Annotated in this window: 57 protein-coding genes and 1 other RNA gene (2 of these 58 only partly in view); 38 read left to right on the top strand and 20 right to left on the bottom strand. The window is 58.3% G+C overall.

From position 1 onward, the window contains the following. Both B3Z17_RS10500 and B3Z17_RS10505 read left to right on the top strand, forming a co-directional pair. Window positions 1–472: the final stretch of a DUF2336 domain-containing protein gene (locus B3Z17_RS10500; RefSeq protein ID WP_286829758.1), read on the top strand. Its footprint begins 545 nt before the window's first position; the window shows 472 of its 1,017 coding nt (coding positions 546–1,017); the start codon falls outside the window, past its left edge; it ends in the stop codon at window positions 470–472. Between the two features lie 179 nt (window positions 473–651). Next, on the top strand, window positions 652–1,638 hold the full coding sequence (locus B3Z17_RS10505; RefSeq protein ID WP_286829759.1) for a DUF2336 domain-containing protein: 987 nt from the start codon (window positions 652–654) through the stop codon (window positions 1,636–1,638). A gap of 75 nt (window positions 1,639–1,713) precedes the next feature. Here the strand turns inward: B3Z17_RS10505 and B3Z17_RS10510 are convergent, their stop codons facing one another. The 3 genes from B3Z17_RS10510 to B3Z17_RS10520 are packed head-to-tail and all read right to left on the bottom strand — an operon-like array spanning window position 1,714 to window position 3,920. Beyond that, entirely contained in the window at window positions 1,714–2,157 is a 444-nt protein-coding gene (locus B3Z17_RS10510) for a hypothetical protein (protein WP_286829760.1), read from the bottom strand. A 19-nt stretch (window positions 2,158–2,176) separates the two neighbouring features. Continuing rightward, window positions 2,177–3,307: a hypothetical protein gene (locus B3Z17_RS10515; protein WP_286829761.1), complete on the bottom strand. Its 1,131-nt coding sequence runs from the start codon at window positions 3,305–3,307 to the stop codon at window positions 2,177–2,179. After that, window positions 3,297–3,920 (bottom strand): DedA family protein, encoded by a 624-nt coding sequence (locus tag B3Z17_RS10520; protein WP_286829762.1) that lies wholly within the window; start codon window positions 3,918–3,920, stop codon window positions 3,297–3,299. The genes B3Z17_RS10515 and B3Z17_RS10520 overlap by 11 nt, the downstream gene beginning before the upstream one ends. 195 nt (window positions 3,921–4,115) lie before the next feature. Here B3Z17_RS10520 and B3Z17_RS10525 point away from each other — a divergent pair, with 195 nt between their 5' ends. Genes B3Z17_RS10525 through B3Z17_RS10535 form a run of 3 tightly spaced genes read left to right on the top strand, consistent with a single transcriptional unit; the run spans window position 4,116 to window position 5,842 of the window. Continuing rightward, window positions 4,116–4,604 (top strand): arsenate reductase ArsC, encoded by a 489-nt coding sequence (locus B3Z17_RS10525; protein WP_286829763.1) that lies wholly within the window; start codon window positions 4,116–4,118, stop codon window positions 4,602–4,604. A gap of 19 nt (window positions 4,605–4,623) precedes the next feature. After that, on the top strand, window positions 4,624–5,289 hold the full coding sequence (locus tag B3Z17_RS10530) for an aquaporin (protein ID WP_286829764.1): 666 nt from the start codon (window positions 4,624–4,626) through the stop codon (window positions 5,287–5,289). A 22-nt stretch (window positions 5,290–5,311) separates the two neighbouring features. Then, the gene (locus B3Z17_RS10535) at window positions 5,312–5,842 is read left to right on the top strand and encodes an adenine phosphoribosyltransferase (RefSeq protein WP_286829765.1); all 531 of its coding nucleotides are present in this window, start codon (window positions 5,312–5,314) and stop codon (window positions 5,840–5,842) included. Here the strand turns inward: B3Z17_RS10535 and B3Z17_RS10540 are convergent. Further along, complete coding sequence (locus tag B3Z17_RS10540; protein ID WP_286829766.1) at window positions 5,839–6,762, bottom strand: hypothetical protein; 924 nt, start codon at window positions 6,760–6,762, stop codon at window positions 5,839–5,841. The two genes, B3Z17_RS10535 and B3Z17_RS10540, sit on opposite strands and share 4 nt — an antisense overlap. A 375-nt stretch (window positions 6,763–7,137) precedes the next feature. Here B3Z17_RS10540 and B3Z17_RS10545 point away from each other — a divergent pair, with 375 nt between their 5' ends. Continuing rightward, entirely contained in the window at window positions 7,138–8,730 is a 1,593-nt protein-coding gene (locus tag B3Z17_RS10545; protein WP_286829767.1) for an Ig-like domain-containing protein, read from the top strand. A gap of 62 nt (window positions 8,731–8,792) precedes the next feature. On the opposite strand, the gene B3Z17_RS10550 is transcribed toward B3Z17_RS10545, so the two are convergent. From B3Z17_RS10550 to B3Z17_RS10560, 3 genes are all read right to left on the bottom strand, one after another. Next, on the bottom strand, window positions 8,793–9,287 hold the full coding sequence (locus B3Z17_RS10550; RefSeq protein WP_286829768.1) for a cupin domain-containing protein: 495 nt from the start codon (window positions 9,285–9,287) through the stop codon (window positions 8,793–8,795). A 20-nt stretch (window positions 9,288–9,307) separates the two neighbouring features. Further along, window positions 9,308–10,558 carry a hypothetical protein gene (locus B3Z17_RS10555; protein WP_286829769.1) on the bottom strand — a complete coding sequence of 417 codons (1,251 nt, stop codon included), beginning with the start codon at window positions 10,556–10,558 and terminating at the stop codon, window positions 9,308–9,310. Between the two features lie 120 nt (window positions 10,559–10,678). After that, entirely contained in the window at window positions 10,679–11,803 is a 1,125-nt protein-coding gene (locus B3Z17_RS10560) for a M14 family metallopeptidase (protein WP_286829770.1), read from the bottom strand. 453 nt (window positions 11,804–12,256) lie between these two features. Here B3Z17_RS10560 and ykgO point away from each other — a divergent pair, with 453 nt between their 5' ends. Together ykgO and B3Z17_RS10570 are read left to right on the top strand one after the other, a co-directional pair. Further along, window positions 12,257–12,382, top strand: a complete 126-nt coding sequence (gene ykgO / locus B3Z17_RS10565; RefSeq protein WP_020401326.1) for a type B 50S ribosomal protein L36 — start codon at window positions 12,257–12,259, stop codon at window positions 12,380–12,382. A gap of 99 nt (window positions 12,383–12,481) precedes the next feature. Beyond that, entirely contained in the window at window positions 12,482–13,087 is a 606-nt protein-coding gene (locus tag B3Z17_RS10570; RefSeq protein WP_286829771.1) for an HAD family hydrolase, read from the top strand. A 157-nt stretch (window positions 13,088–13,244) separates the two neighbouring features. Here the strand turns inward: B3Z17_RS10570 and pyk are convergent, their stop codons facing one another. Further along, window positions 13,245–14,696 (bottom strand): pyruvate kinase, encoded by a 1,452-nt coding sequence (gene pyk / locus B3Z17_RS10575; protein ID WP_068304211.1) that lies wholly within the window; start codon window positions 14,694–14,696, stop codon window positions 13,245–13,247. A 184-nt stretch (window positions 14,697–14,880) separates the two neighbouring features. Between pyk and B3Z17_RS10580 the strand changes: the two genes are divergently transcribed. The 3 genes from B3Z17_RS10580 to B3Z17_RS10590 all read left to right on the top strand — a co-directional run bounded on the left by B3Z17_RS10580 (window position 14,881) and on the right by B3Z17_RS10590 (window position 16,388). Then, window positions 14,881–15,651 (top strand): N-formylglutamate amidohydrolase, encoded by a 771-nt coding sequence (locus B3Z17_RS10580; protein WP_286829772.1) that lies wholly within the window; start codon window positions 14,881–14,883, stop codon window positions 15,649–15,651. Between the two features lie 11 nt (window positions 15,652–15,662). Next, window positions 15,663–15,980, top strand: coding sequence for a DUF1244 domain-containing protein (locus B3Z17_RS10585; RefSeq protein ID WP_068304206.1), 318 nt, complete (start codon window positions 15,663–15,665; stop codon window positions 15,978–15,980). Window positions 15,981–16,094: 114 nt separating this feature from the next. After that, window positions 16,095–16,388: a DUF2312 domain-containing protein gene (locus tag B3Z17_RS10590; protein ID WP_068304204.1), complete on the top strand. Its 294-nt coding sequence runs from the start codon at window positions 16,095–16,097 to the stop codon at window positions 16,386–16,388. A gap of 78 nt (window positions 16,389–16,466) precedes the next feature. On the opposite strand, the gene B3Z17_RS10595 is transcribed toward B3Z17_RS10590, so the two are convergent. Further along, window positions 16,467–17,285 (bottom strand): arylamine N-acetyltransferase family protein, encoded by an 819-nt coding sequence (locus tag B3Z17_RS10595; protein ID WP_286829773.1) that lies wholly within the window; start codon window positions 17,283–17,285, stop codon window positions 16,467–16,469. 112 nt (window positions 17,286–17,397) lie between these two features. Between B3Z17_RS10595 and B3Z17_RS10600 the strand changes: the two genes are divergently transcribed. From B3Z17_RS10600 to B3Z17_RS10610, 3 genes are all read left to right on the top strand, one after another. Continuing rightward, window positions 17,398–17,934 carry a PAS domain-containing protein gene (locus B3Z17_RS10600; RefSeq protein ID WP_286829774.1) on the top strand — a complete coding sequence of 179 codons (537 nt, stop codon included), beginning with the start codon at window positions 17,398–17,400 and terminating at the stop codon, window positions 17,932–17,934. Between the two features lie 30 nt (window positions 17,935–17,964). Continuing rightward, entirely contained in the window at window positions 17,965–18,621 is a 657-nt protein-coding gene (locus tag B3Z17_RS10605; protein WP_286829775.1) for a phosphoribosyltransferase, read from the top strand. Between the two features lie 80 nt (window positions 18,622–18,701). Next, complete coding sequence (locus tag B3Z17_RS10610) at window positions 18,702–19,277, top strand: PAS domain-containing protein (RefSeq protein WP_160328600.1); 576 nt, start codon at window positions 18,702–18,704, stop codon at window positions 19,275–19,277. Here B3Z17_RS10610 and B3Z17_RS10615 read toward each other — a convergent pair. Both B3Z17_RS10615 and B3Z17_RS10620 read right to left on the bottom strand, forming a co-directional pair. After that, window positions 19,262–20,098, bottom strand: coding sequence for a glutamate racemase (locus tag B3Z17_RS10615; protein ID WP_286829776.1), 837 nt, complete (start codon window positions 20,096–20,098; stop codon window positions 19,262–19,264). The two genes, B3Z17_RS10610 and B3Z17_RS10615, sit on opposite strands and share 16 nt — an antisense overlap. A 19-nt stretch (window positions 20,099–20,117) precedes the next feature. Further along, entirely contained in the window at window positions 20,118–21,563 is a 1,446-nt protein-coding gene (locus B3Z17_RS10620; protein WP_286829777.1) for a sigma-54-dependent transcriptional regulator, read from the bottom strand. Window positions 21,564–22,066: 503 nt separating this feature from the next. On the opposite strand from B3Z17_RS10620, the gene B3Z17_RS10625 reads away from it, so the two are divergent. The 13 genes from B3Z17_RS10625 (at window position 22,067) to B3Z17_RS10685 (ending at window position 37,777) form a co-directional block, all read left to right on the top strand. Then, window positions 22,067–23,197 (top strand): Re/Si-specific NAD(P)(+) transhydrogenase subunit alpha, encoded by a 1,131-nt coding sequence (locus tag B3Z17_RS10625; RefSeq protein ID WP_286829778.1) that lies wholly within the window; start codon window positions 22,067–22,069, stop codon window positions 23,195–23,197. Between the two features lies 1 nt (window position 23,198). After that, window positions 23,199–23,495: an NAD(P) transhydrogenase subunit alpha gene (locus B3Z17_RS10630; protein WP_068304188.1), complete on the top strand. Its 297-nt coding sequence runs from the start codon at window positions 23,199–23,201 to the stop codon at window positions 23,493–23,495. Window positions 23,496–23,507: 12 nt separating this feature from the next. Next, the gene (locus B3Z17_RS10635) at window positions 23,508–24,926 is read left to right on the top strand and encodes an NAD(P)(+) transhydrogenase (Re/Si-specific) subunit beta (protein WP_286829779.1); all 1,419 of its coding nucleotides are present in this window, start codon (window positions 23,508–23,510) and stop codon (window positions 24,924–24,926) included. Between the two features lie 121 nt (window positions 24,927–25,047). Continuing rightward, on the top strand, window positions 25,048–25,704 hold the full coding sequence (locus tag B3Z17_RS10640; RefSeq protein WP_286829780.1) for a hypothetical protein: 657 nt from the start codon (window positions 25,048–25,050) through the stop codon (window positions 25,702–25,704). A gap of 481 nt (window positions 25,705–26,185) precedes the next feature. Further along, a complete protein-coding gene (locus tag B3Z17_RS10645) occupies window positions 26,186–27,733 on the top strand; it encodes an ATP-binding protein (protein WP_286829781.1) in 1,548 nt (515 codons plus the stop codon). Between the two features lie 105 nt (window positions 27,734–27,838). Continuing rightward, window positions 27,839–28,618, top strand: coding sequence for a substrate-binding periplasmic protein (locus tag B3Z17_RS10650; RefSeq protein ID WP_286829782.1), 780 nt, complete (start codon window positions 27,839–27,841; stop codon window positions 28,616–28,618). Window positions 28,619–28,748: 130 nt separating this feature from the next. Continuing rightward, the gene (locus B3Z17_RS10655; RefSeq protein WP_068304178.1) at window positions 28,749–29,267 is read left to right on the top strand and encodes a hypothetical protein; all 519 of its coding nucleotides are present in this window, start codon (window positions 28,749–28,751) and stop codon (window positions 29,265–29,267) included. 80 nt (window positions 29,268–29,347) lie between these two features. Continuing rightward, window positions 29,348–29,803, top strand: a complete 456-nt coding sequence (locus B3Z17_RS10660) for a hypothetical protein (protein ID WP_068304176.1) — start codon at window positions 29,348–29,350, stop codon at window positions 29,801–29,803. Window positions 29,804–29,984: 181 nt separating this feature from the next. Continuing rightward, the gene (locus B3Z17_RS10665) at window positions 29,985–33,089 is read left to right on the top strand and encodes an efflux RND transporter permease subunit (protein ID WP_286829783.1); all 3,105 of its coding nucleotides are present in this window, start codon (window positions 29,985–29,987) and stop codon (window positions 33,087–33,089) included. 24 nt (window positions 33,090–33,113) lie between these two features. Next, window positions 33,114–34,217, top strand: a complete 1,104-nt coding sequence (locus B3Z17_RS10670; protein WP_286829784.1) for an efflux RND transporter periplasmic adaptor subunit — start codon at window positions 33,114–33,116, stop codon at window positions 34,215–34,217. Window positions 34,218–34,246: 29 nt separating this feature from the next. Further along, complete coding sequence (locus B3Z17_RS10675) at window positions 34,247–35,488, top strand: sensor histidine kinase (protein WP_286829785.1); 1,242 nt, start codon at window positions 34,247–34,249, stop codon at window positions 35,486–35,488. A 65-nt stretch (window positions 35,489–35,553) separates the two neighbouring features. Further along, window positions 35,554–36,366, top strand: a complete 813-nt coding sequence (locus B3Z17_RS10680; protein WP_286829786.1) for a LytR/AlgR family response regulator transcription factor — start codon at window positions 35,554–35,556, stop codon at window positions 36,364–36,366. A 655-nt stretch (window positions 36,367–37,021) separates the two neighbouring features. Continuing rightward, the gene (locus B3Z17_RS10685; RefSeq protein ID WP_286829787.1) at window positions 37,022–37,777 is read left to right on the top strand and encodes an MOSC domain-containing protein; all 756 of its coding nucleotides are present in this window, start codon (window positions 37,022–37,024) and stop codon (window positions 37,775–37,777) included. A gap of 111 nt (window positions 37,778–37,888) precedes the next feature. On the opposite strand, the gene B3Z17_RS10690 is transcribed toward B3Z17_RS10685, so the two are convergent. The 7 genes from B3Z17_RS10690 to B3Z17_RS10715 all read right to left on the bottom strand — a co-directional run bounded on the left by B3Z17_RS10690 (window position 37,889) and on the right by B3Z17_RS10715 (window position 41,594). Further along, window positions 37,889–38,521, bottom strand: a complete 633-nt coding sequence (locus tag B3Z17_RS10690) for a GNAT family N-acetyltransferase (protein WP_286829788.1) — start codon at window positions 38,519–38,521, stop codon at window positions 37,889–37,891. Between the two features lie 81 nt (window positions 38,522–38,602). After that, a complete protein-coding gene (locus B3Z17_RS10695; protein WP_286829789.1) occupies window positions 38,603–39,028 on the bottom strand; it encodes a hypothetical protein in 426 nt (141 codons plus the stop codon). A gap of 73 nt (window positions 39,029–39,101) precedes the next feature. Continuing rightward, on the bottom strand, window positions 39,102–39,917 hold the full coding sequence (locus B3Z17_RS10700; RefSeq protein WP_068304158.1) for a TIGR00282 family metallophosphoesterase: 816 nt from the start codon (window positions 39,915–39,917) through the stop codon (window positions 39,102–39,104). A 43-nt stretch (window positions 39,918–39,960) separates the two neighbouring features. Next, a complete protein-coding gene (locus tag B3Z17_RS10705; protein WP_068304156.1) occupies window positions 39,961–40,542 on the bottom strand; it encodes a 5-formyltetrahydrofolate cyclo-ligase in 582 nt (193 codons plus the stop codon). 29 nt (window positions 40,543–40,571) lie between these two features. Further along, window positions 40,572–40,733: non-coding RNA, 6S RNA (gene ssrS / locus B3Z17_RS19680), on the bottom strand. A gap of 10 nt (window positions 40,734–40,743) precedes the next feature. Beyond that, complete coding sequence (locus B3Z17_RS10710; RefSeq protein WP_286829790.1) at window positions 40,744–41,061, bottom strand: cell division protein ZapA; 318 nt, start codon at window positions 41,059–41,061, stop codon at window positions 40,744–40,746. Beyond that, window positions 41,061–41,594 (bottom strand): hypothetical protein, encoded by a 534-nt coding sequence (locus B3Z17_RS10715; protein ID WP_286829791.1) that lies wholly within the window; start codon window positions 41,592–41,594, stop codon window positions 41,061–41,063. The genes B3Z17_RS10710 and B3Z17_RS10715 overlap by 1 nt, the downstream gene beginning before the upstream one ends. 272 nt (window positions 41,595–41,866) lie before the next feature. Between B3Z17_RS10715 and tkt the strand changes: the two genes are divergently transcribed. From tkt to thiE, 5 genes are all read left to right on the top strand, one after another. Further along, window positions 41,867–43,870: a transketolase gene (gene tkt, locus B3Z17_RS10720; RefSeq protein ID WP_286829792.1), complete on the top strand. Its 2,004-nt coding sequence runs from the start codon at window positions 41,867–41,869 to the stop codon at window positions 43,868–43,870. A gap of 55 nt (window positions 43,871–43,925) precedes the next feature. Next, on the top strand, window positions 43,926–44,933 hold the full coding sequence (gap, locus tag B3Z17_RS10725) for a type I glyceraldehyde-3-phosphate dehydrogenase (RefSeq protein ID WP_068304147.1): 1,008 nt from the start codon (window positions 43,926–43,928) through the stop codon (window positions 44,931–44,933). 85 nt (window positions 44,934–45,018) lie between these two features. Beyond that, window positions 45,019–46,182, top strand: a complete 1,164-nt coding sequence (locus B3Z17_RS10730; protein ID WP_068304143.1) for a phosphoglycerate kinase — start codon at window positions 45,019–45,021, stop codon at window positions 46,180–46,182. A gap of 282 nt (window positions 46,183–46,464) precedes the next feature. Next, entirely contained in the window at window positions 46,465–47,529 is a 1,065-nt protein-coding gene (gene fbaA, locus B3Z17_RS10735) for a class II fructose-bisphosphate aldolase (RefSeq protein ID WP_286829793.1), read from the top strand. Window positions 47,530–47,733: 204 nt separating this feature from the next. Further along, the gene (gene thiE, locus B3Z17_RS10740) at window positions 47,734–48,369 is read left to right on the top strand and encodes a thiamine phosphate synthase (protein WP_286829794.1); all 636 of its coding nucleotides are present in this window, start codon (window positions 47,734–47,736) and stop codon (window positions 48,367–48,369) included. Between the two features lie 42 nt (window positions 48,370–48,411). On the opposite strand, the gene B3Z17_RS10745 is transcribed toward thiE, so the two are convergent. Continuing rightward, entirely contained in the window at window positions 48,412–48,894 is a 483-nt protein-coding gene (locus B3Z17_RS10745; RefSeq protein ID WP_286829795.1) for a DoxX family protein, read from the bottom strand. Window positions 48,895–49,118: 224 nt separating this feature from the next. On the opposite strand from B3Z17_RS10745, the gene efp reads away from it, so the two are divergent. The 3 genes from efp (at window position 49,119) to B3Z17_RS10760 (ending at window position 51,436) form a co-directional block, all read left to right on the top strand. Beyond that, a complete protein-coding gene (efp, locus tag B3Z17_RS10750) occupies window positions 49,119–49,682 on the top strand; it encodes an elongation factor P (protein ID WP_286829796.1) in 564 nt (187 codons plus the stop codon). A gap of 56 nt (window positions 49,683–49,738) precedes the next feature. Then, a complete protein-coding gene (locus B3Z17_RS10755; protein ID WP_068304135.1) occupies window positions 49,739–50,557 on the top strand; it encodes an inositol monophosphatase family protein in 819 nt (272 codons plus the stop codon). Between the two features lie 177 nt (window positions 50,558–50,734). Continuing rightward, window positions 50,735–51,436 carry a glutathione S-transferase family protein gene (locus B3Z17_RS10760; protein ID WP_286829797.1) on the top strand — a complete coding sequence of 234 codons (702 nt, stop codon included), beginning with the start codon at window positions 50,735–50,737 and terminating at the stop codon, window positions 51,434–51,436. A gap of 5 nt (window positions 51,437–51,441) precedes the next feature. Here the strand turns inward: B3Z17_RS10760 and B3Z17_RS10765 are convergent, their stop codons facing one another. Continuing rightward, the gene (locus tag B3Z17_RS10765) at window positions 51,442–52,329 is read right to left on the bottom strand and encodes an AraC family transcriptional regulator (RefSeq protein ID WP_286829798.1); all 888 of its coding nucleotides are present in this window, start codon (window positions 52,327–52,329) and stop codon (window positions 51,442–51,444) included. 259 nt (window positions 52,330–52,588) lie between these two features. Between B3Z17_RS10765 and B3Z17_RS10770 the strand changes: the two genes are divergently transcribed. The 3 genes from B3Z17_RS10770 to B3Z17_RS10780 form a co-directional block, all read left to right on the top strand. Beyond that, complete coding sequence (locus B3Z17_RS10770) at window positions 52,589–53,812, top strand: hypothetical protein (RefSeq protein WP_068304128.1); 1,224 nt, start codon at window positions 52,589–52,591, stop codon at window positions 53,810–53,812. Continuing rightward, complete coding sequence (locus B3Z17_RS10775; protein ID WP_286829799.1) at window positions 53,812–54,906, top strand: peptidoglycan -binding protein; 1,095 nt, start codon at window positions 53,812–53,814, stop codon at window positions 54,904–54,906. Before B3Z17_RS10770 ends, B3Z17_RS10775 begins: the two co-directional genes overlap by 1 nt. A 92-nt stretch (window positions 54,907–54,998) precedes the next feature. Further along, window positions 54,999–55,394: the 5' portion of a hypothetical protein gene (locus B3Z17_RS10780; protein WP_286829800.1), read on the top strand. The gene runs 27 nt beyond the window's last position; 396 of the gene's 423 nt are visible here — the first part of the coding sequence; it begins with the start codon at window positions 54,999–55,001; its stop codon lies beyond the right edge, outside the window.

Genomic DNA, 55,394 nt, shown 5'->3' on the forward strand with positions numbered 1-55,394 from the left:
GCGTATTGTGAATAAGGTGTCGGCCCACTGCCGCGACACGCTGGTGTCCCAATATGCCATCGATTCCGATGTGGCAGGGCAGATTGCTGAAGACAATAAAATCGAGGCCCTGTGGGACCAGCTCAAGACCGCGAGCCCGGCCCAGATACATGCCTTTGTTACAGATCTGAGGAACGACCGCCGCCTGACACACCTGCTGGTGGTGGAAATCGCCGACCGTGGCTGCGCACCCTTCATGGAAAGCTCGCTGGCGCTTGAAGCCGGCCTGCCGGTGGGGCGCATTCGCGAAATTCTGACGCTTGAAGATCCGTCCGCCTTTGTGCGGCTGATGCAGATGGCCAATGTCAGCAAGACCATGGCACCCCGTTTCCTCAAACTGGCGAAACGGTTCAACAGCCAGGCAGCTGAAGATCTTGAAGACGATAGTAATGTCGTTGCCCTTGCAGAAAAGGCAGGCGGCGCGGCAGCATAACCCTGTTCCTGGCAGGGTGGGTAGGCCGTCTGGCTTGCCTGAAATCAGGCAGTGTTTTGAGTGCGTCGAGCCAACAATGGCCGGCGTTAATATAATGTTTACAGGCATCAGGCTAAACTATAGGCGGGTGCCAAACTGGAAGAGCTGAGAAGCAGCGATTCCCAGATGGAGCCAATGTGATGAGTTTGGACCCTGAAAATCTGGCAAAAGCCGATCCTGTCGCGAAGGTGGTTCTCGCCAAGCGCGCATCTCGATTCCTGAATTCCGATAACCGTCCGGACGAAGAGCTGGCAACGGTTGAAAATGTTGCTCGTGCCCTTGCGCAGGACATTTGCCTTGAAGTGCGCGAAACGCTGGCGTTTGAACTGCGCTATTGCAGCCGACTGCCGTATGATCTGGCAGCTCGGATCGCCACAGATGTGGAAAGCGTATCTGGCCCGTTCGTTGAGGTCACCACCGCTTTCACCGACGCGCAGTGGGCCAGCCTGATCCCGCACCTTGAAGAACACGCCCTGATGCGGATTGCGGGCCGTGACGATTTGGGGGATCACGCGACCTATGCACTGGTCAGCTCTGCGCCTATTCGGCCGGCGACTGTCGCCGTCAAGAACGCAGCCATTCGTTTTTCCGAGCGCAGCTGCAACCGAACTGTCGACCGTTTCGCAGACCATCAGTCGGTTATCGATGCACTTGGGCGCCGCAGCGACCTGCCGCTTGGCGTGGTTGAGCGGATCGTGGATATGGTTTCCGAAGAATGCCGCAAGGTGCTGATGAACAAATATGCGGTTTCAGGCGAACAGGCGACCGCGCTGACACAGCAAAGCCAGGAACAGGTGCTGTGGAAGAAGATTTCAAAGGCCGGCCCGGCCCAGGTGCATGGCTATGTCATCGACCTGCGGGCTGAAGGGCGCCTGGATGAAAACCTGGTCATGAAAATGGCCGAAATGGGTAGCTTCCAGTTCCTTGGTAGCGCCCTTGCAGTTGAAGCGGGCGTGACGCTCGGCGAAGTGCGCCGCATTTTCGAATCCGGCGAACTGCGCCGGATGCTGACGCTGGTGCACGCCGCAGGCTTCAGTCAGGAAGCTGCCCAGCGCATTTATCGTTATCTGAAGCGGAATGACCTGAAGTTTGTCCGGACAGGCGAAGAGCGGGCTGTCGTTCACTGATCAAACCCGGTTAAAGCCGTGGTGCGGCGAGGGAGGAAGAACATGGGTGTGTTCTGCCTCCCTTGTTTTTGTGCGCTAGCCGCTTTTCCGGCCCAGAAGCGCCAGAAGCTGATCTTTCCGTCGCCACATGATGATAAGCGAACAGATGAAAGCAACGCATGCCATATAGAAGAGGCTGCCATCTTCCTGCATCTCGCCATTTTCCATCCATTTAACAGTCACGCCCAGCGGGCTGAAAAGGTGGAAGATGATGGCGCCTGCCATTGTGCCGGCTGACAAAACGGCGCCAAATACGCGCACAGACGGCTTCAGCATCAGCACACATATAAGTGCTTCAACGCCCCCAATGATGTATTGCCCGGTGCTTTTGAAGAAATCCAGGCCAATCCATTCACCCACCACATTGAAAATATGCGCTGGTTCTGCGGCACCGCCGAATTTGAAGAGCAGGCTGGGGGCCAAAATGCCGATGATGGCAATTGCCAGAATCCATTCGATATGTTTCTTGATAAAGTCCATTGGTCCCTCCCTCGGATCCCTAATGCGTGATGGGGTAGTGTTTGGTCAGGCGTTTTTCGCGCCACCAGGCCTTGATGATGTCGCTGAGCTTTGTGGGCTTGTGCCCCAGCCGCCGGTTCTTCGCGCCAATGGCATACAGGTGCCCGAACTGGCGCATCAGTGTGCCGTAGGCCTCAAGGAGCGTGGTGCGAGAATCCCAGATGTGCGTGGCCTCTCCGCCCGCGCCGTTGATCTCGATAATGCGGAAGCCTTCGCCTGCCTGAAAGGCTTCGAAGTCATCAAAACGCACGTCAAACCGGCCCACAAAGAAGCCGTCCATTGTTTGGGCGATGGCGTCGAACCGGTCGGTCATGGCCTCGGTTATTTCATCATTGCCATTCCGGAAAATGGTACCGCGGCAGTGGTTGCCCGCAAACGCCAGCCGGATGCTTTCGCCTTCTGGGATCACTTCATGCAGGCGTTCTCTGTGGCGCTCCAGATACAGATGTGCCAGCTTGCCGGCGCGTGCGTCGGCCAGGATCAGCTGCCTGAGTGTTGACTGGCCGTCGCCGGTGACCCGGGGGAAATATTTGAGTGTCAGGCTGATAATGCGGCCCTTCTGTTCGTCCGGGTGACGCACATAAAAGACACCCGCTTCGCCTTCCATATCCACCAGCGCTTGAAGCAGCAGGTTGGCCCCCGCCGGGAACCGCTCGATGTAGGCCATCAGCTCAGCTTTCGTGTGCACCAGCTGCACGCCGGCGCCGCGCATGCCGATGTCCGGCTTGGCCACAAAGGGGTATGCAATGCCTGCCTTATGAAGGCCGGTTTCTGCGTCCTCAAGGGTCCGCTCAATGGCGTTCTCACCGCTCCAGCGCAGCACGCGCACGTAGGGTGAGATCCAGTCCTGGGCGGTGTCCCATGCGTGGTTCAATACTTCATATTTGCTTTCGCCCACCAGGCCTGAGTAGGGCAGGGCCGGGTTGCTGCCGGTGGGCAACGTGAGGCCAAAGTGCCTCAGCGACAGCCAGCCGCAATAAAGGGCGATGGGCGTGTAGAAGAGATGCGCAGGGGCAAATTCGAACCAGCTGACCTCACCAGCGCTGGCGTCCAGCGGCGGCATGCCTGCGTGGGGCTTGTCCTGCATCTTCTGTATCTGTTCAGCTTGCATTCTCAACTCCGGACTGTGTGGCTTGCAGCTGGCCAGCGTAGCGGCTTTTACGCACCAGGCGGTGGGACAGCATGATCAGACCGGCGGCAACAAGCACGCCCGCAGTGATGCCTGCCCAGCCGCCCAGGTGCGCGACGGCTTTCTGGACGTGGCTGACAAACAGGACCATCAGCGTGACCCACACCAGCGCGGCCACGGACATCACCAGCGTGAAATGCATCAGCGGCAGGCGCAGGAACCCGAAGGTCAGGTATGTGGGTAGGCGGGTGCCGGGCAAGAAGCGGGAGGCAAACAGCACGGGGGTGCTTTTCCCCTCAAGCCAGCGCCTGAAATCGCGGGTTTTGCGAAGCGGCAGTCGGCGCTTCAACCAGCGGCTTTTCTGGGCCGCTGCGCCAAGGCCATACAGCCCCACATCGCCTGCCGCGATACCAAAGGCGACAGCGGCGATCACAAACGGCGCTGACGCCAGCCCGGCGCCGACCATCAGGCTGCCGGCAATCAAGGTGCCGTCTTCCGTGACAAGGGTGGCAAGGGCCAGCACGCACGCCAGCATGAGGGGCTGGTTTGCCAGTCCCTCCGCCATGGCCAACAATGTGTCTGGCGTGATTGTCATCCTCTCCCCTTACCCCGAATTAGGCAGCTTTGCCGGGCGCGCTGTCAAGCTGGTTTGCGTGTGGGCGCATTTCGCCATTGTCATCAAAATGCCATCCGGCATAGTGTATCAGCCGAAAATAGGGGCAAGGCGCGCGGGCGAGAAGCCCTTACACGCGACTATGACGTAAACGTTAAACGGCTTGAGGGGTTGGTGATGGTGAATGTTCTGGTGTTGTGCACGGGGAATTCTGCGCGGTCAGTGTTAAGTGAAGCGATCATTAACGAGCGAGGCAAGGGCCGCTTCCAGGCCTTCAGTGCAGGCAGCAAGCCAACCGGCAAGGTGAACCCTTTTGGCATCAAGCTCCTTGATGCCAAGGGCTATGACACCAGTGGGTTCCGCTCGAAAAGCTGGGACGAGTTCGCGCGCCCGGATGCCCCAAAGATGGATATCGTCATCACCGTGTGCGACAGCGCGGCGGGGGAGACGTGCCCGATCTGGCCGGGGGCGCCGGTGCAAGTGCATTGGGGCTTTCCGGACCCTGCCTATGTGGAAGGCACAGACGACGAAAAGCTTCAGGTATTTTCCGACGTCTATGACATGATCGACCCCTTCATCGAGCAGCTTGTGGCCTTGGATGTTGAAAAGATGGATGCAGGCACGCTAAAAGCAGCGCTGCGCGCGATCGCGGATCGCACTGGCTAGGGCTTAAGGGAAACCGAACATGACCATGACACAGAAACTGGTGGCCGAATTTGTCGGCACGCTGATGCTGCTCGCAACCGTTGTTGGCTCCGGCATCATGGGGGAGACCCTGGCGGCCGGGAATGATGCGGTGGCCCTTTGGGGCAACACGGCGGCCACAGGCGCCATTCTTGTTGTGCTGATCATGATCTTCGGGCCGTTCTCCGGCGCGCATTTCAACCCGGCAGTGACGCTGGTGTTCTTCGCGAAAGGCCAACTGACGCGCACGGAAGCCGCTGCCTATATCGCAACACAGATTGTGGCGGGTGTTGCGGGCGTGATGCTGGCGCACGCCATGTTTGACCAGGCTATCGTGCAGACATCGCTGAATGTGCGGACTGGTACGGGCCAATGGATCAGTGAAGGCGTGGCCACCTTCGGCCTGCTTGCTGCCATCCTCGGCACAGTGCGCTACCGCCCGGAAATTGTTCCCTATGCCGTTGGGCTTTATATTACGGCGGGCTACTGGTTTACGGCTTCCACCAGCTTCGCCAATCCGGCTGTGACCATCGCGCGGTCTTTCACCAACACATTTTCAGGCATTGCACCCGCCGATGTGCTGGCTTTCATTGCCGCGCAGATTGTTGGCGCCTTTATCGCTCTTTTCTTGTTCAAGATACTGGAAACGAATAAAGTGGACGCCTAATCCACTTTGATACGAGGCTCTTATGAAGGACTTGAAGTCCTATATCCGGACCATTCCGGATTTCCCTTCCGAAGGGATCATGTTTCGGGATATCACCACTCTCCTTGGTAATCCGGCGGCGCTCAAGCACACCATTGATCTTCTGTTCGGTCATTTCAGGAATGACCGTGTGCAGATGGTCGCGGGCGTGGAAGCGCGCGGTTTTGTGCTCGCAGGCGCACTTGCATGCAGGCTGGGGGCCGGTTTCGTGCCGATCCGCAAGGCTGGCAATCTACCGCACCAGACCATCGAGGAAAAATACCAGCTCGAGTACGGCGAGGCCGCGCTTGAAATGCATCTGGATGCTTTCGGTGCCGGTGATCGTGTACTACTGATCGACGATCTGATCGCCACAGGCGGGACTGCAGACGCTGCCATGAACCTGATCGACCACCTGGGTGGCGACGTGGTAGGAGCCGGTTTTGTAGTTGACTTGCCCGGCTTGGGCGGTGCTGACAAGCTCCGCGCCCGATGCGACAAGGTGGTCAGCCTGGTATCATTTGACGGCGACTAACTTGCGCCTTCACCTTTCTTGTTTTGGTTGGCGATCTGGTTAAGGCGTTCAAAAAAACGCCGGTCGCCACCATTTTCCGTTGTGATGCCCAACATGAAGGAATATCCCTCATTGTCATAAACTAGGATTATGGTGTCATTGAGGGCATCGCCCTTTTCATCGATATGCACTGATTCAATATCAGACAGCGCTGTTGAGTTTATCTGCAGCTCTGAAGCGTCATCTTGCCAATAGGAAATTACACGTTGGTCTGTGATGACGTTTCCGTCTTCCAGAGCCGAGAACGCCCCCGCGCTGTAGAAGTATTCTACGGTCTCATTCTCCGTCAGTATCCCATTTTCTCGCATTGTCTGCACGATTCGATCGGGCACAGCGGCACCTTTCTGTACTTCGGTGTCGGGCGCAAAACCAAGCTCCATTGCCAGTCCGACAATCAACAGGAAGCTGAAAATAATCGCCACCACACTCCCAGCGCCCCAAAGCAATATGCGCAATCCAACATTTCGGCTTTTGTCAGGTGTCGACCGCCGAATAATACGAGCGCCTCTTGCGCCGTTGACAAAATAATAGAGGAACAAAAAGTTGATCAGGAGTCCGCCTGTCGCCACTTCAATCATTGCCAAGATCATGGAGAGAATCCAGTAGATCACCAGGATCACGGCAGTGAAGAACGATCCTTTCCTGACGAAATAGGCCATTACCCACAAACATGCCGCGTCAATCAGAAGCCACGGGTCCAGATAGTAGGCCAGCTTTCCTGTTGGTTCGTCCACAAAGAACCCGGCAACTGCCACAAGTGTCGTTATGGTGGCTGAAATCATGGCAGCAATTGAGGCTAGTTTTACCCGGTGCCAGGCTTTTTCAAGGCCTGTGTCGGTCTTGTCCTGCGGCTCTTCCGCGATCATCTCAGTGTCGGCCATGTCGCCCCCCCCTCCCACTGCTTTTTGTATTGGTGACTATAAGAAGGTGTCTCGTTTTGGCAAGTGCCTCGCGGACTCGGGTGCCAGCGCAAGTGGTATGGACCAGGAGATGTGATGCAAAAAGCGACAATATTCTGAAGCAATTTGCGGAATTTTTGTCGCAAAATTAGACATATCTTTCTAGGGCGCAGTTGCTAACTGGGCCCTTTCCGCTACGGAAACAGAGAAATAGATACAATTTTATCTATTGGCACGCTTGATGCGGATATTGGCTCAATAGCCATCGGAACTTTTCCCGCATCGTGACCAGGCACGTACAACGACTGCAGAAACAGGCACCTCTGGATGGCACGCAAGATCATTTGGAGATGCATTATGCGCACACTGACCTTCATTCTTGATACCCAAACCGGCGACGACGGAATGGCCCCGATCACCATCACGATTGTTGAGGGCGTGGACGGCACGCTCCTCTTCACCCTGTCGAACGACGAGGATGCAGACGGCCAGATCGCAGACATCCGTGGTCTGTTTTTCGATGTGGCGGATGACAGCCTGCTGGGCAATCTGACCTTCACCGGCAGCGAAATTACCCAGGTCGTGCAGGACGGCAGCGTGTCGAACCTTGGCGGCGGAGTTTCCACGAACGGTGTTCCGGACAGCCCCTATGAAGTGGGTGTGGAGTTCGGCACGCCAGGCATGAGCACCGATGATTATCAAAGCGTGAGCTTCGTGCTGTCAGCTGACCGCCCGCTGACGCTGGATGACATCGCGCTTGAGCATATGGCCGTGCGCCAGACATCTGTATCTTCCGCCGATGGTGGTCGCGAAGACTCGGACAAGCTGTATGGCGACGCGCCCTATCCGGTGAATGCCATCGACGATGCTGCAGATGTGCTTGAGGACGATGTGGCCACGGGCAACCTGTTCGCAAACGACATTGATCTGGATGCGGGCGACGCCGACGGCGACGGCATCCCTGACGGCCTGACAGTCACCGGTGTGAATGGCGACGCAGGCAGCGTGGGGACGCCAATCGAGCTTGCGCCCGGCGTGATCCTGACCGTTGGTGCGGACGGCAGCTACAGCGTTGACGCTTCGGACGCCGACTGGATGGCAGAAGGCGAAACCTTCACGGCTGACGTGACATACGGTGTCGATGACGGCAATGGCGGCTCCGACAGCGCGACGCTGACTGTAACGGTCACAGGCGTGAACGACACCCCTGATGCGCTCGACGACAGCGGCAGCACCGACGAAGCTACTGCTGTGGGCGGCAACGTGCTGGCGAACGACAGCGACCCGGACCTGAGCGACGTACTGACGGTGTCTGCTGTGAACGGCGACAGCGCAGCGGTGGGGCAGGAAGTCCTCCTGGACTCCGGCGCGCTTCTCACCTTGGGTGCCGATGGCACCTATAGCTATGACCCGAACGGTGCGTTCGACGCCCTGAATGACGGCGAAACCGCGGCCGACAGCTTCACCTACCAGGTGTCAGACGGCCATGGCGGGTTTGACACGGCAACGGTGACTCTGACCATCGACGGCATCGGCGGTGACACGGGCCCTGAAGAGGGCGATGATCACTTCGGTACCTTCTCCAACAAGAAGGGCACGGCAGATCATGATATCTCAAACGTGGTGCTGTATCTGGATGACGGCAGTGGCGACATCCTCAAGGTGAAGATCGACGGCTGGTCGGGCGAGACGGACCTCGACAATGTCGACCTGGACAGCTTCATGATTAATTACGGCTATGACGACTATGAGCTGCTGGCGGTAAGCATCAAGGCTGGCAACAACCACAACAAAGACCTGGGGCCGGGCGAAGGCCAGTTCTTCCTGCTGGACGGCGATGAAGACATTGATTATGTCGCCGGCGGCGATGTGCCGGACGGCTTCACGCTTGCGGTCCTTGGTGCAAAGGCAGATGAAACGTATCAATATTCCACCGATCTGTTCGAATAGGCAGGTGGCTTTCCCAGAAAGGGCCTTGCCATGTGGCAGGGCCCTTTTTTGCTGTCTGTGCCCTATTCGTCCTCTGGGCCTCGGCGCTTGATGTCGGTATACTCGGTGCCGTCCTTGCGGGTATAGGCGAAGCTTTCGCCCTTGCTGACAGCCACAAGGTCGGCCTCTGGATAGTGCGCAATATCGTCGTCCGTGCGCGTACCCACTTCCAGCACCAGTACGTCGCTCGTAGATTTGTTCACCAGATGGTGGCCGTCCGCGTCGCCAGCCTTGAAGCCGGCGGCATCGCCTGCGCACAAGACCTCTTCGCCCGCGTCGGTGATCAGCGTCACCTCGCCCTCAAGCACATAGATGAACTCGTCTTCGCGTGTGTGCCAGTGCCGGAGCGCAGACCAGACACCGGGTTCAAGCCTCAGCAGGTTCACACCGAACTGCGTAAGGCCCGCTGCGTCGCCCAGCTTCTTCTTCGCTCGTGCCTTTACCGGCCCGTAATAGGGGGCTGGATATAGGGTGCCCACAAGTTCAGGCAGTGTGCTGACGTCGATTTTCTTGCTCATTCTCTCATCCTATGTCGCTGTTATTTGGCCAGCATTTCTTTAAAGCGCGCACTGGCTTCCGGACCTGCAACCTCACTGACTGTTGTCAGAAGCTGCGGCGTTGTCTTGACCGGTTGGGCGAAAAAGCGCTGCACGATCCGCAGGAAACTGTCGCGCCCGATCTGTTTCTCGAATTCAGCGAGCACAAGCGGTGCTTTTCTATAATTGACCAGATAGGGGCTGCGTTCGGTGGCGCCTTCTGTCCAGATGGGTGGCAGGTCCTTGCCTTCGATCTGATTGGCGAAGCGTTCCAATTGGCCTTTGAAGGCTTCTTCGCCCAAGATGGTGCGCACACCCACAAAGCCCGTATATTCTGCGAAGGCTTCATTCAGCCAGTTTTCAACGGTTTTGAAGGCCGCGCCCCGCGCCCAATAGTGCCCAAATTCATGGCAGATGAACTGTGTGAGGCGGTCAGGCGGCGTATCACCAATATCTGTCAGCACAATATAGTTTTCGCGCGCATAGCCGCCCGCATTGCGGGACGTGACAACCAGTTTGGCAACCGGCAGCGGCTGGGTTTGGCCGAAGCGGGCATTCAGTTCGGTCATGCAGGCGGCTGCAGTGTTACCCAGGGCCTCGATGCCTGCGTCGGTCGCGCGCAGGTCAAAGATATCAAAGCCGCCCGCCTGTGTCAGGCGTGGGGCCTTTGCCAGGGTGAAGGCGATGTCAAGGCGGGGGTCGGTGTTGGTGATGCGTATCTTACCCTCTTCAGTCTGGACCTCCCCCGTGGAGAGACCATGCCATGTGCCAGGTACGTCAATCGTCACGTCAGCACTGAGCACTTTTGAAAAACGCTTGTCTATCGGGAACCAGAAGCTATCCACATTCAACTCGATAATCTCGCTTGAGATGGTGTTGATATTGTGGGGCAGGGGTTTACTGATCAGCTCGCCGTCATAGGAAATCTCGATCTGGCGCGCTGCGCCGCCTGACGGCTTGAGGTCGACATTGATGGCAGTGAAGTCCTCCATGCCTTCAACCTGGCCGAGGCTGGAAGAGGCCGCATCCTCGCCTCCCACCGTTACGTTACCAAGGGTGTCGCGGATGAAGAAGGTGATCTGGTCGTCTGCTGGGTCGCGGACGTCGATCACCCATGAGGCTTTCAGGAAGCCGCTTTCAGGCACGATGGCTACATGCCCGCTATAATGATAGTCGGCGTCGCTGGCGGTGGCAGGTGCTGCGGGCAGCAGGCAAGCGAACAGAATCAGGATGAACAAAATCGGATTGCGCATAGATATCTCCCCTCAAGCCAGATGATAGCCGTGCGGGGCGTGCCGTCCAGTTCAAACATACGCGGGCAAAAGAAAAGGGCGGGAACATGCCCCGCTCTTCCTCTGTGAAATCTTTGCTGCCTAAAGTTCGTCAATCATCCGGTGCAGCGTGTCCATGCAGGCACGCGCCAGATGACGGCAGCGCTCCGGCGACCAGCCATAGTCCGGGTCAGGCAGGTCGGCATTGTCCTTGAACGGCATCTCAAGGGTCATTGCCAGGCAGCCGTGGGCTTCCGCAACATAGTTGGTGCACATGGAAAGGTCGGCTTCGCCCGGCTTGTCTTCGTCGTAGCCGTGTTCCTGCTGGAAGTCGGGCGACAGCTTCTCAAGGATGTTCTGGAACATCTCGATCAGTTCCATCTGCCTGTCCTTGAGGCTCGGGATGCCTTCAAAGCCCGCAATGAAATTATAAGGCAGGCCCTCGTCGCCGTGCACGTCCATGTGGAAGTCACAGCCGGTCTCGGCCATTTTTTCGCGCACCAGGTATACCTCGGGGCTGCGGTCCATGGTCGCGATATTCCATTCGCGGTTCAGGTTGGCGCCTGCGGCGTTGGTGCGCAGGTGGCCGCGCTTCGACCCATCTGGATTCATGTTGGGCACGATATAGAAGTGGGCCTTTTCCAGAAGCTTGCGGGCAACTGGATTGTCCATATCCAGCAGGTAATCAAGCGCGCCTTCCATCCACCATTCGGCCATGGTCTCGCCCGGGTGCTGGCGGGCCTGAAGCCAGATTTTCTTACGGCCCTCGGGGCCATAGCCCAGCTCGATCAGGTCCATGTCCTGGCCGTCAAGCGTGTGGCCAAGCACGCTGGTGCGCACCAGGGGTGACTGGGCCGCGTCGGCAACCAGGTCTGCGTGGCGCTCCATCGAATAGGGCGCGAAATAGGCGAAATAGATAAAGTCCTGGTCTGGCGTGCATTCCCACGACAGGGTCTCGCCGTCGAAGGCGGTGTCGACCCGGAACCAGCTTTCGCGGTCATAGGACGCGCAGACTTTATAGTCCTTCCAGCCGTCAGTATATGCCGCACCACCCGCATTCTCGATCGTGAGCTTGCACGGCGTGTCTTCAACGCCCGATACGCGGAAATGGAACCACTGATAAAAATCAGACTGGTTGTCCTTGCGGATGTTGAGGCGGATATCAGACGCGTTGTCTGCTTTGACGACTTCGATATTGCCGCTATCGAACTGGCTGGAAATCAGCATGGGGGATGCTCCCTTATTCTTCTGTGGAATGCCCTTCTGTGGATTGCCTACAGGCTAGGCGGTGGGTGGTCAATGCTGATTCCGGAGTGGGCGCCAGGAAGGGCAGGGCTGCTGCCCTTGATTTTCCATGACAAGATGGTCCCGTTTTGGTATTATCCCCTTACTGACGCACAGGCGTGAGCGGACTATCCCTGATTACTATTAGGGAAAATTTGGAGGCGTCCCACCGGGCATGGGGGGCGCCTCTATTTTTTGTGCGCTGGCCTCACGGTCCCGATTGACAAAAAAGCCAGTCTAACCGGAGTCTAAGCTATTGACAGGGGGGGGTCTCATCATTATGTTCCGCCGCCAATGGATTAGCGGAGTGACGGATTCGTCGTTCCCGCCCTGTGTGCCAAGCGCCGGCTGGCCAGGCAGGGAACAAGTTTTTGCCGGTTTGTAGTGAGACGAACGATGAAAATTCGTAATAGCTTGAAATCTTTGAAGAGCCGTCACCGCGATTGCCGCGTGATTCGCCGCAAAGGCCGCATCTACGTGATCAACAAGACTCAGCGTCGCTTCAAAGCGCGTCAGGGCTAAGCCTCTCGCTCAGCCCAGTCTGGTTTGATCCAGTCTGAATTGATTTAGCCGTGCGCTCTGATAGAGTCGCGCGGCTTTCTCATTTGGGGGTAACTATCCGTGTCTTCTAAAGCTGTTCTTTTTGATATTGGTAATGTGTTTGTCCACTGGGACCCGCGCCTTCTGTACCAGAAGCTGATCCCCGAATCGGACGCACTTGATGCGTTTCTGCGCGATGTGGTGACGCTGGAGTGGCATACTGAGCATGATCGTGGCCGCCCGTTCGCCGAAGGCGTGCGAATTCTGAGCGAACAGCACCCCGAGCATGCAGACCTGATCCGCGCGTTCGATGAGCGCTGGGACGAGACGATCGGTGACCTGATCCATGGCACCATTGATATTCTCGAGCGCCTGACGGATGCGGGCATTCCCTGCTATGGCCTGACCAATTTCTCGCACGAGAAATGGCCGCCTTTCTGTGCGCAGAATGATTTCACGAAGCACTTTAAAGGCGTGGTGGTCTCAGGCGAAGAGAAGCTGGTGAAGCCTGATCCACGCATCTTTGAAGTGGCCATCAGCCGCTATGGCCTGACGCCCGAAGCCACAGTCTATATCGATGACCGGATCGACAACGTCCGAGCCGCAGAAGGCCAGGGCATGCTGGGCCATCATTTCACCGCGCCCGCGCATCTGGAAGCCGACCTCAAGGTCCGCGGGTACCTTTAAATAAAAAAGCCGGGAACTTGCCCCGGTTTTTTTCGTTCTTATGCTCTTTGATCGTCTTCGCTGTTTGCGAAGCTGGCGGTACGCCACCTGACCGGCGAATCCATTCCTAACGCGAAGGCTAGACTCGCCGATCCAGTCGGCGAGTGACGATTTTCAATTAGCCCAGCTCATTCCCGCTGATCCATGCGATATGCAGCACGTTGGTGGCGCCCGGTGTGCCGAAGGGCACGCCTGCGGTCACCACGATGCGGTCACCAGGGACTACGAGCCCAGCCCTGAGCGCCATGCGCTTGGCTTTGCCGACCATTTCCTCGAACGCGCCCACATCCTTGGTTTTCACCGTATGCAGGCCCCACACGATGGCAAGGCGGCGGGCAACCGCCAGCTTAGGTGTCAGTGTCAGGATCGGGGCGTCCGGGCGCTCCCGCGCGGCCCTGAGCGCCGTGGCGCCGGATGACGTGAAGGTCACGATGGCTTTGGCGTTCACTGTGCGCGCAACCTGCCGGGCAGCTGCCGTGATGGCGTCTTCCGTGGTGGCGTTCGGGTTGGTGCGTTCTTCTGACCCGCTGAGGAAATAGGTGGGTTCATGCTCCACGCGCGATGCCACGCGGTCCATCACCTGTACGGCCTCAATTGGGAAGTCACCCACGGCAGATTCGGCCGACAGCATCACAGCGTCAGCGCCATCGAGTACAGCCGTGGCCACGTCTGACACTTCTGCACGCGTCGGCACCGGGGATTTGATCATGCTCTCCAGCATCTGGGTCGCGACCACCACCGGCTTGCCGGCGTGGCGTGCTTTGCGCACGATCTGTTTCTGGATGCCCGGTACGTTCTCGACCGGCTCCTCAACGCCCAAGTCGCCGCGCGCAACCATAACACCGTCCGCCAGCTCGATAATCTCGTCCAGCGCCTCAACGGCGGCAGGTTTTTCGATCTTGGCCATCACGGCCGCCTTCTTGCCCACCAGCTTCTTGGCCTCGGCCACGTCCGCGGCGCGCTGCACGAAGGAAAGCGCGACCCAGTCCACACCGCACTGCAGCGCAAAGGTGAGGTCCTTGCGGTCCTTGGCCGTGAGCGCCGCCAGTGGCAGCACCGCGTTCGGCACATTCACGCCTTTGCGGTCAGACAGTACACCCCCCACGATCACGCGGGTGCGGGCGCGGCTTTCTTCCACGGCTTCCACTTCAAGGCGGATCTTGCCGTCATCCAGAAGGATATTGGTGCCAACATCAAGGGCGGCGAAAATTTCTTTGTGCGGCAGGTATACACGCTCGCTGGTGCCGGGCTGGTCCAGAAGGTCCAGCTTGAAGGGTTGGCCTTCCTTCAGCGTGATCTTGCCGTCCTCAAACAGGCCGATGCGAAGTTTCGGGCCCTGCAGGTCAGCGAGAATAGCGATGGGGTGATTGAGCTCACGCTCAACCGCGCGAATGGTGTGCACCAGCGCTTCTTTGTCTTTGTGTTCGCCGTGGCTCATGTTCAGGCGGAACACGTCAACGCCAGCCAGGAACAGCTGCTTGATGCGTTCATGACTGCTGCTGGCGGGCCCCAGGGTTGCGACAATACGGGTTTTGCGTTGTCGGCGGATGGAGATTTGTTCGGAACTCATTTTGCCTCCCGGGCAGGAGCATCGGGCGTGAAGCTTGGGGCGGCAGCTTGCCGTGCTCGGTGTTTATTGACTTGTATGTTCAGATCGTTACTTTTCGGCGCACATGCTGCTTGATCGCAAGGTCAAGGTCCAGCCTTTTGTCGGGCTGTCCCCGAAAATTCATATGCGAACGTTGGTGTATCTCATGACTGCTTTCCCTGTCCAGCCAGAAATCCTGAACCCCGAGGCCCGGACAGGCCTTATCATTCTGTGTGACCATGCCAGCAATCATGTACCCGAAGGTTTCGACAACCTGGGGCTGGAAAACGAGGTATTCAGCCAGCATGTGGCTTATGATTTGGGCGCTGCTGCAGTGACCCGAAAGATGTGCGAGCTGATGGGCGGGGCCGCTGTGCTGGCACCTGTTTCGCGCCTGCTGATTGACTGCAACCGCGAGCCCGACAGCGAGACGTTGGTGCCGCGTGTCAGCGACGGTATTATAGTGCCGGCGAACCAGGACGTGACGCCAAGTGCTGTTGAGGCCCGCAAGCGGGACTATTATACGCCGTTCCATGACGCCTGCGCACAGCTTGTTGAGGCGCACCTGGATGCCGGCATTGTGCCGTTGATCGCGGGCATGCACAGCTTCACGCCTGAGATGAACGGCGAGAAGCGGCCCTGGCATGCGGGCTTCCTGTGGAACAAGGACCCGCGCCTCGCACAGGCCATGATCGGCCTGATGGAGCGGGAGACTGATCTGGTGGTGGGCGATAACCAGCCTTATTCCGGACAGCATCTCTATTATACTATGCAGCGTCACGGTGCAGACCACGGCCTGCCGCAAACCACCATCGAGATCCGGCAGGATCTGTTGGAAAAACCAAGCATGGTGGACGAATGGGCGGCGCTGATGGCGGACCTTCTGGACGAATGCATGGGCCGGGAAGACCTGACAACACGACAATTCTATCCGTAAGGAGAACAACCATGACAGACGAGAAAACCACCGAGATTGAAGCCGCTGTATTTCGCCGCCTGATCCAGCATTTCCAGGAGCGCACAGATGTGCAGAACATCGACCTGATGGGCTACAGCGGCTTCTGCCGCAACTGCCTGTATAAATGGTACGCTGAAGAAGCGGGCGAGCTGGGTGTGGAGGTTTCCAAGGAAGAAGCGCAGGAACGCATCTACGGCATGCCCTACGCTGACTATAAAGAAAAATATCAGACACCGGCGACGGACGAGCAGCTGCGCCGCATGGAAATCAGCGTTGCCAAAAACAAGCTGGCGAAGGCGAAAGACTAAAACGCAGCCACGCGTAGAAACACGATTGAACGGCAGCACGGCTAAGGCTAAAGTGCGCGCCGAATCCAAGGCCCCGGAAAACGGGCCAGAACAACATTCAGGGAGTTGAGCCACATGGTACAGGCTGGCGGAGTAGCAGGCGAACAATTGCGGTCTTTCATTGAGCGTATCGAACGTCTGGAAGAAGAGAAAAAAGGCATCGCGGAAGACATCAAGGAAGTTTACGCAGGCGCCAAGGCTGTTGGGTTCGACACCAAGGTGATGCGCAAGGTGATCGCGATCCGCAAGATGGATCAGGCCGACCGGCAGGAGCAGGAAGCACTTCTGGACGTTTACCTGCACGCCATCGAAGGCGGGCAGATGCCTGAGGCCGCCCCAGCTGCACCGGGCGACGCCGACGACGAATAGGCCAAGATGGCCGTAGCCGACATTGACCAAAATATAGAAAAGGGCGCTGGTTTCAGCGCCTTTTGTTTTGGGGGTACGCTATTCGGCTGGCGTGGCGGCGACCAGTTCAGCATGCCTTGCCATCACCTTTTGCCAGATGGGGCCAAGGTCCCTGATCTCAAGGCCGAATGTGGTTTCAAGGATGGTGCGATACTCATCCAGGCTATCGATCATGCGTTTACTGCTGCCACCTGCGCGAATGGTCTTGAGGACACGCCCACGCAAGACTTCCAGTCTGTCAGGGAAGTGGCGCTGGCATACGGCGTTTTGTACAAAGACCGACTCTGGCGCACTTTGCAGATAGCGGCATTTTTCGGCCAGCAAGTGCGGGTCTGCCTCTTCTTCCGTGAAATCAAAAGAGGCAGCTGCGCCATCCGGGTGATTGTGCAGCCGCCACCAGCGTTGATCGATCTTCTCAAGCCTGAACCGCCAGTGACGCTGTTGGAACGTGCCTTCCTTTAGCACCGTTGGTTCCACCATGCCGTCCCCGAAGCCCACGTCGGCCAGATAGCGCTCACCTTCAAGGTCCACGAGAAGCGCCAGATGGTTGCCGACCATCTGGTCTCCCATTTCGGCACGCCGGACACCGGCTGCCACGCGTTTCACGGAAAAGCCGATTTCACCCAGCGCCCAGCCCATGAGGCCATTCATTTCATAGCACCAGCCGCCGCGGCGCCCGCCCACAATCTTGTCATAGGCATCTTTCACCTCAATCCCTGTGGGCGTGCCCGCCTGGACATCGAGATTTTCGTAGGCGAGGGTGTCGCTATGCAGGCGGTGGACGGCACGCAGCGTCTCAAGGGTAACGCCGGGTGTTCCGGTAAAGCCGATGCGCTTCAGATAGGCTTCCAGCTGCATTCCAATCGCCCTGTGTTGTTGGTCCTTAGGAAAAACTACATAGACAAGGCCTGAAATGAAAGGCAATCTGAAACTCTATTGGGGGCCAGTTTGAAAGGCGGGTTTCAGTTCCGTGTCTATTCCTCCGTTCCACCAAGATTTCCTGACCTATTATCGTGGCCTGATGGCAGAGGCTGGGGGACAGGTGCCGAAACGGTCAGATGTTCGCCCCAGTGACATGAAAACCATGCTGCCTTGGGTGGTGATGGGGGAACGCTCGGGACCTAGGCAGATGATACCGACAGTGATTGGCAGCGCGATAGACGAAGTGCTGCACGCCAGCTTCACCGGCATTAACCTGTTTGATTTCCTGCCGGAAGAGATCGCCGTAAGGCTGGATGCCTATTATTCCAATATCACGGATACGCCCTGCGGCGGCTATGTGGAACGCACGCTGGCAAGCGACAGCGGGCTGCTCAAGGGCTATCAGACGACCCTGTTTCCGCTTGTGGGGGCAGAAGGCAAGGTTGATCGCTTGATCGGCATTGTATCGGTGATGAAAACAGACCCCTTGATGGATCACTTCGGCAAACCGCGGGACGTCCAGACGGTTGCCATCACCAAGGAAGAATATATCGACATTGGTTTCGGGGTACCCGCAAGCGTTTGAACGCGGCGGCCTGTCGCGGTAAAATAGCCCATGTTCAATGACCGGACAGAAGCTGGTAGGCAGTTGGCTGAGCGCCTGCAAGCGTTTGCGGGCCAAGACGCCCTTGTGATTGCACTGCCGCGCGGCGGTGTGCCGGTTGCGGTGGAAGTTGCAAAAGCCCTTGAGGCACCGCTCGATATCCTGCAGGTGCGAAAGATTGGCGCGCCCGGCCAGCCCGAGCTGGCGGCCGCCGCCATCGCGGAAGGCAACCCGCCCCATATGGTAAGAAACCGCGAGATCATTACTTTTTTCGATGTTTCAGAAGCCTATCTGGAAACCACGGCTGCCGATATGCTGGCCGCTATGGCGGGTCGGCGCGCTGAGATGGGGGCGGGTGATGGCCCCGTGGACCTGCATGGCCGACCAGTGATCCTGGTGGATGACGGAATTGCCACAGGTGCCACGGCCAAAGCTGCAATCACAGCGATCCGGGCTGGCGGCGCGAAGCGGATCTGCCTGGCTGTTCCGGTGGCGCCGCCAGAGACCATAATTGACATGCGCCGTCTGGTGGACGATGTCATATGCTTGGAAACGCCAGAGTATTTCCGTGCGGTAGGGGCCCATTACTGTAACTTCGGTCAGGTCAGCACGGCAGAAGTCGCGGCGATACTGCAGAAAAATAGGGTATCGCCCTCGCCCGGGCGGTAAAGAAAAGGCTAGACACAGCGCGTGGCCCTTGCCATCTTTCGGTTGCTGGGGAAATTTCAACGTGTGGTCGGGTTATGAATTTGAGTGAGCTTTCTCCGGTCCATCAAACCTTGATGGCTTACTACCGCCTGCTGATGGCGGATGAAGGCGGCATCCCATACCGCAGGAAATTCAATCCCATTGAGATCAAGACAATTTTGCCCAAGATGGTGTTGATCGAGCATTCGGCTCCGCGCAAGGCTGTGCCCCGTATTGTTGGCAGCGCCGTAGACGAATTTCTGCAGGCCAGCTACACGGGCCATAACCTATATGATTTGTGGGATGACGCGCACGGTGACGTGATGGAGGCTTTCTATGGCACCATCATGAAACATCCTTGCGGTGGCTGGACCCAGCGGACGGTGAAGACCCATTATGGCATTGTCCATTCCTATGACATTCTGCTGTTACCGTTTCGGAACAGGGATGGAGACATAACCCTGACCATGGGTACTTTCGCCATGCAGGGGGCGGTTAAGACAGAACTTCGCTTTGGCCAGCCCGAGAATGTCGAGCTGCTCACGGTCAATGACCAGAAATATCTTGATATCGGGTTCGGTGTGCCCGAGCCGTCAGCCGAAAGGGCCGAAGGCGCGGCTGGTCAAGCGCGGGTGTGATCTTCAAAGTGCCTGAGCTTTTCAGGCAGGTAGGCATCGGCCATGGTGACATCTTCAGGGCGCCCGGTGGTCAACAGCCGGATATGGCCAGTACCACTTTCTTGAAATTCCGCATGCCGCGCCAGATAATCCTTGAGCGATTTTGCAACGATTTCCGGTTGGGACAGAAGTTCGGTTGTGGCCGGTAGCGCCCTGCGGAAATAGTCCCGCACCAGCGGGAAGTGGGTGCAGCCCAGAACCGCGGCGTCGGGCGCGGGCACATCCGCCAGCACTTCACCCACAAATCCGTCGATCAGGCCGCGCATGGGCGCGTCGCCCGCACCGCCTTCAATGGCGTCTACAAGGCCGGGGCAGGCTTTCTGCACCAGGGTTACGTGCGGCGCGCGTTTGTTCACTTCATCAAGGTATGAGCCGCTTTCCACCGTCTTCCTTGTGGCAAACAGCAGGATAGACCGGTCCTTGGGCTTGCCGCCGTTCGGGTGCTCCTGGCTCCAGGGTACGCCGGTGAGGGCCTCGACCATGGGTACAAGCACGCCAAGGACACGTTTGTTCGGGTAGGCTTTCGGCAGCCAGTCCTGCTGCAGGGTCCTGAGGGCGATGGCGGCGGCTGTGTTGCAGGCCAGAACCACCAGGTCGCATCCCGCGCCGAACAGGGTTTCAACGCACTGGCGCGTCATATCCACGATCTGTTCGTTTGACCGGTGGCCATAGGGCGCGTTGGCATGGTCACCCAGATACAGGAAATCCTGTTCCGGCATGGCTTCGTGCAATGCTTCCAGGATGGTAAGCCCGCCGGAGCCAGAATCAAAAACGCCAATCATCAGCGCGTGCGCCCTTTACTTAAGTGTCGAGACCATATTCCGCTACTTTTCGATACAGCGTTGACCGGCCAATGCCAAGCCTTCGTGCAACTTCCGCCATCTTGCCGTCGTATCGTTCCAGCGCCTTGCGGATGATGTCGGCTTCCAGTTCGTTAAACTGCCTGATGTGGCCGTCGCTGCCATCGAGCGCCAACAGCATGCTGTCGCCTGATGGCGTTTGTATGGCGGCAGGGGGGGCTGCGTGAACCGTTGGCTGAGCAGGCAGGGTGCCAGCCACAGGCTGCAGGTGCGGGAAGTCTGAGGGCGTCAGCATGTCGCCGTCCGACAGGATCACGGCCCGGAACAGGGCGTTTTGCAGCTGCCGGATGTTGCCAGGCCAGTCGTAGTTCTCGAGAAGCCTGAGGGCGTCCATCGATACCTGCTTGCGCGCCATGTCTTCCATGGCGGCGATCTGGTCAAGGAAGTGTTCTGTCAGGGCCGGGATGTCGGTTTTGCGTTCACGAAGGGGCGGCAAGTGAATGGGATAAACATTCAGCCGGTAAAACAGGTCTTCTCGGAAGGCACCCGCGGCGACACGTTCCGCCAGGTTTCGATTCGTTGCCGAAATAATCCTGATATCAACCTTGATGGACTGCCGTCCACCGACCGGATCGATCTCCTTTTCCTGAATGGCGCGCAACAGTTTCACCTGCACATCCAGTGGCAGCTCGCCCACTTCATCCAGAAACAGGGTGCCGCCATCGGCCTCCTGAAATTTACCGATGCGTTTCTCGGTCGCGCCGGTGAAGGCGCCCTTCTCGTGGCCGAACAGGATGCTTTCCACCAGATTTTCCGGGATGGCGCCACAGTTGACGGCCACGAAGGGCGTGCCAGAGCGGTCGCTGGCGTCATGGATGGCGTTGGCAAAGACTTCCTTGCCCACACCGCTTTCGCCCTCAATCAGGACGGGGATAATGGCTTTGGCGGCCTTCTTCGCCAGATCCGTCGCGCGCTGCATGCTTTCGGATGTCCCGACAAGGGACTGGAAGCCGACACCAGTGGCGTGGCCGGCCATCTGGTCACGCATGGGGCCAATCTCGCCCACCAGCGAGCTGGTCTTCAGTGCCGCCTCGATAGCGGTGCGGATGCGTTCGGCGCTGGCGGGCTTGACGATAAAATCGTTGGCGCCCGCGCGCATGGCATCTACCACGGTGGTGATGGAACTGTGGGCTGTCAGCATCACAACGGGCAGTGCCGGGAATTTGGGGCGGATGGCATTCAGGACCTCAATGCCGTCCATGCCGGGCATGACAAGGTCGAGGAGCACAACATCAATTTTGGGGGCGGCGCGGTTCATCAGCCGGTCGATGGCTTCCTGGCCGCTCATGCATTTTTCGGCCGTGAAATCTGCGCGCGTCACAATGCCTTCCAAGAGTGTGATCTGGGTGATTTCATCTTCAACAATGAGAACGCGTTCGCTTGCCACTTTATGCCCCTGCCGCCGAATCAAACTGTATCATTTCAGGACACTTGTTAACAAAGTGGTAAACATAAAATTTTAGCGACCTACTGGAAAAGAAGAAATAATGTTGCTCAGATGCGCAATTGCGCTACCCTTCCGTTTCAAGGCTCTGGCAGCTCATAGGGGCAAACCAGAATAATAAGTTGGGGCCGTAAACACATGAACAGCATCAAGCGGCGCCGGACGAGAGCCTGACGCCAGCTAGGAGAAGGTGATGAGAAATAGTGGGCTATTTGAAGAGGCTTCGACGCAGTCTGGCGTCAGGCTCTCGCTGGCCCATAGGGTTGGGCCGAAAAGGCAGGTTTCTGTGGCCAAATTGCTCGCCGATGCTTCTGCATCGACTGTGCTTTTGGCCTTCGAGCCCTGTGCTTTTCGTTCCCAACGACGCTGATGCTTTTCATGTGTTTACGGCCTGAGTGCTGAAGTGCCTGTTTTGTTGTCTTTAAAAAGTTCAGGGAGAACTGCTTATGAAACTGGCGGTCCTTCGGGAGCGGCGAGACGCGGAGAAGCGCGTTGCGGCCAGCCCCGAAACAGTCAAGAAACTGATGGGCCTCGGGTTCGAGGTTATCATTGAAACGGGCGCCGGGGATGGCGCCTCCATTCCAGACAAACAGTTTGAGGAAGCTGGCGCGACCATCGCCAAAGACCTGAAAGCTGCGGTGAAGGATGCCGATATCATCTTTTCCGTGCAGGGGCTTGAAGCGGCGGACGCCAAGCACGCCAAAAAGGGTGCGGCCCAGCTTGCGGTGCTGAACCCCTTCGTTGAGCGCGACCGGGTCGACGCCTACGCCAGCGCGGGCCTGATGGCCTTCGCCATGGAGTTCGTGCCGCGGATCACGCGGGCGCAGTCGATGGATGTCTTGTCTTCCCAGTCGAACCTGGCGGGCTATAAGGCAGTGCTGGACGGCGCTGCTGAATTTGGCCGGGCCTTTCCCATGATGATGACCGCAGCCGGTACTGTGCCGCCTGCGCGCGTCATGGTGATGGGTGCAGGTGTTGCAGGCCTTCAGGCCATCGCAACGGCCAAGCGCCTTGGTGCGATTGTCAGCGCCACAGACGTACGCCCTGCCGCCAAGGAACAGGTTGAAAGCCTGGGCGGCAAGTTCGTGATGGTGGAAGACGAAGAAACCGCAGCGGCTGAAACCTCAGGCGGCTACGCCAAGGAAATGTCTGACGAATATAAGGCCAAGCAGGCGGCACTGATTGCCGAAACGCTGGCCAAGCAGGACATGGCCATCACCACAGCTCTGATCCCGGGACGCCCAGCGCCGAAGCTGATCACCGAAGACATGGTGAAAAGCATGAAGCCCGGCAGCGTGATTGTGGATCTGGCTGTCGAGATGGGCGGCAACTGCGAGCTTTCCAAGCCCGGTGAGGTGGTGGAAGTGCATGGCGTCAAGATCGTGGGGCACAGGAATGTGCCGTCACGTCTGGCGGCGGATGCCTCCGCGCTTTATGCCCGTAACCTGGTTCATTTCATTACACCCATGGTGAAAGAAGGCGAACTTGCCTTCGACTTCGAGGATGAAGTTATCCGCGAGTCACTCGTCACCAAAGACGGCGCTGTTGTCAACGAGCGCCTCAAGGGGGAGAAATAAGATGCATGACATCATTGTAAATCCGTTTATCCAGCAATTCTCCGTTTTCCTGCTGGCGATCTTCATTGGCTATTATGTGGTGTGGTCGGTGACACCTGCGCTCCATACGCCGCTCATGAGCGTGACCAACGCCATCTCAAGCGTGATCATCGTGGGTGCGCTGATTGCCGCGGGGCCTGAGGGCATGTCCATGTCCAAGATTTTGGGCGCGATCGCCATCGGGCTGGCTGCTGTCAATATCTTCGGCGGTTTCGCGGTCACGGCGCGCATGCTGTCCATGTACAAGAAAAAGAAATAGGGGGCCGGGCATATGACGCAAATGCATGCGGACCTCACAGCCGTTGCCTACCTGGTGGCTGCTGTTCTTTTCATTCTTTCCCTTCGCGGGCTCTCGTCACCTGAGACCAGCCGCAAGGGTAATATTTTCGGTATCATCGGCATGATCATCGCGGTGGTCACCACGGTGATGAACCCGGAGATCGTCTCCTATGACTGGATCATTGGTGCGATTGTTGTGGGCGGGGCCATTGGCTTCGTGATTGCCCGCAAGATCGCCATGACCCAGATGCCGCAGCTTGTGGCGGCGTTCCACAGCCTTGTGGGCCTTGCGGCCGTCTTGGTTGCGGCCAGCGCCTTCCTGCACCCGACATCCTTCGGGATCGCGGACGCCATGGGCCATATCCACACGGCTTCGAAGATTGAGATGAGCCTCGGCATCGCCATTGGTGCCATCACCTTCTCGGGCTCCGTGATCGCGTTCGCCAAGCTGAACGGCAATATGTCCGGCGCGCCGATCATGCTGCCCGCGCGGCATGTCATCAATATCCTGCTGGCTGTTGGCATCGTGGGCGGTATCGCCCTCTTTGTGGTGGACCAGAACTTTGAGATCGCCGGTGTGCACATCTTCTGGATCGTGACAGCCCTCAGCTTCATCATCGGCTTCCTCTTGATCATCCCGATCGGTGGCGCGGATATGCCAGTGGTGGTTTCCATGCTGAACAGCTACTCGGGCTGGGCGGCAGCGGGCATCGGCTTCACGCTGGCGAACACGGCGCTGATCGTGACCGGCGCGCTGGTGGGCTCCTCGGGTGCGATCCTCAGTTACATCATGTGTAAAGGCATGAACCGGTCGTTCATCAGTGTGATCCTGGGCGGTTTCGGTGGCGACGGCGGCCCGGCTGCTGTGGGGGCTGCTGAAACGCGGCCTGTCAAACAGGGCAGCGCGGACGACGCCGCCTTCATCATGAAGAATGCCTCCAAGGTGATTATCGTGCCGGGGTACGGCATGGCGGTAGCCCAGGCCCAGCATGCGCTGAAGGAAATGGGCGACATGCTGAAGAAAGAGGGTGTTGAAGTGAAATACGCCATTCACCCGGTCGCGGGCCGGATGCCGGGGCATATGAACGTGCTGCTGGCGGAAGCAAACGTGCCGTATGACGAGGTGTTCGAGCTTGAAGACATCAACAGCGAATTCTCGCAGGCTGACGTGGCCTTCGTGATTGGCGCAAACGATGTCACCAACCCGGCCGCCAAGACAGACCCACAAAGCCCGATCTTCGGCATGCCGATCCTGGACGTTGAGAAGGCAGGCACGGTGCTGTTCATCAAACGCTCCATGGGTAGCGGTTATGCGGGCGTGGAAAACGAGCTGTTCTTCCGCGACAACACCATGATGCTGTTCTCAGACGCCAAGAAGATGGTGGAAGAAATCGTCAAGGGCTTCCATTAGGCGCCTATGGCAGGTTAAAACAGAAGCCGTCCCCTCAACAGGGGGGCGGCTTTTGTCGTTCAGGCGGGGTTCAGTGACGGCACCCTATGATGCACCTGAGGTTGAGAAGAAAGGGTTTAGCATGAGATATCTGATACTTGCGGCAGCATTGGGTGCGGCATTGATGGTGCCAGCGGCAGCAGCACAGGCCGACGTGAAGGTCAGTTTCACCGATCGGCTTCAGTCCAAGATGGACCGCATCAACGCCATTGACGGCAGGCGCGAAGAGGCCTTCCGTGAATTCCGTACCGAGGGCACCCGTGGTGGCCTGCCACCGAATGCGCGCCTGAACGCCAGCCTGTTCGCGGGCACAGAATGGGCCAACGAACGCCTGTTCCCCGACATCAAGGATTATAATGTCCCGGCGCTGTTTCAAGCGATGATGGAGCGCGGCATCAAGGCCGCCGACCCGGATTTTGACGGTACGGTGACGGTGAAGATCAAGAAGCTGCAGATTGAGGCCTTCTCGCTTGCCGGGCTTCGGGGCCGGAACACCCAGGCAGCAGGCGATGTGACTGTGCTGGACGCAGATGGCAACATGGTGGCCCAGCATTATATCTGGGCATCCATTGTACCGGCCTATACCGCCAGCCGCAGCTATACAGGGCCGGACTATGCCTATCGCAAGGCCGCAACCACCACGCGGATAGGGCCCATTGCGGCCGAATTTACCCAGAAGGCGCTGGGGAAGCTGTACCCGGATTATGACGCGCCGGGCCTGGTGATTGTGGACCGCTAGGCCGACAGAAAACCGACAAGACAAAAAAAGAAAGCCGCTCCGGTTCGGGGCGGCTTTCTTTGGCTCGGCCAAAAGGAAATTCAGGAAAGTTAGGGGCGGGCAGCCACAGGAGAAGTTAGGGCCAATCATGGGGCCGCCCGCCAAGGGAATGCGCCGCTGTCAGGGCCGACGCAAAAGGGACGGGGCATCCGGGTCCGCCCCTGTGGGAACCTTATCCCATACATGCAATTAATAATCAATATTAAAAACAACAATCCTTCGAATTATGGAGGTTGTTTTGGGTGCTGATGGCGCGAAAGGATTGTAAATCGTGGAATTCCAGGCTTCGCAAGGGACGAAAGAATCTTTGCAGCAGATCTGAAAATGCCACTTACTGCTCGGACGGGCACCCCAATGGGTTGTGTAATGCAAACCTAAACGTTGATATCCATGGCGCGGCTTGTGCGTTATCCTTGCATCCGGGGGCAGAAGGGAAACACCCATGGACGTCCGGCGTTTTGTACGGCCGATCTTTATCGCCATGTTCTTGTGCATGGTGGGGTATTTCGCGCTTGCCGGCTTCCTTGCGTACCAGCAGGACAAAACCTCCATCGCGGCGGAACGCCAGAAAATCCAGTCTATCATGCAGCAGTATCTGCGCCGGCTTGAATTGCTGGCGGAAGACAATGCCTGGTGGGACGCAGCGGTCCAGAATGTGGTGCAGGACTATGACGAGCGCTGGGTGAAGGAATCCATCGCAGACACTACCTATACCTATAGTTTCGTGGTGGGTGTCCTGGTTATGCGGCCCGACGGCACGGCGATTTATAGCCGGGTGACCGAAGGCCTTCCGGGCGCGCCTGCGCTGTTGGATGCCGGGCTTGCGGATGCCATCCGGTCGATGGAGCTGCCGGGCATTGACGAGCCAGAGAGCGTCAGCGGTTATATGGTGGTTGATGGGCGGCTGTTTGCTTATGGCGCCAGCATGGTGACCACGGCGCTTGGCTTGGAATCGGCAGTGACACCAGCCTTTTTTGATGAGCCCCGTCCATCCCTTGTTTTCGTGTCCGAGATCACCCCCGCGATCATCAGCGAGATGGAGAGAGAATATTCCCTGGCTGGTATTGTGTTTCAAACCATACCGCCGGAAGGGCAGGAATATATAAGCCTTGAAGCTGTGTCTGGTGGGGCGCCCGCCGGGTATCTGTCGTGGGACGTAACGCGTGCGGGCCGCGATATGCTGATGACCCTGGTGTGGCCGACCCTTCTGATGCTGGTGATCATTGCCTTCTTCATCCGCAGTTTCCTGAAGCGCGTGCGTGTGGTGGTGGAAAAGGTGGAAGCCGCGGACAAGGCCAAGTCAGATTTTCTGGCATCCACCAGCCACGAAATCCGTACGCCCCTGAATGCCATCCTTGGCTTTTCCGAAATGTTGCAGATGGAGATCTTCGGCAAGATCGAAGGTGAAAAGAACAAGCAATATATCCAGTTGATCCGCGACAGCGGTACGCACCTTTTGTCTGTTATCAACGACATATTGGATATGTCGAAGCTGGAGGCTGGTCATTTCGATATCCATCTTGAGAAGCTGGATATCCATGAGCTGGTTGAATCCAGCTGCGAACTTGTCCAGTCGCTGGCGCAGGAAAAGCATATCGCCGTCACCTGTGAAGTGCCGGAAACCCCGGTTTATACAGACAGGCGGGTGGCACGGCAGGTGATGCTGAATGTGCTGTCAAATGCGGTGAAATTCTCGCCGGAGGGCAGCGCGGTCGAGCTTTCCGGCAAACCGAATGGCCGCTGGTATGCCGTGACCGTGAAGGATAACGGCGTCGGCATGACCGAAGAGCATCTTGAAAAGGCGCTTGAGCTGTTTGGCCAGGTAAGGGGCGGCGTGCACACTAGGCACGCAGGGACGGGGCTTGGCCTGCCGCTTGTGGTGCGCTTCATGGCGCTGATTGGTGGCGGTTTCGATATCCAATCCGAAAAGGGTGTGGGTACAGAAATCACGCTAACCTTCCCGATGCAGGATCCTGCGGTTAACGCCTGAGCAAAAAGGCGGCCAAAAGTTTCCTAATTTATAAACCTTTTAGAAAGAGACTGCGCCTAGACTGCCTGCGGGGTGGTTCAGGGCGATCGTGCCTGGACCTATGACGTGACTGGGGAATCTGTGGGCATATTTGGGTCGTTTGCCAGAGCATTTGTGCTGCTTGTAACTGTGTTGCAGGCCCCTTCTGCCGTGGCAGAAGATGGCAAGCTGACGCTTCTCTATAGTGATCTGGCGCCCTATGTCACGGCATCGTCAAAAGGTGCGCAAGGCTTTCTTGCTGATCACCTGGAAGCCGCAGCGGGTGCCGCAGGTGTTCAATTGGACTGGAGCTATATGCCCTGGGAAAACCAGATGCCACTGCTGAGGCGCGCGCCTGGAAACGTTTGTGCGGCAGCCTTGTTCGATACGCCGGCGAGGCGCGAATTCCTGGTGTTTACCGAAGCCATCGGCAAAGACTATGGCATGGCCGTCGTGGTGCGGAAAACAGATGACAGGATTTCCGGCCACACCTCCCTTGCAAGCTTGCTGGATGACCCGCGCCTGAAGGGTGTGGTGCAGGTGGAAACCTCCTATGGGCCATTTGTGGATCCCCTTCTGGAAGGGCGTGATTTGCTGGTGTCTTCGGGGTCTACCCCGCGCGTGCTCCGTGACTTGGCTGAAGGCACAGGCGACTATCTCGTGGTTTCCGGCCCGACGGTTGAGTTCCTGATTCCACAATATGGGCTTGAGGGCCAGCTTGAGATTCTGACAGACCTTACAGACATGCAGGATGACATTTTCTTCTATATCGGCTGCACCATAACAACGGACGCCAAGGTCCTGACCCGCCTGAATCGTGAACTGCGCCGCATGGGCCCTGTCTGCCCAGACGGGCCTTGCCGCTAGCGATTGACTAGCCCTCAGGTGCGCCTGGGCCAAATAGGAAAATCCTTACTGAATCGATCAATCTTTGGAAGATTGTTGGCGCGGGCCGCTGCAACCTGTATAGGAAAACGGGTCAGGGTAAGGATCAGACGTGACAGAACAGGCAACCATTATCGATTTTCTGGGTGCCAGCCTTCGGGGGCTGGAAGCTTCAGGTCGCGCTATTTTGAGCCCCAATGAGCAAAAGCTGGCCGATGAGATCGCCGACGCGCTGGACCGCGAACTTGAAGACATGGTCAGCCAGCTTGAATCTGTCGCTTCCTGCCAGCAGGAAGAAGACCTTGAGGATGATACGCCCGAGGAGGAGCTGCCACCTTTCGCAGCCTTCTGCGCCGGCTTGCGCCGTATTGGCACCACGCTTTTGCCGCACCTTGTGCGCGAATTTGTGAGGTTGTGCGAGGATCGGGATGTCCCAACAGGGCCTTTCCGCTGGATTATCCAGGCGCGGGCGGATGCCTTCGTGGCTTACCTGCTGCAACTGGCACAGGTGCACGGCCTGGCGTTCGACGACAGCCTGACAAAGGTGGGCCGGACAGAACAGATTGCGCTTGCAAACCTGGGGGCGGACCTCCGTGTGGCCATGCAACGCGAACTTGAGGACCTTGACTAAAGTCGTATAAAGCGTTCAGCAATTGTTCAGACACGCCCTGATAGGGTAGCCGTGAAATGAGACGAAAGGTGAGACAGAAAATGAAACAAAAATCCCTGTTCTCAGCGGCAATGGTAGCAGTACTCGCGTTTTCTTTTGGCATGACATCCGCGGATGACGATAGCGGCGACGAAAAAGAAATGACGCGTGGTGAGAAGCGCCTTGAGCGCATTATGGAAAAATATGAGCCCACGGGCGAAACACGTCACTGTGTGCCGCTCCGCTATCTGCGGGATTCGCAGATCATCGATGACCAGACCATCTTTTTCAGCGGTTTGGGCAAGCGGGCCTATATGAACAGGATGCCGCACCGCTGTGGCAGTCTGGCGCGGGAAGAGCGCTTCATGTACAGCACATCGATCTCCCAGCTTTGCAAGTCGGAGATCATCACGGTGCTCGATAGCTTCGGCCGTCAATGGGGCAGCTGTGGCCTTGGCGAATTCGAGGAATGGCAGAAGAAGCCGAAAGACGACAAAGCCGAAAAAGGCGATAATTGATCGAGTCGTAAAACGCGTGCTTTAAGCGAAAGTTTAGGAATTCCGGGGGCTCCAGGCCCCCGTTTTTGCGTTTTGTCGCATGCTCATGGCGTCCCGTCGCATTCAAATTCCGCATTATAATATAACGGGTCATACCGTGTCGTAACGAAATAAATGGATACGACGCGAGGAAACCCGATCCATGAAACTCACAGAGAAAAGCCTGAAGAATCCGGCGGCGGTCATTGTAATTGCTGCCATGGCGCTTGTGCTTGGCGCCGTCATGCTGACCAAGCTGCCAGTGCAGTTGTTCCCAGCGATTGAACGCCCCCAATTGGCCGTGCAGGTCTTTTGGCGCGGCGCCAGCCCGTCTGAGATCGAATCGGAAATCATCGAGCCCGTTGAGGAAGTGATGCAGGGCATCCCTGGGCTTGAGGAAATGCGTACATTCTCGAACAACAGCTTCGGCTTTGTGTCGCTGGAGTTCGCGCTTGAATCAGACATGGACCGCACGCTGATTGATGTGATCAGCCGCATCAACCGCTTGCCGCCCCTGCCAGCCGACGCAGACCGGCCGCGCATTCTGATGAACGGTGGCAACCCCACAGGCGAGACACTGATTTACCTGTTCACCCAGTTCCGTGAGGGCAGCGCCCTGCCGCAGGACCAATATGTCAACTTCATCCAGGATGAAGTGGTGCCACAGCTTGAAAGCGTTGAAGGTGTGGCGGATATCTCTGTGGAAGCGGGTGCCGGTTTCGGCGAAGAGCTCCGCATTGAGTTTGACGCAATCCGCGCCGCAGAACTGGGCATTGACCTGAATGCGATCGCCCGCCTTGTGGGCCGCACGGTCGACAGCTCAGGCGGGTTCCTTGAAGTCGGTCGCCGCCGTTATATGCTGAATTTCCAGGGACGTTATGAGCCTGAAGAACTGCGGGCGCAGATCCTGGACTGGCGTGATGGCCGTCCGATCACCCTTGGTGATATCGCCACCGTGGAAGTGGGGCCACCAGACGCCCAGCAGGTTGTGTATCAGAACGGTAACCCGGCAGTGGGCATGCGCGTGATCCGTGAAAGCGGCGCGAACGTGCTGGCCACCATCGATCGCCTGACCGAAAAGCTGGACGAGATGAACAGCGGCATGCTGGCCCGCAACGGCATTGCGATTGAAAAATCCTTTGACCCGTCTGTCTTTATCAAGCGGGCGATCAACCTCCTTTCCACCAATCTTGTGATTGGCATCATACTGGCAGTGGGCGTGCTGTGGTGGTTCCTGCGCCAGATGCGCGCGACGCTGCTGATCGCGCTGACGATCCCTGTCTGTTTGCTGACCACCATCATCGTACTGGCCTTGTTTGGTCGAACCGTGAATGTGATCTCACTTGCGGGCCTCGCGTTCGCGACCGGTATGGTGCTTGATGCTGCCATTGTGGTGCTGGAAAATATCGTGCGCCTCCGGGAACGGGGCGAAAAGCCCCGCGTGGCGTCGCTTTTGGGTGCTGGGCAGGTGTGGGGCGCGCTTCTGGCTTCCACCACGACGACCGTGGCCATCTTTGTGCCGATCCTGTTCCTGAAGGATGTGGAAGGCCAGCTGTTTGCAGACCTGGCGCTGACGATCGCCATCGGTGTCGGCCTGTCGCTCATCGTGGCGATGACCGTGCTGCCGGTGGCGGCGGAAGCCTGGCTCAAGAAGCTGCCGGCCAACGAAGCGGCGGGTGAGCGCGCCAAGCGCTTTTCCGGCAAGCTGATGCGTCTCTCGGGCACGCCGATGCGCCGTGTGGGCCTGATCGTAGGGCTGATGGCCGGGGCCGTGGGCGTCAGCTACGCCATGTTGCCGAACCTCAACTATCTGCCGCCGGTGAAGCGGGACGCGGTTGACGCATTCGTGTCCTTCCCATCTGGCGCCAACACCGAAACCATCGACCGCGAGATCGTCAGCGTGATTGTCGAGCGCCTGAAGCCCTATATGTCGGGCGAAAAGGAACCGGCGCTGAAGAACTATTATTTCATCACCTTCCCGAACGGGCAGGGCGGCTCGCTGGGTATTCGCGCCAAGGACCAGGAAAAAGTGAAGGAGCTGGAGAAGCTCGTGAACGAAGAAATCCTGGTGGGCTTCCCGGATGTGTTCGCCTTCGGCCAGCAGGGCAACCTGTTTGGCGGCTTCGGCGGCAACGGGTCTGTGCAGCTGCACCTGCAGTCACGTGACCTCGACAGCCTGCGCGACGTAACCATGACAGCCATGCAGCTGGTGCAGGAAAACCTGCCGGGCGCCCGCGCGCAGCCAAACCCGGACCCAAACGTAGTGTCGCCGGAACTGAAGGTAGTACCAAACGACCGCCGCCTGGCGGAAGTGGGCTACACTCGCGGGGACGTGGCGCGCATCATTCGTGCGCTTGGTGACGGCCTGTGGCTGGGCGAACACTTCGACGGCGAGCGCCGTGTGGACATGATCCTCAAGTCCCAGGAATGGGCGGAACCAGAGGCACTTGAAAGCGTACCTGTGGCCACCCCGCGGGGCGGCACCGTGCTTCTGGGTGACCTGGTCACCATCGAACGCGGTGTGGGCCCAAGCTTTGTCCAGCGTGTGGACCGCAAGCGCACCGTGACGCTCAACATCAACCAGCCGGAAGGCATGGCGCTTGAAGACATGATTGCAGTCCTCAAGGAAAAGGTTGAGCCTGAACTGCGGCCAATGATGCCGGCGGACGGCACCATCAGCTATGGTGGCAGCGCGGACTCGCTCGAGCGCGCGGTCAGCTCGCTCACGCTCAACTTCGTGCTGGCGCTCGGCCTCCTGTTCATGATCCTGGCGGCACTGTTCCGCTCGGCCAAGGACGCCATCTTTGTGGTCATCACCATCCCGCTGGCGACTGTCGGCGGGGTGCTGGCGCTGAGGCTCCTGAACCTCTTCTCCTTCGCGCCGCTCGATCTCCTGACCATGATCGGCTTCATCATCCTTCTGGGTCTGGTGGTCAACAACGCCATCCTTTTGGTGGCGCAGACCCGGTCGGGTGAAGCCGAAGGCCTGACCCGCGATGAAGCGGTTGAGCGCTCGCTCGCGCTTCGCTTGCGGCCGATCTTCATGAGCACGCTAACCTCCATCATGGGCATGCTGCCGCTGGTGCTGTTCCCCGGTGCGGGCAGCGACATCTACCGCGGCATGGCCACCACCATTGTGGGCGGTATGGCCGTGTCCACCATCTTTACCCTGGTTCTGTTGCCGTGCCTGTTGCGGTTCAAGGAGCTGGGCATGATTGGGGCCCTGTTCGCCCGCCTGCGCGGTCGCACGCTGCACCCAGCTGAATAATATAAAAACGCGAGGAACTGAGAGATGACTTATACAATTGCAAAAACGAAAATCCCCCTCAGGGGAACCCTGGTGGCGGTGCTTGCAGCCGCCAGTCTGTTCACCGGTACCGCAGGCGCCCAGCAGCGCCAGATGCCGCCTGCCCTGGTTGAGGTGGCGGAAGCCAGTGCTGAGATGATGGCGCCGCAGACCTACCTGCCGGGCACCGTGGTCAGCCTGAACGACAGCCGCATTTCGGCCGAGATCGCGGGCCGGGTGGTCTGGATCGCCAGCGAAGGCACTCTGCTGGCGGAAGGCGATGTGATCGCCGAAATTGATGACCGTAACCAGACACTGGCGCTGGCGCGCAACAAAAGCCAGGCAGCCCGCCTGGAGGCCCGGATCAAATATCTGGAAAGCGACCTGGCACGCCTGCAGGAACTGGCCGCGAACAACAACATCCCCTCGAGCCGGCTTGAAGAGGCCGAAAGCACGCTCGCGATGACCCGCGAGGAGCTGAGCCAGGCGCGTGTGGCGGTAGAGCAGGCCAAGATCGACCTCGCGCGTACCAAGGTACGCGCGCCGTTCCCGGGCCGTGTGGTTGAGCGCCTCGCGCAGATTGGCGAATATTCGTCTCCTGGTCGTCAGATCGTGCGCCTTGTGGATACCGAACACCTGGAAGTGTCCGCCAAAGCACCGGTGACGCTGGCCCGCGTGCTGAACGATGGCCAGCAGGTGGTGATCCGTGAAAATGACGCGGTGGCAGACACCCGTATCCGCGCGCTGGTGCCTGTGGGCGATGCGCTGAGCCGCACCATGGAACTGCGCGTCAGCCTGCCAGTAGGCAGCCAGTATGTGGTGGGGGCAGCACTCCAGGTGGGTGTGCCCGCAAACACACCGGAACAGGTCGTGGCGGTACCGCGTGACGCGCTGGTGCTGCGGCGTGAAGGCACGTATGTGTTCCGCGTGAAGGATGACAACACAGCCGAACGCCTGATGGTAACTACGGGTGCAGCCACAGGCCGTGTTGTGGCGGTGACCGGCGGCATCGAAAGTGGTGACCGGGTGGTGATCCGCGGCGGCGAACGCCTGCGCGAAGGTCAGCCAGTTGAACTGCGCGGCGGTGTCAACCTCGCAAGCGGGCGCTAGAGAGCGCCCGCCTGTTCTGAGTAGCCTATATGGACAAAAAGCCAAAAAACAGTGTTGGCGAAGACCCGAACGGGTCCCATAATGCCCCAGCATCATCAAGCGAGTCCCCAAAGACGGGCCCGGTTGATGTGCCGGGGCTTCTTGATTTGGTCCTCGAAGAAGAAAAACGCCGAACGGCAAATCAGGGGGCTGACACCACTATGGACCGTTTCTTTGGGACCAGAGAACGCACATTCTGGACCTTTCAGGCCATGGGCTGGACCGGATATGGGCTGGTGCGGTCATTCACCGCCTTTGCCATCGGGTTCGACCTGCGTTTTTATTCCATCCTGATTTTGGTAGCCATTGTCCTGGGCCTGACCATGACAACAGCGCTGCGGTATCTGTATCGGTATGCGCGGGATTGGTCTTTACCTCTGTTGCTGCCCTTGGTGGTTACTGTTTGTGCGGCGCTTGGGCTGCTCTATTCATACATCGAGGTGTCACTGGGCCCGGTCCTGATCCCCAATTTTTCCCAGGCGTCTGGCCTGGGGCTGTTCTCTAACGCCATGTTCGAGGCCACAACACTGTTTGCCTGGTCGGCCATCTATTTCGGCTATCATTTCTATACCGGCATGCAGGAACAGAAGGAGCAGGCGCTGAAGGCCACAGCGATGGCGCACCAGGCGCAGCTGAAGATGCTCAGGTACCAGTTGAACCCGCATTTCCTGTTCAACACGCTGAACGCCATCTCCACCCTCGTGCTGGAAAAGTCCGAAGAAGACGCCAACAAGATGCTGACGAAGCTCTCCAGCTTCCTGCGCTTCACGCTGGTGAACCAGCCCACCCAGCGCATCCCGCTGGATCAGGAACTGCATGCGCTGGGGCTCTATCTGGAGATCGAGAAAGTCCGGTTTTCGGACCGGCTGAATGTGGAGTTCGATATCGACGAGCAGGCGCGCTCGGCCTTGATCCCAAGCCTTATCCTGCAGCCGCTCATTGAGAATGCCATCAAATATGCCATCGCGCCGGAAATTGACGGCGGCACTATCAGTGTGTCGGCCACCGTGAAGAACCACCGGCTGACCGTATCCCTGAAGGACAGCGGCCCAGGCATCGAGGACCTCAATAACATCGTCAGCCAGTCGGGCTCGGGCGTGGGCATTACCAACACCAAGGAACGCCTGCAGCAGATTTACGGCGATGATCACCGCATCACGCTTGAAAATCTTGAGCCGCAAGGCCTTGGCATCTTTATTGAAATTCCTTGCGAACGACAGAAACGACCTTAAAATTCCAAGCGAGCCGAACACCATTGAAGGCAGAGCTCGCAGCAAACTTTGACCGGGGTAAGAACATGGGGAAAATACGCACCATTCTTGTGGACGACGAGCCACTGGCGCTGCGTGGGTTGAAAATCAGGCTCGATAAATTCGACGATGTTGAAATCATCGGCACCTGCTCAAACGGGCGGGAGGCGGTGAAATCCATCAAGGAAATGAAGCCAGACCTGGTGTTCCTGGATATCCAGATGCCGGGCTTTGACGGCTTTTCCGTGCTGCGCTCGCTGGTGGGCGAAGCGGAAATTCCGCTTGTGGTGTTCGTGACAGCCTATGACCAGTATGCCCTGGACGCGTTCGAAGCCCACGCGCTGGATTACCTGTTGAAGCCGGTAGACGAGGAGCGTCTTGCCGAAGCGCTGGCCCGGGTGCGTGACGCCATCAGCCAGCGTGTCGCCATTGAACAGAACGCCAAGCTGGTGGAGTTGATCGAAGGCATGGACGAACCGTCCAAGGAAGCGCTGACGGCGATTCTTGAGAAGCCCGTTGAAACCCATGACCAGCGCTTTGATCCGCACCTCCGCATCAAGGACCGTGGCCACATCACCATCGTCAGCGTCGCTGACGTCGAATATATCGATGCGGCGGGCGACTATATGTGCATCCATGTGGGCGAGAAAACGCATATCCTCCGGGAAACCATGAAGACCATGGAAAAGCGGCTCGACCCCAAGATTTTCCAGCGCATCCACCGCTCCACCATCGTCAACCTGGATAAGGTGCGTGAAGTGAAGCCCCATTCGAACGGCGAATGTTTCCTGACGCTTGAAGGCGGCACGGAACTGAAAGTCAGCCGGTCCTACAAGGATGTGGTTGGCCGATTTTTGTGATTTGAGATTTGATCAGACTTTTCGTGCAGCAGAAATGATGGTTAAGTCACTGCATTAATTAGGAAAAACACATTATTGGCTGCTTTCCAGGGATATAAAAAGCACAAAATATGTGATTCGAGGTATGGGAAATTTGAATTATTAGGAGTAGTCTCTGATTCACGAGATGGTTGGACGCGAAAGCTGTTCTACTCTTTCAAGGCCGACAGTGGTTGGATGCTGCGCGGCATATGTGGGGTCGGATCCACTTATTAGAACAAAGCCGTAATATCAGGCCGATATTGCGGCTTTTTTCGCGTCCAAGAACCAGTCTATGTGTGAAAAGGCGGGGGGGACAAGCCCTATTTTTCACTTTAATACAGTTGACATTGGCCCATTTTATCAAGTGCGGGGGACGACTCATTGTAGGACCATGAGTCTTTGGAAATCGGGTTGTGATTTTCTAAGCGAAAAAAAAATCACCAATGATGCTAAAGAGTTGGTTGAATCGGCGCCACTCCCTGATCTGTTGATGCAATTTCGATGCTTCTAACTAGTTTTCGGCCGTTCTGAGTGTTGTCAGAATGGCATGCATGCGGGCATTATGCTTCCAATCTGTCGAGCCTTGCAAAGGCAGGTCGCGGCAAACGAATAGATTTTTCTAGGGGGAACACCTATGACCACCATCGCAGAAATCTGGCGCTTTCCGGTGAAGGGGCTGGCGGGGCAACCGCTGGAGACAGCCCAGCTTGTGCCGGGGCAGGCGATTGAGGGTGATCGGGCCTATGCCATCCGCCACGGCAACACCGAGTTTGACCGCGATAACCCCAAGCATCTCTCGAAAACCAAATTCCTGGCGCTGATGACCCACGCGGAACTGGCGGCACTGGAGGTCAGCTTCGATGACACCGGAACGGTGATGACCGTATCGAAAGACGGCGAGCTGCTGTTCCACGGCAACCTCCAGGACCCGGACGAAGCCCACCGGCTGGAGGTGATGATGGGTAGCTATATGGGCGACCGGGCCAAGGGTGCGCCGCGCCTTGAAATGGCGGAAGACCACATGTTTTCAGACGTGCCGGAAAAATGCCTGTCGGTGGTCAATCTGGCCAGTGTTCAGGCGCTTTCGGATCACGTGGGGGAGCCGCTCGACCCGCTGCGGTTCCGCGCCAACATCTATCTTGATGGCCTGCCCGCCTGGGCCGAGCGCGACTGGGAAAAGGGCAGGCTGTTCACCGCAGGGGATGTGACGCTACGCTTGATGAAACCCATCGTGCGCTGCAACGCCACCAACGTGAACCTGAAGACAGCGGAAGTAGACCAGAACCTGCCAAAGACGCTGCAGAAAGACTTCGGCGCCAACCTGATGGGCGTCTACTGCACGGTCGAAAGCCCCGGCACCATCAAGCGGGGCGACGTGTTTTCTGGCTGATTGCAGCTTACCCTTATCGTCACCCTGAACTCGTTTGGCGTACCGCCAGCTTCGCAAACAGGGTCCATTCACGAACTTCATATGGCGGTGTTCATGGATGCTGAACCAAGTTCAGCATGACGGGGGAGTATGCTGCTCGCGCCATTCCTCTTTGGTGATTTCCCACACAAGGGACGCGCGCGTCGTGCCGTCAGGCCGGGTGCTGGTGATCTCGCCTTTGCGCACAAACCCCAGGTGGTCCAGCAGCTTGGCGGTGCGGATGTTGTCAAGCGCGGCGGTTTCCACGATCAGCTCGAGGCTGAGTGCGTCGAACATCCAGGCGAAGCTCATGGCCGCGCCCTCTAGTCCGCGTCCCTGGCTTTGAAGGTCCGGGTGCACGGCGCCGCCCAGTTCCCCCGCCGCCCACTCTGGCCAGACACAGAAATCGCTATAGCCCACAACGTGGCCCGCCGCATCCAGGTTCAGGAACAACAGGCCCACGCCGTCTGCCTGCTCCTGTTCATGTTGTTTGATGAAGGCCAGCACGCTGTCGGTCGTCAGCGGGCGGGGCAGGGTATAGATGGGGGCATGAACCTTGGGGTCGCTCAGGAAGGCGTGGAAGGCCGCTGCGTCCTCGGGCGTGGCCAGTCGGGCATTACCGTCCGGCGTCGGCAGCCTGCTGGCTGTGCGAACGGCCTGCCGGATCGCCTGCTGCCGCTCGTCTGGCACGCTATGCCGTGTGATGGGGATGCCACTGTCGGCCATTTTTCCCTCCTGCCTTGCCCCTGTGAAGTGGGGCAAGCGGCGGGTATGTCAACGGAGTACCACCATGACCGAGGGGCTCAATCAGTTGTAGCGCGGTGTGAAATGGATCTCGGCTTTGCAGCGCCTGCCGTTCACCATGCTGTCGAACGTGCCGAAATAGGTGAAAAACTGGCCATGAGGTCCGGTGGAAACCGTGCTGGGATAGCCCTGCCCGGCGTTTGCCCACAAAGGACACGACTGAATAGGTGGAATTGGCCGGAAGCGCTGGCCGGCCGGAATGGCGGGCCTTGCACTGTATGACGGATTGCCAGACCCAATGTCTTGATAGTGCCGTATGCGGGCGCGTTTGCGCTCAAGGCATTCGGTGCTCAGGCCGACATACTCGCCGTCAGGGCTATAGACGCTGCACTGCTCATAATCGCCGCTCGACAGGCTTTGCGCCCCGGCAGGCATGCCCCACAGGGTGCCTGCAACTGCAAAGCCAAGGAGGTAGAACAAACGGGTCATCGTCTGGCTCCTTTCACGCCCCCAAGCGCTTGAGATCATACACTAGGGCACGGAAAGGGCCAAAATGTGGCGGTTAGAGCGTGGGCATATGTTCCATCAGGCGCGGGCCTATGCGAACGGGCTCGATGCGTTTGGCAAGGCCCGTGCGGTCATCGGTTTCCACGAACGTGCCGCACACGGTGGCCTCGCCGCCTGCGGGGCTGAAACGCTCGCGGTTCATGCGGGAAATGAAGCGGTTGATCGGCTCGGTCTTATCCATGCCGATGACGCTGTTATAGTCCCCGCACATGCCGGCGTCGGTCTGGTACGCCGTACCCTTGTCGAAAATCTGGCAGTCAGCCGTTGGGATATGGCTGTGGGTGCCGACAACAAAGCTCACGCGGCCATCCAGATACTGGCCCATGGCCATTTTCTCTGATGTGGCCTCGCCGTGGAAATCCACGATGATGGCATTCACGGTGGCGCCCAGGCGGTATTTCTGCAGCACCTTGTCGATGGCGCGGAACGGGCATTCCAGCGCATTCATGAACACGCGGCCCATGGCGTTGATCACCAGCACCTTCTTGCCCCGCGGTGCGTCATAGACGGCATAACCACGACCGGGCGTGCCTTCAGGGTAATTCACGGGCCTGAGGATACGGTTGTCGTTATCGATAACGGAAAGGATGTCTTTCTGGTCGAACGTGTGGTTGCCGCCCGACAGCACATCGGCGCCGGCCTGAATAACGGCGCCCGCGATCTTGCCGGTGGTGCCAAAGCCAGAGGCCGCGTTTTCCGCATTCACCACAACAAAATCAAGCTTCAGCTTTTCCCGAAGGTCGGGGAGGGCGTCGATGGCAGCCGTCCGTCCGCTACGGCCCATCAGATCACCAAGGAATAATAGTCGCATACCTATCCTGTTTTTCTTTTTTTGTTTACCGCCTTCAGCGGGATTATACGCTGAGTTTGCGAGGCAGGATCACGCCTTCTTCCGTGATCACACCCTGCAGCGGCCAATCGTGCGCCTCTCGGGGGACATGATCGACGATTTGGGCGCCAAAGGCAAAGCCAAATGCTTTAATCTCGCTGTGGGCCGCCAGTGTGCGGTCATAAAAGCCGCCACCCCAGCCCAGGCGGTAACAGTCTTCGTCGTAAGCAAGCAGTGGTACGATCAGCGCATTCGGCACCACTTCGGGCGCGTCAACGCATGGATGCATGGTGCCGAAGGTACCGGCCTCCAGCGGGTCGCCCACACCCCACAGGCGGAACGTCAGCGGCGTGTCCTTCGCGCCCACCACGGGCAGTGCCGTGCGGTAACCGGCGCGCGCCAGCGCACTCATCAGAAAGCGCGGGTCCAGCTCATCCCCCATCGGCCAGTAGGCGCCGATGATGGCATGCTTCTCGAAGCTCTGGAACAAGCCCATGCCGTGCTTGGCGGCTTTTTCAGCCGCTTCCACGGCGTACATCTCATGCGCGCCCATGCGGATGCGCTTGGCATCCTCACGCATTGCCTGTTTGTCGTGCTTGAGTGTCATTGGATGGCCTGTTTCAGGAGAGAGAAGGGTGCGGGACCGCCTCTGCCGCGTTGACGTATGTATCCTCCGTAGCCTGATAAATCAGGTGGGTGCCGTGATGGTAAGGACCACGGTCCGAACCAGGGACAGCTCCCTAGGAGAATTTATAGCCCCGGGGATTACTGCATATCGTGCGCACAGCGCAGAACCCGCGCCGCATATTTAGGCGTTCGCGAGCTTTTCTGCAATAGCTTCCACGTCTGTGGACACTTCATTGAGGATGGCCGCGAGGTCTTCTTCACTGAGCGCGCCCATGATTCCGGCGCCGCCCTGGCCCTCCAGCGCGTCATGCAGTTCGTCGGCAATCAGGATGGCCGCCATCAAAAGCAGTTTGTTTTCAGCCACATGCCCCAGCTTGCCTGAAAGGTCCTTGGCTTTGCTGTCCACATAACCCGCCAGTTTGCGCAGGCGTTCTTCGCCGCCTTCGCCGCAGGCAAGCGGGTAGGATTTTCCGGCAACATCAACATTAATTTGCGGCATCAGGCGTCTCCCACGATCGTTTCAAGCTGGCCGATGGCACCATCAAGCTCATCGCGAATCCCGTCGCGTTCGGCCTTCAGTGCCATCACCGCCCGTTTAAGCTCGGCGTTTTCTGCGGCCAGTGCGGCGTCAGTGCCGCTGCCCGCGTCACCGCCTTCAGCGGTTGCGGCGGCCTGGGCGGCGAGCCTGTCTTCAAGCGCCTCTATCTCATCCTGCAGCGTGGCATATTGGCGCTTCAGCAGGGCGTAATTCTGTTCAATCGCGCCCTTCTCCTGCTGCATGGTGGCGAGCGCAGCGTCAGCATCAGCGCCGTTGTCCTGCAGCGACAGGGTGGCGATCTGCTCATGGAGCTTCAGGTTTTCCTGCTCCAGTGACGTCACGCGGCTCTCGAGCGTGGCTTTCTCGGCCCGCAGCTTTTCGGCTGTGATTTTTGCCGCGCGGGCTGTGGCGACTTCCTGTGCCAGATGCGACATGGCGCTTTCGAGTCGCGAGCGTGCGGCCTCAAGGACGTCGTTTTTCTTGCTTTCACTCATTATCGGTAGTCCCCCTGCGACAGTGCCTGGTTGGCAACATGCAAAACACCGGATTCGGCTGGTTTCTGCCAAAGATAGGGGGGATGCCCCCCTGTCGTCAATCGCGCAGAAGGGGGCATTGTGCAATCATTCGGCCATAAGGCCGCATCAAATCGCGCTAGACGGTTGACTAAAGCGGGCTTCCCCGCCATTTTGGCCCCCGATTTTTGGCCCCAACGCAGCACGGGACACGCCGCCAGTCCCGGGCTCAAAATACAAGATGCATTAAAACCATGCCCGATACAGACATTCAGCAAGACGACATTCTCAACCAAAAAATGGCCAACGCGATCCGCGCGCTGTCGATGGACGCAGTCCAGAAAGCCAACTCTGGCCACCCGGGTATGCCAATGGGCATGGCCGATGTGGCGACTGTGCTGTTCTCGAAATTCATGCGCTTCGACCCAAAGTGGCCAACCTGGCCAAACCGTGACCGCTTCGTGCTGTCCGCCGGTCATGGCTCGATGCTGATTTATTCGCTTCTGCACCTGACGGGCTATGAGCGCCCAACCATGGAAGACATCAAGAACTTCCGCCAGCTGCACAGCCCAACCGCCGGCCACCCGGAATTCGGTGAATGCCCCGGTGTTGAAACCACCACTGGTCCGCTCGGGCAGGGCCTTGCGACTTCTGTTGGTATGGCGATCGCTGAGCGCCTGTCGAACAAGGAATATGGCGACGACATCACCGACCACTTCACCTATGTGCTGGCCGGTGACGGCTGCCTGATGGAAGGCGTATCCCAGGAAGCCATTTCGCTTGCGGGCCACCTGAAGCTCTCCAAAATGATTGTGCTGTGGGACGACAACTCCATCTCCATCGACGGTTCGACTGATCTTTCGACCAGCGAAGACCAGGCCATGCGCTTTGAAGCTGCTGGCTGGCACGTCCAGGCGGTTGACGGCCACGATATGGAATCGATTGAAGCCGCGATTGCCGAAGCACAGCGTGCTGACCAGCCTTCCCTGATCGCCTGCCGCACCACCATCGGTTACGGCGCACCAAACAAGCAGGGCACGGCTGCAACACACGGCGCCCCACTGGGTGACGACGAGATCAAAGCAGCCCGCGAGTTCCTGGGTTGGGACCACGCTCCGTTTGAAATTCCTGAAGATGTTCTGAGCGCATGGCGCGCTGTCGGTGAAGCCGGTGCAAGCCTGTCCGCAGACTGGAAAGCCAAGTTCGAGACACTCGACGGTTTCGTGAAAGAAGACTTTGAGCGCCGCCTGAACAAGGACCTGCCAAAGGGCTTCACGGCTGCGATCAACGACTATAAAGCCAAGCTGGCGGCTGAGCCTGTGAAAGTTGCCACCCGTAAGGCAAGCCAGATGGCGCTTGAAGTGGTGAACGGCGTTGTGCCTGAAACCATCGGCGGCTCCGCTGACCTGACCGGGTCTAACCTGACCAAAACCAGCCAGACCGACGGCATCACGGCGGACGATTTCTCAGGCCGCTATATGTATTACGGTATCCGCGAGTTTGAAATGTGCGCCGCCATGAACGGTATCGCGCTTTATAACCAGCACATCCCGTACGGCGGCACCTTCATGGTGTTCACTGACTATGCCCGTCCGGCGATCCGCCTCGCGGCCCTGATGAAGCAGCGTTCCATCTATGTGATGACGCACGACAGCATCGGCCTGGGCGAAGACGGCCCGACCCACCAGCCGGTTGAGCACCTGCCAGCCCTGCGCGCCATGCCGAACCTGAATGTGTTCCGTCCATGCGACGCCGTTGAAACAGCTGAGTGCTGGGCTCTGGCCCTTGAAGCCAAGGAAACGCCATCTGTTCTGTCGCTGACGCGCCAAAGCACGATCCAGCAGCGCCTTGAGCACACGGACGAAAACCTCTGTGCCAAGGGCGGCTACATCCTGCATGAGGCATCCACTGGTGCGCCGAAGGTTGTGTTGATCGCGTCCGGTTCGGAAGTTGAGCTGGCGGCAGCAGCGCGCGAAACGCTTGAAGCGGACGGCGTGCCGACCCGCGTTGTGTCCATGCCGTCGACCGAGCTGTTTGACGCGCAGGACGCAGCCTACAAGGCGTCTGTTCTGCCGGAAGGAACTGTGCGCGGTTCCATCGAGGCAGCGTCGACTTACGGCTGGGCCAAATACACTGGCCTGGACGGCGTTAACATCGGTATCGACAGCTTTGGTGCATCAGCACCAGCTGAAGACCTGTACAAACATTTTGGCATCACGTCGGACGCGCTGGTTGCAGCGGTACGCGAGAAGCTTTAAACAAAGGCATATTTTAGCCCACCCGATCTTTTGACCCTACTGGAGGACCCCGCGGATGACTGTTCGTGTTTCCATTAATGGCTTTGGCCGCATCGGCCGTAACGTACTGCGCGCTATCTATGAAAGCGGCCGCACCGACATTAAAGTAGTTGCCATCAACGACCTCGGCGACGTTGATATGAACGCCTACCTTCTGAAGCGCGACAGCGTGCACGGCCCATTCCCGGGCGATGTTGCCGTTGACGGCGACAGCATTGTGGTAAACGGCGACCGCATCCGCGTAACTGCCATCCGCAACCCTGAGGAACTGCCATGGGGTGAGCTGGACGTAGACGTGGCCATGGAATGCACTGGCATCTTCACGGCTCGTGAAAAAGCCTCCATGCACCTGACGGCTGGCGCGAAGAAAGTGCTGATTTCCGCCCCAGGCGCGAACGCAGACAAAACCATCGTATATGGTGTGAACGACAAAACGCTGACAGCTGATGACAAGATCGTATCGAACGCATCCTGCACCACCAACTGTCTGTCGCCTGTTGCGAAGGTCCTCAATGACCTCGTGGGCATCGAGCGTGGTTACATGACCACTGTTCACGCCTACACTGGTGACCAGCCTGTTCTGGACACGCTGCACTCTGACCCACGCCGCGCGCGTGCCGCAGCCCTTTCCATGATCCCGACATCCACGGGCGCTGCGAAAGCTGTTGGTCTGGTGCTGCCAGAGCTTGCAGGCAAGCTTGACGGATCCGCTGTTCGCGTACCAACGCCGAACGTATCCATGGTTGACCTGAAGTTTGATGCCGGCCGCGCGACCACTGCCGAAGAAATCAACGCTGCGATCAAAGCGGCGGCTGAAGGCGAGCTCAAGGGCGTTCTCGGCTACGAGGACATGCCTGCGGTATCCATCGACTTCAACCACAACCCGAACAGCTCCACGTTCGATTCGAGCCAGACCAAGGTTATCGACGGCAAGTTCGTCCGTATCCTGACTTGGTATGACAACGAGTGGGGCTTCTCCAACCGCATGTCTGACACTGCGGTTGCGATGGCCAAGCTGGGCTAAGGCCCGCACGGTTGATCAATATAAAGGGCGGCCCTTTCGGTCGCCCTTTTTTGTCTTAAGTGATTTGCATTCGGAGCATTTGAAAATGGCTTTCAAACGTATTTCTGACCTGGGCGACCTGACCGGCAAAACCGCCGTTGTGCGCGTGGACCTCAATGTCCCGATGGCTGACGGCAAGGTGACAGACGACACCCGCCTGCAGGCTGTCAAACCAACTGTGGACGCGATCGCTGCCCAGGGTGGCCGGTCTGTCCTTCTGGCGCACTTTGGCCGCCCCAAGGGGCAAGTGGTGCCTGAGATGTCCCTCAAGCCCGTTGTGCCTGCGCTCGCATCCGTTCTGGGGCGCAGCGTTGGTTTCGCAGAACTGGGCGATGATCTCCCCGCTGACGAAGTGGTGGTGATGGAAAATACCCGCTTCTTCCCGGGCGAAGAAAAGAATGATCCTGAGCTTGCGGCCAAGTTCGCGGCGCTGGGGGACGTTTATGTAAACGACGCTTTCTCGGCGGCGCACCGCGCGCACGCCTCCACGGAAGCTGTGGCGAAGCTGCTGCCGTCGGCGGCAGGCGAGACCATGGGTGCGGAACTCGAGGCGCTTGAAGCGGCCCTTGGTAAGCCTGAGCGTCCTGTTGTGGCCGTTGTGGGCGGTGCCAAGGTGTCATCCAAGCTGGCGGTGCTCGAAAACCTTGTGGCCAAAGTGGATCACCTGATCATCGGCGGCGGCATGGCCAACACCTTTCTGTTCGCGCAAGGCCATGACATTGGCTCCAGCCTGTGTGAGAAAGACCTCAAGGACACCGCGCTGAAGATCCTCGCGAACGCTGACAAGGCGGGCTGTAAGGTGCATCTGCCGACGGACGTTGTTGTGGCGCGTGAGTTCAAGGCCCATGCCGACAACGAAGTGAAACCGGCTGATGCGGTTGTTGAGGGCGAGATGATCCTAGACGCAGGCCCGGCCACGGTTGAGATGCTGGCAGGCGTGCTTGCGGAATCGAAAACGTTGGTGTGGAACGGCCCGATGGGCGCCTTTGAGATGGCACCGTTCGACATGGCGACTGTGGCACTGGCGAAGGCAGCAGGCAAGCTGACGGACGAGGGCAAGCTCCTGACCGTAGCAGGCGGTGGTGACACCGTCGCCGCCCTCGCGCACGCAGGCGTAAAGGAAAGCTTCACGCATATCTCAACGGCGGGCGGTGCCTTCCTGGAGTGGATGGAAGGTAAAGACCTGCCCGGCGTGGTTGCGCTCGGATAAACCCAAGCCACTCTCATGATGAACGAATCACCAATGCCCCTGACCACCGGTCGGGGGCTTTTTCGTGTCCGCTATGCACCCCGAGTCGTAGGGCCGGAAAATTGGCAGCGCTGTCAATTTTGACCCCAGGCCAATCAGGCCCTAAACCCGCACAAAAAGTGGCTTTTTCGGCTCCGATGCGCGTTGCGTGGATAGGCCCATTTGTGTATCAAGGGGCCACTGAATTTGCGCCGACAGACGCGCGAAACTGAGGCCCCAATAAGCTGCGAAACAGGATTAACCATGAAACCAGGTGTTGTATTCGGCGACGACTATGCCGCTCTCGTCCAGAATTGTAAGGATAAGGGTTTTGCCCTCCCTGCTGTGAATGTCACCAGCACGAACACGATCAACGCGGTGATGGAAGCTGCGGCGAAAAACCGCTCTGACGTGATCATCCAATTCTCCAACAGCGGCGCACAATTCTATGCCGGCAAAGGCATGCCTGACGAATTTGGCGCGAAAGTGCTGGGCGCTGTATCGGCTGCCCGCCACGTGCATCTGTTGGCCGAACATTACGGCATCTGTGCCATCCTGCACACAGACCATGCCAACCGGAAACTGGTGCCTTGGGTTGAGGCGCTGGTGGAGGAAAGCCGCAAGAACCTCAAACGTGAAGGCAAGCCGCTTTACACCAGCCATATGCTGGACCTCTCGGAAGAAGCCATCGACGACAACCTGGAGACCTGCGCACGCGTCCTCAAGGACATGGCGCCGCTGGGCATGAGCCTGGAGATCGAACTGGGTGTGACCGGCGGTGAAGAAGACGGTGTTGGCTCTGACGTTGATGACGATTTCGAGAACCCTGCGCTTTATACCCAGCCGGAAGACGTGCTGAAGGCCTATGACCTCCTGACGCCGCTGGGGCATTTCTCCGTTGCGGCATCCTTTGGTAACGTGCACGGCGTCTACAAGCCGGGCAACGTGAAGCTGCGCCCGGAAATCCTGAAGCACAGCCAGGATCTGGTGATGGCGGAACGCGGCCTCACAGGCAACCCGCTGAACTTCGTGTTCCATGGTGGGTCGGGGTCCGAGAAAGCCAAGATCGAAGAAGCGGTGGGTTACGGCGTGTTCAAGATGAACATCGACACCGATACCCAGTTCGCCTTCTCCAAAGCCGTAGGCGAATATGTGAACACCAACCAGGACGCCTTCAAATGGCAGGTGCACCCTGAAACGGGCCAGCCTTACAAGAAGCAGTATGACCCGCGCGCATGGTTGCGGGCTTGCGAGCAGTCGATGGTTGAGCGCCTTGACGAGGCCTTCGCTGACCTGGGTGCCCAGGGCAAGACGATGGCTGACAGCTAAGACAGATCAACTAACCTGTCCTGCCGGGCCCCTGAGCCCGGCATCTCTGTCAGAATATCCCGCTGGAAAAGATACAGGGGTCTGGGCCCCGGTATGACAGCTACGGCTTTAAACAGAAAATTTTGAACCCTTTCCCTTTTCGTCTGCGCTAAAATAGGGCATACGCGGGGAAAGGGTTTTTCAATTTTACGAAGGGTGATTGCGGTGTCTGAAACAACGGAAGGCTGCCTCCTTTATCTGATCACGCCGGACCGGATCGACGATCTGGACGATTTCGCCATCAAGTTGGACGAGGCCTTGTCTGCGGGCGAAGTGGCGTGCGTGCAGCTGCGCCTGAAGGGTGTGGATGACGACACGATCATCAAGGCGGCGGAAAAGCTGATGCCGATCGCCCATAGCCATGATGCCGTTTTCCTGATCAATGACCGCGCTGACCTGGCGGCCCAAGTGGACGCAGACGGTGTGCACTTGGGGCAGGAAGACGGCGACGTGCCTTCCGCCCGCACGCTTCTGGGCCACGGCAAGGACATTGGCGTGACGTGCCACGACAGCATGCATCTGGCCTACAAGGCGGGTGACGAGGGTGCGAACTATGTGGCGTTTGGCGCCTTCTTCCCAAGCGACACCAAAGACACGGAATACCGGCCCGAAACCGATATCCTGAGCGTGTGGGACGAGGTAACCGAGCTGCCGTGCGTGGCCATTGGCGGCATCACGCCTGAAAACTGCCGCGAGCTTGCTGACGCGGGGGCTCACTTTGTGGCGGCCTGTTCCAGCGTCTGGAACCACCCCGAAGGGCCTGCCGCTGCCGTGCGGGCCTTCAATGAGGCGCTGGCGTAACTCAGAAAAAGGGCCGCTTTCGCGGCCCTTCGTTTATCCGCTTCAATATTTGATGCCCAGCTTGGCATCCAGGCTATAGCGCCCGCCGCCCTTCACCACAAAGGATGCCGCGAGGATGGCCCACAGGATGGGGTATTCAAAGCCGCCGTCCGTCCAGAAGAAGCCTGCGCCAAAGTGGAACGTGCTGGCCACCAGCAGCATCACGGTGATGGCGATGCCGGCAGACCGGGTGAACAGCCCAAGCGCAAGGGCAAGGCCCGCGAAAAATTCAACAGACCCCGCGCCGAGGGCCGCCAGATAGCCGTTCGAGAAGCCAAGCTGTGTCTGGAAGAACTGCCCGGTGGCTTCAAGGCCGTAGCCGCCGAAAGCGCCGAACAGCTTCTGCGCGCCGTGGGGCATGAGGAAGGCGCCTGCCGCCACGCGGACGGCCAGGTCGCCCACGTCTTTGAATTGGCCCACAAGGCCTTCAAGGGTTGGCAGGCCAAACGGGCCCGTATTGTCGGTTGTGTTGATTGCAGTTGTCATTGTTGGTCTCCTGATCATCGTGCTATGGCCGCGCCGTGCGGCCCCGTGTTATGCGTTGATCAGAAGATAACGTTCGCTGGAGTGTTTGAAAATTTCGTAATTTGGTATCCTGCGTTCGCAATTGTGCAACAATCACGCACAGCATTGCATCGCGCATGCGAACCTGATATACCGCGCGCCAACTTGTTCTTTGACACATTGATAGTTCTTGAAAGAGGTATGCCATGAAGATCGATGGTAACGCGATCCGTCCCGGTAACGTAATTGAACACAAAGGCGGCCTATGGCGCGCTGTTAAAATTGCCCACACCCAGCCTGGTAAAGGCGGCGCATATCTGCAGGTTGAACTGAAAAACCTGCGCGACGGCACCAAGCTGAACGAGCGTTTCCGCTCCAGCGAGAAAGTGGACCGTGTCAGCCTTGAACAAAAAGACTATCAATTCCTGTTCGCCGACGGCGACATGTACAATTTCATGAACCAGGAATCCTACGAGCAGATCGCTATCTCCGCTGAAGACATCGGCGATGACGCCGTCTTCCTGCAGGACGGCATGGTTGTTGTGATCGAATTCCATGAAGAGACTCCGCTGGGCGTCAGCCTGCCGGACAAGGTGACCCTGGAAGTGACCGAGACCGAGCCTGTTGTTAAGGGCCAGACGGCATCGTCTTCCTACAAGCCCGCGATCCTTGAAAACGGCCTGAAAGTTGGCGTTCCTCCGTTCGTAAACGCTGGTGACAAGATCATCGTGAACACGGCTGAGCGCGAGTATGCTGGCCGCGCTGACTAAGCCACGTCCGAGTTTCTAAAGAGTATTGAGTAAATCCCGAAAGATTGGAGAGCCCCATGGCCCGTCGTTCGCCCCTGATTAACGTGATGGTTGCCGCTGTCATGAAAGCAGCCCGTAACCTTCGCCGCGATTTTGGTGAAGTGGAACAGCTTCAGGTTTCCAAAAAAGGCCCAGCTGATTTCGTATCCGCCGCTGACCGCCGCGCTGAGCGCACCATCTATGAAGAGCTGAAACACGCTCGCCCCGATTTCGGCTTCCTTCTTGAGGAAAGTGGCGAAATTCCGGGTACCCGCGGTGACATCCGCTTCATTGTTGACCCGCTTGACGGCACCACCAACTTCCTGCACGGCCTGCCGCACTTCGCGCTGACCGTTGCTGTGGAAGAACGCGGTGAAATCACGGCCGCTGTAACCTACGCACCGCTGACTGATGAGCTGTTCTGGGCTGAAAAGGGCCAGGGCGCTTACCTCAACGACAGCCGCCTGCGCGTTTCGGGCCGTGACAAGATGGAAACCGCGCTTCTGGCAACCGGCATTCCGTTCAAGGGCAAGGAAGGCCACATGGACTTCATGGCCGAGATGGCAGAATTCATGCCGTCTGTTGCCGGCATCCGCCGCTTTGGCGCCGCAACGCTGGATCTGGCCTATGTCGCCGCAGGCCGTTTCGACGGTTTCTGGGAAGCCAACCTGCAGCCTTGGGACATCGCAGCGGGCATCCTCCTGGTGAAGGAAGCCGGCGGCTATGTGACAGACATGAACGGCAAGGCCGACATGCTCAAGACCGGTAGCATCATCGCGGCGAACGACCGCCTACATGCACCGATCGAACGGGTGATCAAGCGGGCGCACCGCAAGCTGGCCCAAAACGCCGGTTAAAAAGCGTTCCAGAACATAGAATTGGCAAGGCCGTGGGGTTTGGTTCCGCGGCCTTTCTTTTTGTGCCGATGAAAGCCTTTCACAAATGTATGGAAGGCATGCAAACTTATTGGACGCAATTCCACAACCGGCCCTTACATATAGGGTCTTCCCACAAGCAGTGAGAAGGGCAAGGCTATGACAGATAAGTTGACCATTATTGGTGCTCCAATCTCCCCTTATGTCAGGAAGGTTCTGGCTATCCTGATTATGAAAGACTTGCCCTTCCGCTGCATTCCTCAGGTTCCATTTCTGGGCGATGACAATTTTACCCGCATCAGCCCGCTTCGGCGTATCCCGGTGCTCAAGCACGGTGATTTCACCCTGCCTGACAGCACAGCCATCATCCAGTATCTGGAAGAGGCCTTCCCCGATACGCCTGCAGCCTATCCGGGGGATGCCAAGGCCCGTGCGCGGGCGCGCTGGTTCGAAGAATATGCCGACGACCATTTTGGCCGGAACGTGGTCTTCAACCTGTTTTTCCAGCGCGTGGTACGCCCGCGTGTGCTAAAGGAAAAACCGGATCAGGCGCTGATTGACCAGACGCTGGAGAGCACCCTGCCGAACGCTCTCGATTATCTCGAAGGCGAAGTGCCGGCGGACGGTTTCCTGGCGGGCGACATCAGCGTGGGCGACATTACCATCGCGGCCATGATGAAAAACGCCTTTTGGGCCGGGTGGGAGATGGACGAAGATCGCTGGCCCGGCTTTGCCGCCTGGCTCAAGCGCACGTCCGACCATCCGGCACTCATGAAGGTCAACACGCTGGCGGATGAAATGATGGCCGTGCCCCCGACGGAGCACGAAGCCATCATGGAGCGCTTCCACGCCGCCGCCTGAAGCCTTCAGGCAGGCTCAAGCGGGATGTGGATGTACATCTCGGCGCCCTCGGCCCGTGGGTCGCGGTCATTGCTATAAAGCGTATATTGCGGCCCGTCCGTACGCTTCCGGCCTGATTTCGGCAGCCACGATCCATAGATATAATTCTTGGTGTGCGCCAGCGTCTTAACCGGCCCGATATGGGTGAAGACGGCATAGTCGCCCGCGGGCACTTGGCGCAGGCTGGCGCCTTCGGGTAAGGGTGCGCCGGCACCCGCCACCGTGATCCCCGCCAGATACTCAATCTTGCCGTCCGCCTTGGCCTCGTCAGGGCCATGGATTACCGATATCCGCCGTGTGCCCGGCCCGGTGGGGAACGCACTGATGTGGCGCCCCAGCGCCTGCCATAGGCCGGGGATCACCTTCATATTGTCAGTATCCGGGTTCAGAAGCGGCACAACAAGGCCGGCGAAGCCTGCGGCGGTCAGGGCGGGCATATGTTTGATGGTGGGTTCCATGGTCATTCCTTCATATAGATGCGCGAGATACGCTGTCGTGATCCTGGGTTTGCGAGGAATGAGCCTGTCGGCCCTGCGGGTCGTGCGGAACGCCTGCGGATTGGTGCCAAAGGCGCGCCGGAAGGCCCGCGTGAACACTTCGGGCGATGCGAAATCGCAGGCAAGCGCGATATCGATCACCTTCCGGTCGGTGGTCAGTAACTGGCTGGCGGCGTGGGACAGGCGCCGGTGCTGGATATATTCCTTCACCGTGTCGCCCACCATGGCCCGGAACAGGCGCTGGAAATACCATTTCGACAGGCCAGCTTCGCGCGCAATGGCCGCCACCGTCAGCGAGGCAAAAAGATTGTCCTCAATATAGTCAACGGCGCGGCTGATTTGCGTCTGGTAACTCATGCTGTCCCCTGGTCGTCCCTGCTTATTCGCCCTGACCGGTCCGGCCCGGTTTCCTCGGCGCTGACCATGCCCCGGCGCCTGCATCCGGTCTTGACGATTTGTGCGAAAGTTAGGCCTTAGCACCCCGGGCCGGTCAAGGGGACGGAAAAATCATGTAATTTGACCCATTTACAGCCACAATTCTGTCCTTAAACTAGAAGCACATTCATGCCATAACTGTTTGTGGTTATTTGATTTCCTGATGGGAGAGGCAGGCGAGATGCAGAAACCAACCAAGTTCCTTATGCGCATGACGCTGTTTGTGGTCGTTGTTCTCGCGCTCGGTGTGCTTCTCAAGGACTCGCTCATCGATGCCTTTATGGCCAACGTGGCGCTCAACGGGGTCATCCTGGGCACGCTGGTGATCGGCGCCATCTTTGCCTACCGCCGGGTGTTTGACCTCAAACCCGAAATCGACTGGATCACCGCCTTCAAGCGGAATGAAAGCGCAAGCTCCAGCGTGACGCCGCGCCTGATGGCGCCAGCTGCGTCGCTTCTGTCGGCGCAGGAAGAGGGCGGCATGCGCCTCTCCACGCTGTCGATGCGCTCGGTGCTGGACGGCATCATCTCCCGGCTTGAAGAAAGCCGTGAAATCAGCCGCTATTTCACCGGCCTGTTGATCTTTCTTGGCCTGTTGGGCACCTTCTGGGGCCTTTTGGGCACCATTGGCGCCATCGGCCAGACGATCAAGAGCCTGACGGTGGATGGCGGCGATATGGCCCTGATGTTCGATGAACTGAAGGCCGGGCTTGAGGCACCGCTTTCCGGCATGGGGACGGCCTTTTCAAGCTCGCTCTTCGGCCTTGGCGGCAGTTTGGTGCTCGGCTTCCTGGACCTGCAGGCCAGCCAGGCGCAAACGCGTTTTTACAACAGTGTGGAAGACTGGCTCGCGGGCGTGACGCACCTGTCGCGCAGTGAAATGAGCGAAGGCATGGCCAGCCCGAATGCCTATATGACGGCGCTGATGGAACAGACCGCCGACGGTATCGACCGGCTGCAGCGCACGCTGAAAAACAGCGAAGACGCCCGCGCGCAGGGCCAGCATACCATGACGGCCATTGCGGAATCGCTGGCGACGCTCGCAGACAAACTGGAGGCCTCCGACAAACGCCGCAGTGAAAGCGACAATACGGTCAAGGAACTGGCGGGTGCAATCGAGAAGCTGGCGGCCAGCCACAAGCCTGTGGAAATGCCGCCCATACCGCCCGCGATGGACGACGCCACCAAGGGTCATATCCGCAACCTGGATGTGGGCATCAAGCGGCTGATTGATGAGCAGGCGCGCCAATCCGACAATCTGGTGGATGAACTTCGGTCTGAACTCAAACTGCTGTCGCGTACCATTGCGGCGGCGTTCGACAACAGCAAGACCGGCCCAAGCAGCAGTGCACCCAGCCCGCAGCCCATAACCGCCCGCCGCGACGGTGAAGAGGACGAAGGCTGATGATCGGCTCTCGGCGGCGCATCGGGGGCGGCGGCCAGGACAATAGCTGGCCTGGCTTTGTGGACGCCTTGTCCACGCTGTTGATGGTGATCATTTTCCTCCTGTCCATGTTTGTTCTGGCGCAGTTTTTCCTGGGGCAGGCGCTCTCAGGGCGCGATCAGGCGCTGGCGGAGCTCAGGGGGCAGGTGGCCCAGCTGGGTAATCTGCTGAAGATGGAAAAGCAGTCCAATCAGTCACTCAGGGACAGCATGGCGGAACTTTCAGCAAGCCTCACGGCAGCCAACAAGGACCGCGATACCCTGAGCGCCGACCTTGAGGCGACAAAGTCGGCACTTGCGGCCAGCGATGCACGCCTGGCCGAAATGACCGCCGCGCGCGAACGCTTTGAAGCCGACGCCACAGACCTGGCCGAACGCTTCAAGCTGGCTGATGATGCGCTGTCGGAAGAAAGAATTATATCGAAGCGGGCGCAGGAACAGGTCGCACAGCTTCAGCGCAACATCATCGCCCTTCAGGAACAACTGGGCCGGCTTGAGGCCGCGCTGCAGGCCAGTGAAGAGCGCGACCGCCGCAATCAGGCCGTGATCGTGGACATGGGCCGCCGCCTCAACCGCGCGCTGGCCAGCAAGGTTGAAGAACTGGCGGGCTACCGCAGCGAATTCTTCGGACGGCTGAAGGAAGTGCTGTCGACCCGCCCTGAAATCCGGGTGGAAGGCGACCGTTTCGTGTTCGCAAGCGAACTGCTGTTCGCGTCCGGCAGCGCAGACCTGGGGCCTGAAGGCCGCGCGGAAATGCGCAAGTTCGCCGAAACCCTGATCGCCATCTCGCAGGAAATCCCGCAGGAGCTGAACTGGATTTTGCGGGTCGACGGCCACACGGACAAACGCCCCATTTCAAACGCGCAGTTCCGCAGCAACTGGGAGCTCTCAAGCGCGCGGGCCATCAGCGTGGTGCGGTTCCTGATTTCCGTGGGTGTGCCAGCTGACCGCCTGGCCGCCACTGGCTTCGGCGAACATCAGCCCATCGACCCGGCCGATAACGTCTTCGCCTACTCGCGCAACCGCCGCATCGAAATGCGCCTGACACAAAGGTAAGGGGAAGGTCTTTCAAGTCCCAGGTTGGCGCTCTTGGATAAGACTTCTTTGCGTGCTTAGCGTGAGAATTTTCGGACGTAAAAAGAGGAAGAATGGTTTCGAAGCTTTATATTCATGACATCGTCTGGCCTGCTTCGCGCCAGAGAGGCATCAATTTACTCCTGCAATTTGAAGTGCGAGTGCTTCGCGCGGTTAAATATGAATTCCCGGCCTTTTTGGGGGACCCTGTCTGCCTTACCGAGAGCTATTTGGAGGGGAAATGCAGTTCTGAAGCTTTTGCGTCCCTAATTGACCAATGCTGGTCGGTTCTGGAGACAAAGGAATATATTAATAATCTCAGGGATCCCTTGCCATTGGCCTGTCGTTTGGCTCTTAGCTTGGTGCCCAACAATATGCACCGTGATCCGTTGGAGCTTCATCTAGAGTGGTTTTTGGAGTTCGTTAAGGGCGTCAATCCTGAGTTTGAGAGGTTGGCCGAAGACATTCGA

Source organism: Kordiimonas sp. UBA4487, from assembly GCF_002389025.1.
GTDB classification, from domain to species: Bacteria; Pseudomonadota; Alphaproteobacteria; order Sphingomonadales; family Kordiimonadaceae; genus Kordiimonas; species Kordiimonas lacus.

Excerpts from the sequence above, each read along its gene's own strand:
- B3Z17_RS10630 (WP_068304188.1), top strand. The coding sequence starts at position 23,199 with ATGCATGACATCATTGTAAATCCGTTTATCCAGCAATTCTCCGTTTTC.
- B3Z17_RS10520 (WP_286829762.1), bottom strand. The coding sequence starts at position 3,920 with ATGACAATCACGCCAGACACATTGTTGGCCATGGCGGAGGGACTGGCA.
- B3Z17_RS10645 (WP_286829781.1), top strand. The coding sequence starts at position 26,186 with ATGGACGTCCGGCGTTTTGTACGGCCGATCTTTATCGCCATGTTCTTG.
- B3Z17_RS10635 (WP_286829779.1), top strand. The coding sequence starts at position 23,508 with ATGACGCAAATGCATGCGGACCTCACAGCCGTTGCCTACCTGGTGGCT.
- efp (WP_286829796.1), top strand. The coding sequence starts at position 49,119 with ATGAAGATCGATGGTAACGCGATCCGTCCCGGTAACGTAATTGAACAC.
- B3Z17_RS10580 (WP_286829772.1), top strand. The coding sequence starts at position 14,881 with ATGACTGCTTTCCCTGTCCAGCCAGAAATCCTGAACCCCGAGGCCCGG.
- B3Z17_RS10605 (WP_286829775.1), top strand. The coding sequence starts at position 17,965 with ATGTTCAATGACCGGACAGAAGCTGGTAGGCAGTTGGCTGAGCGCCTG.
- B3Z17_RS10730 (WP_068304143.1), top strand. The coding sequence starts at position 45,019 with ATGGCTTTCAAACGTATTTCTGACCTGGGCGACCTGACCGGCAAAACC.
- B3Z17_RS10705 (WP_068304156.1), bottom strand. The coding sequence starts at position 40,542 with ATGACACTCAAGCACGACAAACAGGCAATGCGTGAGGATGCCAAGCGC.
- B3Z17_RS10700 (WP_068304158.1), bottom strand. The coding sequence starts at position 39,917 with ATGCGACTATTATTCCTTGGTGATCTGATGGGCCGTAGCGGACGGACG.
- B3Z17_RS10670 (WP_286829784.1), top strand. The coding sequence starts at position 33,114 with ATGACTTATACAATTGCAAAAACGAAAATCCCCCTCAGGGGAACCCTG.
- B3Z17_RS10530 (WP_286829764.1), top strand. The coding sequence starts at position 4,624 with ATGACCATGACACAGAAACTGGTGGCCGAATTTGTCGGCACGCTGATG.
- B3Z17_RS10680 (WP_286829786.1), top strand. The coding sequence starts at position 35,554 with ATGGGGAAAATACGCACCATTCTTGTGGACGACGAGCCACTGGCGCTG.
- pyk (WP_068304211.1), bottom strand. The coding sequence starts at position 14,696 with ATGAGTTCCGAACAAATCTCCATCCGCCGACAACGCAAAACCCGTATT.
- B3Z17_RS10625 (WP_286829778.1), top strand. The coding sequence starts at position 22,067 with ATGAAACTGGCGGTCCTTCGGGAGCGGCGAGACGCGGAGAAGCGCGTT.
- gap (WP_068304147.1), top strand. The coding sequence starts at position 43,926 with ATGACTGTTCGTGTTTCCATTAATGGCTTTGGCCGCATCGGCCGTAAC.
- B3Z17_RS10770 (WP_068304128.1), top strand. The coding sequence starts at position 52,589 with ATGCAGAAACCAACCAAGTTCCTTATGCGCATGACGCTGTTTGTGGTC.
- ykgO (WP_020401326.1), top strand. The coding sequence starts at position 12,257 with ATGAAAATTCGTAATAGCTTGAAATCTTTGAAGAGCCGTCACCGCGAT.
- B3Z17_RS10550 (WP_286829768.1), bottom strand. The coding sequence starts at position 9,287 with ATGAGCAAGAAAATCGACGTCAGCACACTGCCTGAACTTGTGGGCACC.
- B3Z17_RS10535 (WP_286829765.1), top strand. The coding sequence starts at position 5,312 with ATGAAGGACTTGAAGTCCTATATCCGGACCATTCCGGATTTCCCTTCC.
- B3Z17_RS10640 (WP_286829780.1), top strand. The coding sequence starts at position 25,048 with ATGAGATATCTGATACTTGCGGCAGCATTGGGTGCGGCATTGATGGTG.
- B3Z17_RS10675 (WP_286829785.1), top strand. The coding sequence starts at position 34,247 with ATGGACAAAAAGCCAAAAAACAGTGTTGGCGAAGACCCGAACGGGTCC.
- B3Z17_RS10755 (WP_068304135.1), top strand. The coding sequence starts at position 49,739 with ATGGCCCGTCGTTCGCCCCTGATTAACGTGATGGTTGCCGCTGTCATG.
- B3Z17_RS10685 (WP_286829787.1), top strand. The coding sequence starts at position 37,022 with ATGACCACCATCGCAGAAATCTGGCGCTTTCCGGTGAAGGGGCTGGCG.
- B3Z17_RS10590 (WP_068304204.1), top strand. The coding sequence starts at position 16,095 with ATGGTACAGGCTGGCGGAGTAGCAGGCGAACAATTGCGGTCTTTCATT.
- B3Z17_RS10515 (WP_286829761.1), bottom strand. The coding sequence starts at position 3,307 with ATGCAAGCTGAACAGATACAGAAGATGCAGGACAAGCCCCACGCAGGC.
- B3Z17_RS10665 (WP_286829783.1), top strand. The coding sequence starts at position 29,985 with ATGAAACTCACAGAGAAAAGCCTGAAGAATCCGGCGGCGGTCATTGTA.
- B3Z17_RS10615 (WP_286829776.1), bottom strand. The coding sequence starts at position 20,098 with ATGATTGGCGTTTTTGATTCTGGCTCCGGCGGGCTTACCATCCTGGAA.
- B3Z17_RS10710 (WP_286829790.1), bottom strand. The coding sequence starts at position 41,061 with ATGCCGCAAATTAATGTTGATGTTGCCGGAAAATCCTACCCGCTTGCC.
- B3Z17_RS10560 (WP_286829770.1), bottom strand. The coding sequence starts at position 11,803 with ATGCTGATTTCCAGCCAGTTCGATAGCGGCAATATCGAAGTCGTCAAA.
- B3Z17_RS10505 (WP_286829759.1), top strand. The coding sequence starts at position 652 with ATGAGTTTGGACCCTGAAAATCTGGCAAAAGCCGATCCTGTCGCGAAG.
- B3Z17_RS10775 (WP_286829799.1), top strand. The coding sequence starts at position 53,812 with ATGATCGGCTCTCGGCGGCGCATCGGGGGCGGCGGCCAGGACAATAGC.
- B3Z17_RS10585 (WP_068304206.1), top strand. The coding sequence starts at position 15,663 with ATGACAGACGAGAAAACCACCGAGATTGAAGCCGCTGTATTTCGCCGC.
- B3Z17_RS10545 (WP_286829767.1), top strand. The coding sequence starts at position 7,138 with ATGCGCACACTGACCTTCATTCTTGATACCCAAACCGGCGACGACGGA.
- B3Z17_RS10525 (WP_286829763.1), top strand. The coding sequence starts at position 4,116 with ATGGTGAATGTTCTGGTGTTGTGCACGGGGAATTCTGCGCGGTCAGTG.
- fbaA (WP_286829793.1), top strand. The coding sequence starts at position 46,465 with ATGAAACCAGGTGTTGTATTCGGCGACGACTATGCCGCTCTCGTCCAG.
- B3Z17_RS10555 (WP_286829769.1), bottom strand. The coding sequence starts at position 10,558 with ATGCGCAATCCGATTTTGTTCATCCTGATTCTGTTCGCTTGCCTGCTG.
- B3Z17_RS10745 (WP_286829795.1), bottom strand. The coding sequence starts at position 48,894 with ATGACAACTGCAATCAACACAACCGACAATACGGGCCCGTTTGGCCTG.
- B3Z17_RS10660 (WP_068304176.1), top strand. The coding sequence starts at position 29,348 with ATGAAACAAAAATCCCTGTTCTCAGCGGCAATGGTAGCAGTACTCGCG.
- B3Z17_RS10510 (WP_286829760.1), bottom strand. The coding sequence starts at position 2,157 with ATGGACTTTATCAAGAAACATATCGAATGGATTCTGGCAATTGCCATC.
- B3Z17_RS10690 (WP_286829788.1), bottom strand. The coding sequence starts at position 38,521 with ATGGCCGACAGTGGCATCCCCATCACACGGCATAGCGTGCCAGACGAG.
- B3Z17_RS10695 (WP_286829789.1), bottom strand. The coding sequence starts at position 39,028 with ATGACCCGTTTGTTCTACCTCCTTGGCTTTGCAGTTGCAGGCACCCTG.
- B3Z17_RS10760 (WP_286829797.1), top strand. The coding sequence starts at position 50,735 with ATGACAGATAAGTTGACCATTATTGGTGCTCCAATCTCCCCTTATGTC.
- B3Z17_RS10595 (WP_286829773.1), bottom strand. The coding sequence starts at position 17,285 with ATGCAGCTGGAAGCCTATCTGAAGCGCATCGGCTTTACCGGAACACCC.
- tkt (WP_286829792.1), top strand. The coding sequence starts at position 41,867 with ATGCCCGATACAGACATTCAGCAAGACGACATTCTCAACCAAAAAATG.
- B3Z17_RS10765 (WP_286829798.1), bottom strand. The coding sequence starts at position 52,329 with ATGAGTTACCAGACGCAAATCAGCCGCGCCGTTGACTATATTGAGGAC.
- B3Z17_RS10715 (WP_286829791.1), bottom strand. The coding sequence starts at position 41,594 with ATGAGTGAAAGCAAGAAAAACGACGTCCTTGAGGCCGCACGCTCGCGA.
- B3Z17_RS10540 (WP_286829766.1), bottom strand. The coding sequence starts at position 6,762 with ATGGCCGACACTGAGATGATCGCGGAAGAGCCGCAGGACAAGACCGAC.